At 71.8% G+C, this 55416-nt stretch carries 54 protein-coding genes, 2 pseudogenes and 1 riboswitch (2 of these 57 cut by a window edge); of the genes and pseudogenes, 38 read left to right on the top strand and 18 right to left on the bottom strand.

What is annotated here, in order from left to right; genetic code table 11:
- The 9 genes from ABTX78_RS09080 to ABTX78_RS09040 all read left to right on the top strand — a co-directional run.
- A protein-coding gene (locus ABTX78_RS09080) for an SDR family NAD(P)-dependent oxidoreductase (protein WP_352206133.1) crosses the window boundary here: on the top strand, positions 1-1095 show its end. The gene continues 5760 nt to the left of window position 1, outside the view; only the last 1095 of its 6855 coding nucleotides appear in the window; the start codon falls outside the window, past its left edge; its stop codon occupies positions 1093-1095.
- On the top strand, positions 1092-5849 hold the full coding sequence (locus tag ABTX78_RS09075) for a beta-ketoacyl synthase N-terminal-like domain-containing protein (protein ID WP_352206132.1): 4758 nt from the start codon (positions 1092-1094) through the stop codon (positions 5847-5849). Before ABTX78_RS09080 ends, ABTX78_RS09075 begins: the two co-directional genes overlap by 4 nt.
- Positions 5839-6147 (top strand): acyl carrier protein, encoded by a 309-nt coding sequence (locus ABTX78_RS09070; RefSeq protein WP_352206131.1) that lies wholly within the window; start codon positions 5839-5841, stop codon positions 6145-6147. The genes ABTX78_RS09075 and ABTX78_RS09070 overlap by 11 nt, the downstream gene beginning before the upstream one ends.
- A gap of 6 nt (positions 6148-6153) precedes the next feature.
- Positions 6154-6969, top strand: a complete 816-nt coding sequence (locus tag ABTX78_RS09065; RefSeq protein WP_352206130.1) for an alpha/beta fold hydrolase — start codon at positions 6154-6156, stop codon at positions 6967-6969.
- Complete coding sequence (locus ABTX78_RS09060) at positions 6966-8132, top strand: glycosyltransferase (protein ID WP_352206129.1); 1167 nt, start codon at positions 6966-6968, stop codon at positions 8130-8132. The genes ABTX78_RS09065 and ABTX78_RS09060 overlap by 4 nt, the downstream gene beginning before the upstream one ends.
- Positions 8129-9991 carry a class I SAM-dependent methyltransferase gene (locus tag ABTX78_RS09055; protein ID WP_352206128.1) on the top strand — a complete coding sequence of 621 codons (1863 nt, stop codon included), beginning with the start codon at positions 8129-8131 and terminating at the stop codon, positions 9989-9991. The genes ABTX78_RS09060 and ABTX78_RS09055 overlap by 4 nt, the downstream gene beginning before the upstream one ends.
- Entirely contained in the window at positions 9988-10956 is a 969-nt protein-coding gene (locus ABTX78_RS09050; protein ID WP_352206127.1) for a galactokinase, read from the top strand. Before ABTX78_RS09055 ends, ABTX78_RS09050 begins: the two co-directional genes overlap by 4 nt.
- A 150-nt stretch (positions 10957-11106) precedes the next feature.
- Entirely contained in the window at positions 11107-11373 is a 267-nt protein-coding gene (locus tag ABTX78_RS09045) for a hypothetical protein (RefSeq protein ID WP_340477188.1), read from the top strand.
- Positions 11374-11521: 148 nt separating this feature from the next.
- Positions 11522-11677 (top strand): hypothetical protein, encoded by a 156-nt coding sequence (locus ABTX78_RS09040; protein ID WP_352206126.1) that lies wholly within the window; start codon positions 11522-11524, stop codon positions 11675-11677.
- Here the strand turns inward: ABTX78_RS09040 and ABTX78_RS09035 are convergent.
- The 3 genes from ABTX78_RS09035 to ABTX78_RS09025 all read right to left on the bottom strand — a co-directional run bounded on the left by ABTX78_RS09035 (position 11668) and on the right by ABTX78_RS09025 (position 13157).
- A complete protein-coding gene (locus tag ABTX78_RS09035) occupies positions 11668-11931 on the bottom strand; it encodes a hypothetical protein (protein ID WP_352206125.1) in 264 nt (87 codons plus the stop codon). The two genes, ABTX78_RS09040 and ABTX78_RS09035, sit on opposite strands and share 10 nt — an antisense overlap.
- A gap of 100 nt (positions 11932-12031) precedes the next feature.
- Complete coding sequence (locus tag ABTX78_RS09030) at positions 12032-12811, bottom strand: aminotransferase class IV (protein ID WP_352206124.1); 780 nt, start codon at positions 12809-12811, stop codon at positions 12032-12034.
- Positions 12812-12923: 112 nt separating this feature from the next.
- A complete protein-coding gene (locus ABTX78_RS09025) occupies positions 12924-13157 on the bottom strand; it encodes a hypothetical protein (RefSeq protein ID WP_352206123.1) in 234 nt (77 codons plus the stop codon).
- 265 nt (positions 13158-13422) lie between these two features.
- Here ABTX78_RS09025 and ABTX78_RS09020 point away from each other — a divergent pair, with 265 nt between their 5' ends.
- Positions 13423-14928 (top strand): metallophosphoesterase family protein, encoded by a 1506-nt coding sequence (locus ABTX78_RS09020; RefSeq protein WP_352206122.1) that lies wholly within the window; start codon positions 13423-13425, stop codon positions 14926-14928.
- Between the two features lie 64 nt (positions 14929-14992).
- Entirely contained in the window at positions 14993-16099 is a 1107-nt protein-coding gene (locus tag ABTX78_RS09015; protein ID WP_352206121.1) for a DNA alkylation repair protein, read from the top strand.
- A 92-nt stretch (positions 16100-16191) separates the two neighbouring features.
- On the opposite strand, the gene ABTX78_RS09010 is transcribed toward ABTX78_RS09015, so the two are convergent.
- From ABTX78_RS09010 to ABTX78_RS09000, 3 genes are all read right to left on the bottom strand, one after another.
- Complete coding sequence (locus tag ABTX78_RS09010) at positions 16192-17490, bottom strand: CAP domain-containing protein (RefSeq protein WP_352206120.1); 1299 nt, start codon at positions 17488-17490, stop codon at positions 16192-16194.
- Between the two features lie 429 nt (positions 17491-17919).
- Complete coding sequence (locus ABTX78_RS09005) at positions 17920-18801, bottom strand: diacylglycerol/lipid kinase family protein (protein ID WP_352206119.1); 882 nt, start codon at positions 18799-18801, stop codon at positions 17920-17922.
- 31 nt (positions 18802-18832) lie between these two features.
- On the bottom strand, positions 18833-20431 hold the full coding sequence (locus ABTX78_RS09000) for an FAD-binding oxidoreductase (RefSeq protein ID WP_352206118.1): 1599 nt from the start codon (positions 20429-20431) through the stop codon (positions 18833-18835).
- Positions 20432-20499: 68 nt separating this feature from the next.
- Between ABTX78_RS09000 and ABTX78_RS08995 the strand changes: the two genes are divergently transcribed.
- Positions 20500-21099 (top strand): TetR/AcrR family transcriptional regulator, encoded by a 600-nt coding sequence (locus tag ABTX78_RS08995; RefSeq protein WP_352206117.1) that lies wholly within the window; start codon positions 20500-20502, stop codon positions 21097-21099.
- Positions 21096-22673, top strand: coding sequence for a glycerol-3-phosphate dehydrogenase/oxidase (locus ABTX78_RS08990; RefSeq protein WP_352206116.1), 1578 nt, complete (start codon positions 21096-21098; stop codon positions 22671-22673). Before ABTX78_RS08995 ends, ABTX78_RS08990 begins: the two co-directional genes overlap by 4 nt.
- A 78-nt stretch (positions 22674-22751) precedes the next feature.
- Here ABTX78_RS08990 and ABTX78_RS08985 read toward each other — a convergent pair whose 3' ends face one another.
- Positions 22752-23618: a PhzF family phenazine biosynthesis protein gene (locus ABTX78_RS08985; RefSeq protein WP_352206291.1), complete on the bottom strand. Its 867-nt coding sequence runs from the start codon at positions 23616-23618 to the stop codon at positions 22752-22754.
- A gap of 134 nt (positions 23619-23752) precedes the next feature.
- Between ABTX78_RS08985 and ABTX78_RS36115 the strand changes: the two are divergent.
- From ABTX78_RS36115 to ABTX78_RS08975, 3 genes and pseudogenes are all read left to right on the top strand, one after another.
- Positions 23753-24526, top strand: a pseudogene (locus ABTX78_RS36115) (DUF4132 domain-containing protein); the annotation flags it as partial.
- A gap of 288 nt (positions 24527-24814) precedes the next feature.
- Entirely contained in the window at positions 24815-25336 is a 522-nt protein-coding gene (locus ABTX78_RS36110) for a DUF7737 domain-containing protein (RefSeq protein WP_502993834.1), read from the top strand.
- A 130-nt stretch (positions 25337-25466) separates the two neighbouring features.
- A complete protein-coding gene (locus ABTX78_RS08975; protein ID WP_352206115.1) occupies positions 25467-26102 on the top strand; it encodes a maleylpyruvate isomerase family mycothiol-dependent enzyme in 636 nt (211 codons plus the stop codon).
- A gap of 221 nt (positions 26103-26323) precedes the next feature.
- On the opposite strand, the gene ABTX78_RS08970 is transcribed toward ABTX78_RS08975, so the two are convergent.
- Positions 26324-27247, bottom strand: a complete 924-nt coding sequence (locus ABTX78_RS08970; protein WP_352206114.1) for a LysR family transcriptional regulator — start codon at positions 27245-27247, stop codon at positions 26324-26326.
- 83 nt (positions 27248-27330) lie between these two features.
- Between ABTX78_RS08970 and ABTX78_RS08965 the strand changes: the two genes are divergently transcribed.
- From ABTX78_RS08965 to ABTX78_RS08955, 3 genes are all read left to right on the top strand, one after another.
- Positions 27331-28263 (top strand): EamA family transporter, encoded by a 933-nt coding sequence (locus ABTX78_RS08965; protein ID WP_352206113.1) that lies wholly within the window; start codon positions 27331-27333, stop codon positions 28261-28263.
- Between the two features lie 186 nt (positions 28264-28449).
- Positions 28450-28785: a hypothetical protein gene (locus tag ABTX78_RS08960; RefSeq protein WP_352206112.1), complete on the top strand. Its 336-nt coding sequence runs from the start codon at positions 28450-28452 to the stop codon at positions 28783-28785.
- Positions 28786-28931: 146 nt separating this feature from the next.
- Positions 28932-29879 (top strand): ketopantoate reductase family protein, encoded by a 948-nt coding sequence (locus tag ABTX78_RS08955; protein ID WP_352206111.1) that lies wholly within the window; start codon positions 28932-28934, stop codon positions 29877-29879.
- 84 nt (positions 29880-29963) lie between these two features.
- Here the strand turns inward: ABTX78_RS08955 and ABTX78_RS08950 are convergent, their stop codons facing one another.
- The gene (locus ABTX78_RS08950; protein ID WP_352206110.1) at positions 29964-30347 is read right to left on the bottom strand and encodes a hypothetical protein; all 384 of its coding nucleotides are present in this window, start codon (positions 30345-30347) and stop codon (positions 29964-29966) included.
- 231 nt (positions 30348-30578) lie between these two features.
- Here ABTX78_RS08950 and ABTX78_RS08945 point away from each other — a divergent pair.
- A pseudogene (locus tag ABTX78_RS08945) lies at positions 30579-31135 on the top strand (TSUP family transporter); the annotation flags it as partial.
- Positions 31136-31267: 132 nt separating this feature from the next.
- On the top strand, positions 31268-32533 hold the full coding sequence (locus ABTX78_RS08940) for a DUF4032 domain-containing protein (RefSeq protein ID WP_352206290.1): 1266 nt from the start codon (positions 31268-31270) through the stop codon (positions 32531-32533).
- Between the two features lie 20 nt (positions 32534-32553).
- Here the strand turns inward: ABTX78_RS08940 and ABTX78_RS08935 are convergent, their stop codons facing one another.
- Positions 32554-33204: a class I SAM-dependent methyltransferase gene (locus ABTX78_RS08935; protein ID WP_352206109.1), complete on the bottom strand. Its 651-nt coding sequence runs from the start codon at positions 33202-33204 to the stop codon at positions 32554-32556.
- 754 nt (positions 33205-33958) lie between these two features.
- Between ABTX78_RS08935 and ABTX78_RS08930 the strand changes: the two genes are divergently transcribed.
- The 3 genes from ABTX78_RS08930 (at position 33959) to ABTX78_RS08920 (ending at position 35129) form a co-directional block, all read left to right on the top strand.
- Positions 33959-34219 (top strand): hypothetical protein, encoded by a 261-nt coding sequence (locus tag ABTX78_RS08930; protein ID WP_352206108.1) that lies wholly within the window; start codon positions 33959-33961, stop codon positions 34217-34219.
- Positions 34219-34596, top strand: coding sequence for a fic family toxin-antitoxin system, toxin component (locus ABTX78_RS08925; protein WP_352206107.1), 378 nt, complete (start codon positions 34219-34221; stop codon positions 34594-34596). The genes ABTX78_RS08930 and ABTX78_RS08925 overlap by 1 nt, the downstream gene beginning before the upstream one ends.
- A gap of 119 nt (positions 34597-34715) precedes the next feature.
- Positions 34716-35129, top strand: coding sequence for a VOC family protein (locus tag ABTX78_RS08920; protein WP_352206106.1), 414 nt, complete (start codon positions 34716-34718; stop codon positions 35127-35129).
- A 228-nt stretch (positions 35130-35357) separates the two neighbouring features.
- On the opposite strand, the gene ABTX78_RS08915 is transcribed toward ABTX78_RS08920, so the two are convergent.
- From ABTX78_RS08915 to ABTX78_RS08900, 4 genes are all read right to left on the bottom strand, one after another.
- Positions 35358-36359, bottom strand: coding sequence for an ABC transporter substrate-binding protein (locus ABTX78_RS08915; RefSeq protein ID WP_502993833.1), 1002 nt, complete (start codon positions 36357-36359; stop codon positions 35358-35360).
- 18 nt (positions 36360-36377) lie between these two features.
- Positions 36378-37232: an ABC transporter ATP-binding protein gene (locus tag ABTX78_RS08910; RefSeq protein ID WP_352206104.1), complete on the bottom strand. Its 855-nt coding sequence runs from the start codon at positions 37230-37232 to the stop codon at positions 36378-36380.
- Positions 37232-38347: a FecCD family ABC transporter permease gene (locus tag ABTX78_RS08905; protein WP_502993813.1), complete on the bottom strand. Its 1116-nt coding sequence runs from the start codon at positions 38345-38347 to the stop codon at positions 37232-37234. The genes ABTX78_RS08910 and ABTX78_RS08905 overlap by 1 nt, the downstream gene beginning before the upstream one ends.
- Before the next feature lie 68 nt (positions 38348-38415).
- A riboswitch (cobalamin riboswitch) is annotated at positions 38416-38560 on the bottom strand.
- A 104-nt stretch (positions 38561-38664) separates the two neighbouring features.
- A complete protein-coding gene (locus ABTX78_RS08900; protein ID WP_352206102.1) occupies positions 38665-39651 on the bottom strand; it encodes a YihY/virulence factor BrkB family protein in 987 nt (328 codons plus the stop codon).
- Positions 39652-40039: 388 nt separating this feature from the next.
- On the opposite strand from ABTX78_RS08900, the gene ABTX78_RS08895 reads away from it, so the two are divergent.
- The 6 genes from ABTX78_RS08895 to ABTX78_RS08870 all read left to right on the top strand — a co-directional run bounded on the left by ABTX78_RS08895 (position 40040) and on the right by ABTX78_RS08870 (position 43972).
- Positions 40040-40690: an Asp23/Gls24 family envelope stress response protein gene (locus tag ABTX78_RS08895; RefSeq protein ID WP_352206101.1), complete on the top strand. Its 651-nt coding sequence runs from the start codon at positions 40040-40042 to the stop codon at positions 40688-40690.
- A complete protein-coding gene (locus ABTX78_RS08890) occupies positions 40687-41040 on the top strand; it encodes an Asp23/Gls24 family envelope stress response protein (RefSeq protein ID WP_352206100.1) in 354 nt (117 codons plus the stop codon). Before ABTX78_RS08895 ends, ABTX78_RS08890 begins: the two co-directional genes overlap by 4 nt.
- 535 nt (positions 41041-41575) lie before the next feature.
- Positions 41576-41914: an alpha/beta fold hydrolase gene (locus tag ABTX78_RS08885; protein WP_352206099.1), complete on the top strand. Its 339-nt coding sequence runs from the start codon at positions 41576-41578 to the stop codon at positions 41912-41914.
- On the top strand, positions 41914-43173 hold the full coding sequence (locus tag ABTX78_RS08880) for a PP2C family protein-serine/threonine phosphatase (protein ID WP_352206098.1): 1260 nt from the start codon (positions 41914-41916) through the stop codon (positions 43171-43173). The genes ABTX78_RS08885 and ABTX78_RS08880 overlap by 1 nt, the downstream gene beginning before the upstream one ends.
- Positions 43170-43526 carry an STAS domain-containing protein gene (locus ABTX78_RS08875; protein WP_352206097.1) on the top strand — a complete coding sequence of 119 codons (357 nt, stop codon included), beginning with the start codon at positions 43170-43172 and terminating at the stop codon, positions 43524-43526. Before ABTX78_RS08880 ends, ABTX78_RS08875 begins: the two co-directional genes overlap by 4 nt.
- Before the next feature lie 14 nt (positions 43527-43540).
- Complete coding sequence (locus tag ABTX78_RS08870) at positions 43541-43972, top strand: GvpU-like protein (protein WP_352206096.1); 432 nt, start codon at positions 43541-43543, stop codon at positions 43970-43972.
- Positions 43973-44081: 109 nt separating this feature from the next.
- On the opposite strand, the gene ABTX78_RS08865 is transcribed toward ABTX78_RS08870, so the two are convergent.
- From ABTX78_RS08865 to ABTX78_RS08850, 4 genes are all read right to left on the bottom strand, one after another.
- Complete coding sequence (locus tag ABTX78_RS08865; RefSeq protein ID WP_313942368.1) at positions 44082-44432, bottom strand: PRC-barrel domain-containing protein; 351 nt, start codon at positions 44430-44432, stop codon at positions 44082-44084.
- An 88-nt stretch (positions 44433-44520) separates the two neighbouring features.
- A complete protein-coding gene (locus tag ABTX78_RS08860) occupies positions 44521-44691 on the bottom strand; it encodes a hydrophobic protein (protein WP_352206095.1) in 171 nt (56 codons plus the stop codon).
- Between the two features lie 2 nt (positions 44692-44693).
- Positions 44694-45278, bottom strand: coding sequence for a lamin tail domain-containing protein (locus tag ABTX78_RS08855; RefSeq protein ID WP_352206094.1), 585 nt, complete (start codon positions 45276-45278; stop codon positions 44694-44696).
- 180 nt (positions 45279-45458) lie between these two features.
- Entirely contained in the window at positions 45459-47324 is a 1866-nt protein-coding gene (locus ABTX78_RS08850; RefSeq protein ID WP_352206093.1) for a glycoside hydrolase family 15 protein, read from the bottom strand.
- A 207-nt stretch (positions 47325-47531) separates the two neighbouring features.
- Here ABTX78_RS08850 and ABTX78_RS08845 point away from each other — a divergent pair, with 207 nt between their 5' ends.
- From ABTX78_RS08845 to ABTX78_RS08810, 8 genes are all read left to right on the top strand, one after another.
- Positions 47532-48656, top strand: coding sequence for a LacI family DNA-binding transcriptional regulator (locus ABTX78_RS08845; RefSeq protein WP_352206092.1), 1125 nt, complete (start codon positions 47532-47534; stop codon positions 48654-48656).
- On the top strand, positions 48653-50200 hold the full coding sequence (locus ABTX78_RS08840; RefSeq protein WP_352206091.1) for a sugar ABC transporter ATP-binding protein: 1548 nt from the start codon (positions 48653-48655) through the stop codon (positions 50198-50200). Before ABTX78_RS08845 ends, ABTX78_RS08840 begins: the two co-directional genes overlap by 4 nt.
- The gene (locus tag ABTX78_RS08835) at positions 50190-52151 is read left to right on the top strand and encodes an ABC transporter permease/substrate-binding protein (RefSeq protein ID WP_352206090.1); all 1962 of its coding nucleotides are present in this window, start codon (positions 50190-50192) and stop codon (positions 52149-52151) included. Before ABTX78_RS08840 ends, ABTX78_RS08835 begins: the two co-directional genes overlap by 11 nt.
- 107 nt (positions 52152-52258) lie before the next feature.
- Positions 52259-53173, top strand: a complete 915-nt coding sequence (locus tag ABTX78_RS08830; protein ID WP_352206089.1) for a ribokinase — start codon at positions 52259-52261, stop codon at positions 53171-53173.
- Positions 53170-53559, top strand: coding sequence for a D-ribose pyranase (gene rbsD, locus ABTX78_RS08825; protein WP_352206088.1), 390 nt, complete (start codon positions 53170-53172; stop codon positions 53557-53559). The genes ABTX78_RS08830 and rbsD overlap by 4 nt, the downstream gene beginning before the upstream one ends.
- A gap of 93 nt (positions 53560-53652) precedes the next feature.
- Positions 53653-54483, top strand: a complete 831-nt coding sequence (locus tag ABTX78_RS08820; RefSeq protein ID WP_352206087.1) for a DUF4397 domain-containing protein — start codon at positions 53653-53655, stop codon at positions 54481-54483.
- A 77-nt stretch (positions 54484-54560) separates the two neighbouring features.
- Positions 54561-55085, top strand: coding sequence for a hypothetical protein (locus ABTX78_RS08815; RefSeq protein ID WP_352206086.1), 525 nt, complete (start codon positions 54561-54563; stop codon positions 55083-55085).
- Positions 55082-55416, top strand: the 5' portion of a protein-coding gene (locus ABTX78_RS08810) for a TspO/MBR family protein (protein WP_352206085.1). The gene runs 193 nt beyond the window's last position; only the first 335 of its 528 coding nucleotides appear in the window; the start codon lies at positions 55082-55084; the stop codon falls past the right edge of the window. Before ABTX78_RS08815 ends, ABTX78_RS08810 begins: the two co-directional genes overlap by 4 nt.

Raw genomic sequence — 55416 nt, 5'->3', positions numbered from 1 at the left:
CTGTACGGCTTCGCCCGCTCGGCCGCGATCGAGTATCCCGGCGCGGAGATCAGGGCCGTGGACATCGACCCCAAGGATCGACCCGAGCGGATCGCCGCGCATCTGATAGCCGAACTGTGCTCCCCGGACGAGCCCGTCGCGGTCGGCTACACCAACGGCACCCGCAATGTGCCGCGTACCGTCCCTGTACCACTGCCCGGCGGCGGACGGCCGCCCCTGCCACTGAGCCGCGACTCGGTCGTCCTGTTGACCGGCGGGGCCCGCGGGATCACCGCGCGCAGCGCCCTCGCCCTGGCGGACGCTACCGGCTGCCACATCGAACTCATCGGCCGTACGCCACCGCCCGACGAGGTGGAGGATCCGGCACTCACCCATGCCCTCGACCGGGTCGCGCTGCGTGCCGCGCTCGTCCACCAGGGACTGCGTACGCCCGCCGACATCGAGGCCGCCGCCTCGCGGGTTCTCGCCGCGCGGGAAGTCCGGGCCACTCTGGAGGCCCTGAGGCGCGTCGCGGCCTCCGTGCGCTATCACGCGGCGGATGTCACCGACCCGAAGGCCGTGTACGCGGTCGTCGCTGACGTACGCGCCCGCCATGGTCGGCTCGACGGCATCGTGCACGGCGCAGGAACCATCGAGGACAGGCTGCTGTGCGACAAGGACCCGGTCTCCTTCGCCCGGGTCTTCGGCACCAAGGTCGACGGCGCACGTCACCTCGCCGACGCCGCGGCCGACCACGGGGATGCCCCCGCGCCGGAGTTCCTCGTTCTCTTCGGCAGCGTGGCCGGCGTCTTCGGCAACCGCGGCCAGGCGGACTACGCGGCCGCCAATGACGCCCTGGACACGCTCGCCACCACCCCGGCCTGGTCGCGCCGCTTCCCCGGACGGGTCCTCGCCGTCGACTGGGGGCCCTGGGCCGCAGAGGCCGGCGGCATGGTGACTCCCGAGCTGGAGAGGATGTACGCGAACCGGGGAGTCCCGCTGATCGACCCCGACGGCGGCACGGACGCGTTCCTCGCCGAGCTGGCACACGGCACCACCGGCCAGGTCGTGCTGCTGGCCGAGCAGCCCGGCAACGGGTTCGGAGGCCGGCCGTGACCGACCCGGGCCGCGGCCCCCGGCCCACCGACGCCGCGATCGTCGGAATGGGCGCGGTCTTTCCCGGCGCGGGTGACCTGGCCGCGTACCGCCGCAATCTGTACGCGGGCACCGACGCCATCACCGACGTACCGCCCGGGCGCTGGGACCCGGAGGTGTACTACGACCCGCACGGCAGCGAAGGCCCGGCGCGCAGCGACCGCTTCTACTGCCGGCGCGGAGGCTTCATCGACGAGCTGACCGCCTTCGACCCGACGCGCTACGGCATCATGCCCGCGGCCGTGGCTGGAGCGGAGCCCGACCAGTTGCTTGCGCTGCGCGTGATCGCCGAAGCCGTCGCCGACGCCGGGGGAGAGCAGGCGCTGCCGGGCGACCGTTCCCGGATCGGCGTGATCCTCGGCCGGGGCGGCTTCATGGGGGTCGCCACCGCCCGTCTCGATCAACGAGTGCGTACCGCCCACCAGTTGGCCACGACCCTGCGCGAACTGGCCCCTGAGCTCGGCGAGGACCGGATCACCGCGGTCCGCGATGCCTTCCAGGCCGGCCTCGGTCCTGAGCGGCCCGAGGCGTCGATCGGGCTCGTCCCCAGCTTCACCGCCGCCCGGACCGCCAACCGGCTCGACTTCCGCGGCCCCGCCTACACCCTCGACGCCGCATGTGCCTCGTCCCTGCTCGCGGTCGAGCAGGCGGCGGGACTGCTGGCGGCCGGGAGCTGCGACCTGGTCGTGGCGGGTGCCGTGCACCACTGCCACATCGCCACCTTGTGGAGCGTCTTCACCCAGTTACGGGCGCTGAGCCCCAGCCAGCACATCCGGCCCTTCGACCGCAGCGCCGACGGCACCCTGCTCTCCGAGGGCACCGGAGTGGTCCTGCTGAAACGGCTCGCCGACGCCGAACGGGACGGGGACCGTGTCTATGCCGTCGTCCGGGGTGCCGGGGTCGCGGGTGACGGACGCGCGGCGAGCCTGATGAGCCCTCTCGTGGACGGACAGGTGCGTGCACTGGAACTCGCCTGGCGGCAGAGCGGCCTGGACCCGACGGCACCCGACGCTCTCGGCCTGCTCGAAGCTCACGGCACCGGCACCCCGGTGGGCGACGAGGCCGAACTCACCACTCTGGCCCGGGTGTTCGGGTCCCGGGGCGCGGGCGGCGAACCCGTCGCGATGGGCTCCGTGAAGTCGATGCTCGGACACACCATGCAGGCGTCCGGGATGGCGGGCCTGATCAAGGCCGTACTCGCCGTGCACGACGGGACGCTGCCGCCGACCCTCCATGTGGACGATCCGCACGACGGGTTCGCCCGGACGCGGATGCGCCCGGTCACGGAGGCGCAACCGTGGGAGCGCGGCCGCGCACCGCGCCGGGCAGGTGTCAACGCGTTCGGCTTCGGCGGCATCAACGCGCATGTGGTGGTGGAAGAGGCACCGGGGGCGAGGGTTCCGGGCGCTGTGCTGCCGCGATCCATCAGTCTGACGACGGCAGGTGCCGTGGCGACGCAGCCCGCGGGTGCGGGTACGGCGTGTTCCGGTGCCGCGGCCCCGTCGCCCGGCGCGGTCACGGGGATCACCGAGGTCACCGGAGCCGCCGAGGACGTGCTCCTGCTCTCGGCCGCCGACCCGCAGGAGTTGGCCGCCTCCCTGGCGCGGTACCCGGACCCCGCGGTCGACCCCGTGACCCAGTCCCGTGGTGGGCCGTGCCGGCTCGCCGTCCTCGGGCCCACACCGAAGCGCCGGGCCCTGGCCGCCTCGGTCATCGCCAGGGGACGGCCGTGGCGCGGACGGGGCGGCGTGTGGTTCACGCCGGCTCCGCTGCTCGCTGCCGACGACGCACGGCTGGCGTTCGTCTTCCCCAGCCTGGAGCCTGATCTCGTACCGGACGTGGACCCCGTCGCCGCTCTGCTCCGGTTGCCGAAGCCCACCCTGACCGGCGGCGGCACACTCGTGGAACGCGCCGTCGACGCCATCGCCACGGGCCGGTTCTTCTCCCGCGTCCTGCCGGAACTCGGCATCCGGCCCGACCTGTTGGCGGGCCACAGTCTGGGGGAGTGGACCGCGATGGTGGCCGCGGGCATGTATCCGCAGGAGGCGGTCGACACCTTCATCGACTCCCTCGGGCCCGGGGATCTCGACGTGCCCGACCTCGTGTACGCGGCGCTCGGCTGCGGGGCACGGCAGGCCACCGAGGCGCTGCGGGGCCTCGACCGCATCGCCGTCAGTCATGACAACTGCCCGCACCAGTCGGTGCTGTGCGGAGAACCCGGGCCGTTGGCCGTGGCACTGGCCCGCCTGACCGACCAGGGTGTGCTCGCGCAGGAGCTTCCCTTCCGGTCGGGCTTCCACACACCCATGTGGGCGCCGTACCTCGAGCAGGTGCGCGCCGCGTTCGGCAGACTGCCGTTGCGGCCGCCGACCGTACCGGTCTGGTCGGCGACGACCGTCTCGCCGTACCCGGTTGCCGAGCACGAGATCCGCGACGTGGTGCTGCGGCATCTCCTGGAGCCGGTGCGCTTCCGGGAGTTGACGTCACGGCTGTACGCCGAGGGGGTACGCGGGTTCGTCCAGCTGGGGCCCGGCAGCCTCCCCGGCTTCGTGGGGGACACCCTGCACGGTCAGAGTCATCTGGTCGTCCCGGCGGGCGCCGCGCCGGGTGAGGGTATTGCCCAACTCGGGCATTTGGCGGCGGCGTTGTGGACAGAAGGTCTGCAACCGTACTGGGAACGACTGCTGGGGCGTGCGCCCTCGCCCGGTCCGGCGCGGGTGCCGTCACCCCTGGCCACGGGCGAGGCGCAGGCGCGCGGGGCTGCCGCCGAGCCCGCCGGACTGCGACTCGACCTGGGTTCACCTCTCGTACGCCTCGACGGTGCGGTACCCGCGCTCACCCTCGGCACCGGCCGTGCGAGGACCGGCGTCGACCGCCCGGTACTGCTGTCGGCCCTGGACGCGGTGCTCGACGAGACGGAGAACGCCGTACGGAGCGTGGCCGACGCCTGGCGCTCGACGGCCGCACCCGCCCGTTCGGTGGCCCGCGAGGCAACCGCCCCCGCACCTTCGGTGGCCCGCGAGGCAGCCGCACCTTCCGTCGGCCGCGAGGCAGCCGCACCCTCCCGCCCCGAGGCCCGTGCGGCGACTGCTCCCGAGGTCCCCGCGACGGTCGCGGCCCCGCCTCCCGCCCGCCGATCCCGACGACGGCTTTCCCTGGAGACGATGCCGTACGTCCGCGACCACTGCGTCTACCTCCAGCCCGACGACTGGCCCGAGCCCGCCGACCGGTTCCCCGTCGTCCCCATGACCACCCTGCTGGAGGTGGCCGCCGACGCCGCCCGCGAGGCCGTGCCGGGGCGTACGGTGACCGGCTTCGAGGACGTACGCGCTCTGCGCTGGCTGCCCGTCGCACCGCCCGTGGACGCCGAGATCACCGCGACACCGTCCGTGGAGCCCTTGCGGGCAGGCGGCGCGCGCGTACGCGTGGAGATCGGGGGCAGCGCCACCGTCACCGTCGTCCTCGCCGACCGCCACCCCTCCGCCCCGGCCGCCGATCGCTCGTCGCTGACCCGCCAGGGGGCGCCTCCGGTCAGCGCCGAGGCGCTCTACCGCGACCGGTGGATGTTCCACGGGCCCGCCTTCGCCGGCGTCCACCGCGTGGACGCGGTCGCCGAGGACGGCATCCGCGGCGTGCTGCGGGCCCTGCCCGCGCCCGGCGCGCTGCTCGACGCCGCGGGGCAACTCCTCGGGCACTGGATGCAGTTGCGGCTCCCGGCGGACCGGCTCGTCTTCCCGGCCTCGCTGGAGCGGATCCACCTGCACGGTCCCGCGCCCCGCGAGGGTGCACTGCTCGGTGCCACGGCGCGGATCCGCGCCGTACGACCGGACTCCGTACGCGGGGATGTGGAACTCACCGCCGACGACGGCACCGTGTGGGCCCGCCTGGAAGGTTGGACGTACCGGCGCTTCGCGGCCGACGAGCGGGTGTGGCCGATGAAGTTCACCCCGGAGATCTGCGGCATCGGCGAGCCGCAGCCCGGCGGCTGGTGTCTGGCCAGACGCCGCTGGAGCGACCCGGCGTCGCAGGAACTGGTGATGCGCCGCTACCTGGGGGCGGACGAGCGCGCCGCCTACGAGGAGCGGCCTCCGCGCGCCCGCTCGGCCTGGCTGCTCGGGCGGATCGCCGCCAAGGACGCCGTACGACAGGCTCTGTGGGACACCGGCGCGGGCCCGATCTTCCCCGCCGAGATCCCCATCGGCAACGACCCGCTCGGACGCCCCGTCCCCGAGGGCCCGCTCGCCGCCGGTCTGCGGCTCTCGCTCGCGCACAAGGACCGGATGGCGGTCGCCCGTGTGCACGCCGGCGACGCCGTCGGCATCGACATCGAAGCCGTCACGGACGACCCGGACGCCCTGAGCCGGATCGCGCTCACCGCCGACGAGCTGCGGCTCGCCGACGACCTCGCGGCGCGGGACGGGATAGGCCGCGCGCAGGCGGCGACCGTGCTCTGGTGCGCCAAGGAGGCCGCGGCGAAGGCGGAGGGCAGCGGGCTCGGCGGCCGCCCCCGGCAGTGGACCGTCGCCGAGGGACCCGCCGGACTGCTGGTGAACTCCCCCCGGGGCAGCGGCCACACCATCCGGACGATGACCGTCCTCGGACCACCCGGTCCGGGCCGCGCCCCCGAGACGTTCGTCGTCGCGTGGACCGTCCCGGCGCCCACCCCCACCCACCGAGTCACCCCCACCCCCACGGAGGCCGGCCATGGCATCTGACCCCACCGCCGAACACATACTCGCCGAGATCATCGCCATGCTCGTCGAGACCGTCGGCGATGACTTCCTGCTGGAGGAGGAAGTGACCGCGGACACCACGTTCAACCAGGATCTCGCCCTGGAGAGCATTGAGTTCGTCGCCTTCGCCGAACTGCTTCAGCAGCGCTACGGCACGGCCGTGGACCTCATGGCCTTCCTGGCCGAGAAGGACATGGAGGAGATCCTGGCGATGACGGTCGGCGATCTGGTCGTCCACATCGCCGGCAGGCTCCCCACGACGCCGGCACCGGCCGTCTGAGCCGGCATGCCCCTCGTCCACGCCAACTCCCTGCGCTTCCACGTCCACCGGCCGCCCGGCGACCGTACCGGCGCGACCGCCGTCTTCCTGCACGGCCTGGTCGTGGACAACCTCTCCAGCTTCTACGCCACCCTCGCGGTCCCCGCCGCCCAGGCCGGCCACGACATCGTCCTGTACGACCTGCGCGGCCACGGCCGCTCCGAACGCCCGCCCACCGGCTACGACATCGCCACCGCCGTGCAGGACCTGACCGCGGTGCTCACCGCCCTCGGCCTCGACGAACGTCCCGTCCACCTGATCGGCAACAGCTACGGCGGCACGATCGCCCTGCACACCGCACTCGCGCGCCCCGACCTCGTCGCCGGACTCGTCCTGGTCGAGGCCCCGCTGACCGGCCCCTGGATCGAGAACATGCTCGACACGCTGTCCGTCGCGGCCCTCGCCCTGGAAGGGAGCCAGGTCCCGAAGGAACTCTCCTCCATCGGTGCGCGCAAGGCCGCCCGGCTGACCGCCACCGCCGACGAACTCCTCAACCGCACCAGCATGATCGACGACATCGCGGCGAGCCGGCCCTTCACGCCCGACGACTTCGCCCGCGTGCACTGCCCGGTCCTCGCCGTCTGCGGTGAACACTCGGAACTCGTCCCCGGCGCACGCGAACTGGTTCACCACGCACCCGACTGCACGCTGCGCATCCTGCCGGGTCTCGGCCACGACGTCCTGCAAGGAGGCACCGACGACCTCCGGCACGCCGTGCTCGGACGACTCGCCGAAGCCGCCGGCCCGCGAGAGACACGACACGCCGACGCGGTGGTCGTATGAAGGTCCTCTTCGCCGTCCCGCCGCTGGCCGGGCACATCAACCCCACGGTGGCCGTGGCCGCCGAACTCGCCGCGCGCGGGCACCGGGTCGCCTGGACCGGCCCGGCCGAAGTCCTGCCCCGGCTGCTGCCGGCGGACGCGCGGCTCTTCCCGTCCGGAGACCGACCCGGGGCCCGCGGCTACGGCGCCCTGCACACGCACTGGCGCGATCTGCGGGGAGTCGCCGCGCTCCGCTTCCTGTGGTCGGAGGCGCTCATCCCGCTCGCGCACGCCATGGTTCCCGGAGTCGAGGCAGCGGTCGACTCCTTCGCTCCCGACGTCCTGGTCGTCGACCAGCAGGCACTCGCCGGAGCGATGGTCGCCGAGCGGCGGGGACTGCCCTGGGCGACGTCGGCGACGACCTCGGCCGAGTTCACCCGGCCCTTCGCGGGATTCCCCAAGGTGGCCGACTGGGTGAGGGACCAACTGGCCGGGTTGCTCGCGGACCGCGGGTCGCCCCCCGGCTGGGACCCCCGCTTCTCCGACCGTCTGGTCCTCGTCTTCTCCACCCTCGAACTGGTCGGTGCGCACACCTCCCACCCCGGGCACTACGCCTTCGTCGGCCCCGCCCTGAGCACTCGCCCCTCCGACGGCTCCGCCTTCCCGTGGCAACGGCTCGACCCTCTGCGGCGCCGGGTCCTGGTGTCACTCGGCACGCTCAACGGCGAGGCGGGCGGCCGGTTCTACACCGCCGTCCTCCAAGCGGCCGAACAGCTCGCCGACCGTGCGCAGGTGATCCTCGCGGCTCCGCTCGACGCCGTCGGCGCGGTTCCCGGTCACGTCCTGCACCAGGAACGCGTACCCCAACTCCCCTTGCTGCCGCACCTCGACGCCGTGGTCTCCCACGGCGGCCACAACACCGTGTGCGAGTCCCTCGCGTACGGACTGCCTCTGGTCGTCGCCCCGATCCGGGACGACCAGCCGATCGTCGCCGAGCAGGTCACCACCGCCGGGGCGGGCCTGCGCGTCCGCTTCGGCCGGCCCCGAGCGGCCGAGCTCCACGACGCCATCGCCGCCGTACTCGACAACCCCGCCCACCGCGGGGCAGCCCGCCGTATCCAGGCATCGTTCGCCGCCGCGGGCGGTGCCGCGGCCGCGGCCGACCGGTTGGAGAAACTCCTATGACACCATCCCCGACCGACCTCCCGTGGGCCGCCGTCGTCGCCCTGGCCGGGCTGACAGCGGGCACCGTGCGTGCCCGCCGAAGACTGCGCACCCTGCCCGTACTGGACCCGCTCGCATCCACGAACGGCAGCTCCCCGTCCGGTGCATGGCACCTGATCACGGCTCGCGGCGTCGACGTCGACGCCGCCACCCTGCGCGCCGCGGTCGCCCACGCCGAAGGGGCCGGCCTCCAGGTGGTCGACCTGATACCCGGCGGACTCGACACGGAACGGGCCCTGAGCCTGCTCCGCCTCCTCGACCGCAGCGCCGCACACTACGACCGCACCGCCGACGGCCGCGGAGCGGGACACGCCCTCCTCGTCGCCGACGATGTCCTGCGTCGGTCGGGGATCGACAACGGCGCCGACACCACCCGTGAACCCGCCGAACTCCACACCCTGCTGGGGCGTCTGAAGGAGTACGCCCCCGCCGGCACCGGAGTCGCCGTCGCGCCCGGTCTGACCGTCCCGCCGCCCGACCCCGCTCGCCGGGGAGCGGAGCTGCGCGCACAGGGGTTGCCCACCGGCCTGCTGACCGTCGCCCAACTGGCCGGTCTCGGGCTGCTGACGCGTGCCGCCGTCGCGGACGGCGGGTGGGGAGCCGCGGCCGCCGCCCTGTACTGGTTGCAGCCGGCCCTGGTCCTCGGCGGGCCGCGACGACCGCTGCGCCCGGCCGACCTGCTCGTCGCGACCGCGGCACGGCCCTTCAGGTCCCTGGCCTCCGCGGTCCGTACGGCCGCCGACGAGCGCTCCGGATCCGGTGCGGCCACCGCCGAACTGGAGGCGCTGCGCCCGGTCTACGCCGCCGAACTCAAGGCGGGCACCGACCGGTTCTTCGAGCCCCGGCGCCCCGACTGCCCCTGGTGCGGTTCGACCGAACTCTCGGTCCGCATCCGTGTCCCCGACCTGCTTCAGGGCAAACCGGGCCGTTTCATCCTCGAACAGTGCGGCGACTGCGGACACGTCTTCCAGAATCCCCGCCTCTCCCTGGACGGACTCGACTTCTACTACCGCGACTTCTACGAGGGCCTCGGCGTATCGGGCGCCGCCCAGGTGTTCGGCACGATGGGCCGTTCCTACCGGGCACGCGCCGCGATGCTCCGGCCGTTCGGGACTCCCACCGCATGGCTCGACGTGGGCACCGGCCACGGCCACTTCTGCGACAGCGCACGCGACGTCTGGCCCGGCACCCGCTTCGACGGCCTCGACATGAGCCCCGCGGTGCGCGAGGCGGAGGTCCGGGGCTGGGTCGCCGCCGCCCACCAGGGCCAGTTCCCCGAACTCGCCACCGGCCTCGTCGACCGCTACGACACCGTCAGCATGTTCCACTACCTCGAACACACCCGTGAACCGCTCGCCGAACTCGACGCGGCAGCGGCCGTGCTGCCCCCCGGCGGCCATCTGATCATCGAACTCCCCGACCCCGAGTCCCGGCTCTCCCGGGTGCTCGGCCCGCACTGGCTGCCGTGGTTCCAGCCCCAGCACCAGCACCTCATCCCGATCGGCAACCTCCGCAAGGCACTGGAGAGCCGCGGTTTCACGGTGCTGGCGGAAGAACACGGCGCCGCGCACCAGTCCTGCGACTTCGTCGGGGCCGTCCTGCTGACGGCGAACCGGCTGGCCCCTCACCCGTACGCCCCGTGGGGCGAGGGCAGGGCGACCCGTACCCGGCGCGTCGTCCGCACGGCCGTGCACACTGCGGCGCTGCCGTGCTTCGCCGTTGCGGCCGGTCTCGACGCCGCCCGTGCGGCGGTCGCCCGGCGCACGGAGGGCGGCAACGCGTACCGGCTGCTGGCCCGCAAGGCACCGGAGGCGGAGTGACGGACACCGAAAGCCGCACGGACACCGGCAACCGCACGGACACCGGTAACCGCACGGGCGGCGGACCGGGAACGAGGACCGTGCCGAGCGTGCCGGACATCGCGCGCCGTCACACCGCCGACCCGCTCTTCCGCCTGGTCGCCTTCGCCCTGGAATCCGCCCACGGTCGCCCGCCGACCACGGTGTGGAGCGCCCCGCACGCCTTCCACCTCGCGGCGCGCCACACCGTCGCCGCCGCCCACTGGCCGGTTGCCGCGGCCGCGGCACCGCGCGACGACGGCCTGGTGCGGCTGAGTTCGCTGGCCCACCCTGCGCAGAGCTGCGAGTTCCGGCTCACCGGGCCCTCGTCATCGCATCCCGCGTGGGCGTCCCGCAGCTACGCGCTGCTGCGCACCATGGCCCGTGCCGGATACGGCCGGGGCGGCGCCGATCTGCACATCCACTCCACGCTGACGCCGGCGACGGGGCTCTCCAGCACCGAGCCGCTGGAGTGCGCGGTGGCGCTCGCGATCGCCGAACTGCACACCCCCCGCGCCGGAACGCGCCCGCCCCGAGGGCGCCTCGCGTCCCTGGCGAGGTCGGCGTCACCGGACGGCGACGCTGCGCTGCGCGAGGCCGTCCTGTTCGGCCGTTCCGGCCGGGCGCTGGTGCTCGAAGGCGGCCGCAGACGCAGGATCGCCTTCGACCCATCTGCTCAGGGGGCCAGGCTGATGCTGCTGGTGACCCGGGGCGAGGGCCTCGGCGCCGACGATGTCCGAAGGGCGCAGGAGTGTGCCCGCCGAGCGGGAGCCCTGGCCGCGTGGCGACCGGGCCGGGGCCCCGGTCGGAGCACGCTCGTGCTGCTGCCGCAGGACCGCCTGACACCGATCCGTACGGCGGTGGCGGAGGAGTCCCGCGCCGCAGGCCTGCCGGTACCGCGCTTCCTGAACATCACGGTCGCGGGCCCGGCCCGCCGCGAGGACTGAACGGGCTGCCGCCTTTTGAGGAGTGCTGAAAGGAGGTGAGGGGAGATCAGGGGGGAGCGGAGAGTCCTCGCAGAGCTTCCCGCCACCACGGCGACCGGCCGTCCAGGTGACCCCGCCGCGATGTCAGTGGTGCCTGCCATGGTGTGAGACATGGACGAGTTGATGCGTGGCCGGGTGTACGGCGCTGACCATGATGATCCCGATCCGGGCCCCCAGCCCGGGCACGTCTATCGCGAGCTGGTCGGGGGGCCGCTGGACGGGCTGCTGCTGGATGTCACCGACTGGCCCGCGGCACAGCTGGCGGAGGGGGCCGCGCTGCCCACCGAGCTCGGTTCCTTCGGGCCCGGCGGTCGTGCGGCGTACGGACCGCGGGCCGGTGACCCACGGCGCTGGGACTGGACGGGCGACGTCCGCTGACCGCACCCCACACCACCCTGCGTCCCGGCCCCAAGCTCCCACCGGAGGGGGCGGACGGTCATCGCCGCAGGGTGGACCGTAGACTCGGTTCCCGCTTCCGGCCGCCGGCGGGAGGCGGCAAGCCGTTCGAAGGAAGGACCTCACGACCGTGAGCACCGCGGACCGATCAGACGCCCCCATCTACGCAGAGCTCGTCGACGAGCGAGGGGATGTCCCGGCCGAAGCACGCAGAACGGCCGAGCAGACGCAGCAGCAGCTCGAGCAGACGATGAACTTCCGGGCCCGGTCGCACGGCTACAGCTGAGACACTCGCCGCAGACGGACGACGGGACGCCCGCGCCGCAGCGCGTAGCGTCCGCAGCGGCGCAACTGTCCGGGCAGGCCGTTCGCCCGCTGCCCGCCGTGGGTGATGAACGCGTTCACGGGAGTCAGCGGATCGGCGCCCATGGTCCTCGCCAGCAGGACGCCGGCGGCCAGCGGCAACAGGACGCCGACCAAGGCGGCCCCGGTGACGGAGACGTGCTGGAAGCGGGGGCGGCGGGCCGCGTCAGGTGTCATGGCCGCTATTCGACCAGCTCGGAAGCGTGCGGATATCGGCTCGGATACTCAGCCGACCGCGCCCCAGGTACTCACCCCGGCCGGGCCATGACCCAGGGGGTCAGACGACATCCCAGGGCACTGCTTCGTACGCCGCCATGACGCCGGTCATGAAATCCTGGGCGACCGGGAACTCGACGTCGTCGACGCGGCCCACCGGGCTGATGCCGCGGGAGTTGGTGACGAACACGGCGCGACAGCCGGGCAGATCGCCGAGGGTGACCACTCGGCGCACCGACGGCAGCCGTGGCTCCAGCAGTGCCATCGTCATTCCCCGGAGGCAGGGCGCGTCCGGCCAGATGACGTGCTCGCCGTCCCAGAAGGCGATATTGGTGATGGCGCCCTCCGTGACCAGGCCCTCAGGGGTGGTCAGCAGCGCTTCGTCGGCGCCCCGGGCCTCGGCCTCGTCCAGCGCTCGGTTCTGCACCGCTCCGTCGAGATGCTTGATCCGGGGAGTGTGGCGGACGTACGGCACGGAGATCAGGCGCAACGGCCCGGTCGCTGCGACCTGGGGCCCCCGCACCGTGACCTTCAGCGTCGCCCGGCTGTCGCCGTCCGGCCAGTGGACGTGGACCCGCACGGACGCGTCGTCGCGCCCCGAGGCGGCGAGCGCCTGCCGGATCTCCGCCCGCACCCGCTCGCCGTCCAGGCCTGTCCGACCGAGATACTCCCGGGTCGCCGCGTCGAGACGGTCCAGATGGAGTGCCAGGCCGCGCACCCGGCCGTCTCGCACCTGCATGGCGGTGAAGTGACCGGGACCGCTCAGCACGGGCGCGGACAGGGCGGATTCGGTGGCAGGCATCCCGTCGATCTCTGTGTACGTGGTCTCTGTGCGGGTCAAGCGATCACCCTCGGCGGGGGGTCCGGCGGTTCGACGGGCGTGGCCGACGGGTCCGACACCCGCGCGCCGTGCGGAACGGCGCGGGGCGTCGGGATGCCGTGGCCAGGGCGGGTCAGTGACGCAGGAAAGCGTCTCCGTGGGTGTTCACATGTGCTTCGAGCGCGGTCAGCGCGTCCTGGGTGGCCTGCGGGCTGCCGCTGCCACGGCGCTCCGCGTAGTACGCGGCGCCGAGCTTCTTCAGCAGGTCACCGCCGGCCTTCTGCTGCTGCACATCGTCGACCTTCTGCTTGCCCTGCTGCAGCGCGGACTGCGCCTGCTCCTTGGCTCGGTCGAGGAACCCGGCCATGTCTGCCTCCTGAGGATCAGTGGTACCTACTGGCACAACGTGATCAGCACCACCCGGGTTCCGCAGTGACGTGATGTGCTGCCGTTCCACCCGAACGGACCCGCCGACGGAGCCGTCGGCCACCGGCCGGTCCGAGCCGCCGTCCGAACCGCGCACCACCGGCCGGTCCGAGCCGCGGCCCGGGCGGAGGTCCCGTCGTGGCCGTGCAGGTCCGCCCGCCGCTGATCCCTCCCACCGCACCCGCGATCGTTGTTACGGTTCGCCGATGCCTGACTCTTCGCGCGATTCGGCCGACGGCGCCGGCTGGGGTACCAAGGAACGCGGCTCGTACAAGGAGTTGATGCCGCAGCACGTCGAAAAGCTCTCCTGGCTCGACCCGAGGACGCTCTGGCCGGCCCGGAACGGCGTCCTGGCCTCGTGGTTCGGCGACCCCACCGACGAGCACCGGCAGCGCTGGGTGAAGCGCATGGCAGCCCGTGGTGCACCCGCCGACCTGGTGATCCGGCGCGACGACCCCGATCACTTCTCCTTCATGCTCATCGCCGACACCGGCGAGGGAGACGATCCGCAGTACGCGGTGGTCCCGGGCTTCCTGGCGGCGAGCCGGGGAACGCGCTTCGCCGTGCTCGCCAGCGACGTCGTCTATCCGGTCGGTAACGCCGACGAGTACGGCACGAAGTTCTTCCGTCCCTACAAGGACTATCCGGCGCCCATCTACGCCGTGCCCGGCAACCACGACTGGTACGACGACATCAACGGCTTCATGCGGGTCTTCTGCGACGCCCCGGCCCTGCCGCAGGACGCCATCCCGCGGCCGCGGCCTCTCAGCCGGGCGTGGCTGCGCTCACTGCTGTGGCGGAAACCGCGGACACCCGACGAGCAACGCCTCGCCGAAGCGCGGCAGTTGCGGTCCGCGCCGGCCCAGCAGGCCGTCCAGCCGGGTCCGTACTGGGCCGTCGACGCCGGGCCCGTGCGCGTCATAGGGATAGACACCGGCCTTCTGGGCGGGATCGACGCCGAGCAGGGCCGCTGGCTGCGTGAGGTCTCGCGGGGTGACACCCCCAAGATCCTGGTGACGGGATCGCCGCTCTATGTGGACGCCGAGCACGAGCCGTGCCCGATCGAGGGCGGCGGCACGGTCGACGACATCGTGCGGGATCCGGCGCACCACTATGTCGCCGCGATCGGCGGCGACATACACAACTACCAGCGCTACCCGGTGAACGTGGACGGCCGAATCATCCAGTACGTGGTGGCGGGCGGCGGGGGCGCGTTCATGCACGCCACGCACACCATTCCGCGGGTCTCCGTCGCCCAGGTCACCGAAAACGACTTCCGCTGCTACCCGTTGCGCGGTGACTCGCTCGCCTTCTACAGCAGGCTGTACGGCCGAAGGCTGCACATGCGGCGCTTCTTCGAGCTCAGCGAGGCGCAGGCCGCCGCGGTCGTCGCCCACCGCCTCGGCATCCGCCCGACCAGGGCCGCCGGACCCCTGCCACGCGTGACCCTCCGCACCCGAGTCGTGGCGTCCCTGCTGGGTGCCGGCAGCCGCCCCCGGCGCGCCTCGTGGCTGCGCCTCCCGGTCCGCAAGACCTACACGCAGCTGTTCTCGCCCGGCTCCGCGACGTACAGCCCTCCGTTCTTCAAGTGCTTCCTGCGACTGGACGTCACCCCGGAGGCGGTCCGTCTTCGCTGCTTCTCCGCCACCGGGAACCGGGAAGCCGAACTCGACCCGCCGGTGGAGGACGATGTGACGATCCCTCTGGCGTGACTCTCGGACCCGACCCGATCCGACCAGCCCCACCCGGCCGTGTGCCGCTCGACAGGAGAACCCCATGCCTTTCGCCGATGAACTCATCGGGCGGTCCACGGCCGAAGCTCTCACGAACGCCCTGCGGGCCGCGGCCCCCGGTGCGCCTCTCAAGGCTCTGCTCGCCGCGACCTCCGCGCTTGAACCGCTGTCGCTGCGGGAGCGGAGCGACCTGCTGCGCGACGCGCTGATCGAGGATCTGCCGGGCGACTACGCGGCGTTCGCCCAAACCGTACGAGCCGCCCGCGACGGCGGCCCCGAGTTCAGCGGTTGGCTGATCTGGCCCGTCACCAGCGCCGTCGCGGCGAAGGCGGTCGACGAAGGAACCGATGAGGCCTTCGACGACGGCCTTCGGCTGCTGGCCGAGCTGACCTCACGGCTCACCTCCGAATTCGCCATTCGCCGGCTCCTCAACCACGATCTCGACCGCGCGCTGGAAACCGTCGCGAGCTGGACGACATCGGACGATGCCCACGTACGCCGCCTCGCCTCGGAAGGAACAAGACCCTTCCTGCCCTGGTCCGCCCGCGTGCCGCGCATCCTGGCCGAACCCCGCGCGACCCTGCCCGTCATCAACGCCCTCTACCGCGACGAGAGCGAGTACGTACGGCGCTCCGTCGCCAACCATCTGAACGACCTCAGCCGCCAACAGCCCGCCCTCGTGGTCGAAACGGCGGCCGCCTGGCTCGCCGATCCGGACGGCAACACCGAACGCGTGGTCCGCCACGGGCTGCGCACCCTCGTCAAGAAGGGCCACCCCGGGGCGCTCGGTCTCCTGGGCTTCGCCCCGGCGGCCATCGAGGTGACCGGTCCCCTCCTGGCGGCCGACGGCATCGCGTTCGGCGGCACCCTCGGCTTCACCGCGTCGATCCGCAACACCGGCCCGGAGCCGGCGCGGCTGGCGGTCGACTACATCGTTCACCACCGGAAGGCCAACGGCACACAGACCGAGAAGATCTTCAAGCTCACGACGCTGACCCTCGAACCGGGCAGAAGCTTCGACATCGCCCGCGACCACTCGTTCCGCGCGATCACGACGAGGCGCTACTACCCGGGAACCCACGCGGTCGAGCTCCAGGTCAACGGCGTCCGCTCCGGCCGCGCCGAGTTCACGCTGCTGCCGCCCGGTTGAGGGGCGGCCCCGCGCACGCGGGGCACAACGCGGCGGGGGAGCGGTGGTTCCGCGCGGCATCGAAGAGCTCCGGGGGCGCTACGAGGAGTTCGTCACCGCATGCCGAAGAGCTGGGTCCAGTACGTACCCCCGGGGCCGCCGCTCGCGAAGCCGACGCCGAGGTGCGTGAAGTCCGGCTTCAGGATGTTGGCGCGGTGTCCGGGGCTGTTCATCCATCCCTGGACCACCGCGGCGGCGGACCGCTGGCCGAAGGCGATGTTCTCGCCGATGCCCCGGTGGTCGCTTCCCGCGGCGGCGGCCCGGTCCCACGGCTGGAGCCCCTCGGGGGAGGTGTGGGAGTAGAAGCCGCGCGTCGCCATGTCGGCGCTGTAGGCCTGCGCCACGCCTGCCAGGACCGGATCGGGTGCCAGCGGCGACAGCCCCGCGACGGCCCGCTCCGCGTTCGTACGGGACAGGACCTCGGCGACCGTACGGGCCAGTCCGTCCGACGTGAGGGGCCGGGCCCACAGGGCGGTCCAGTAGGTCTCGCCCCTGCCGTCCGCGGCGGAAGCCACACCGAAGTGGGTGATGTCGCGGCCCGTCACGGTGCTCCGGTCGGCGGCTCCGCCGAGGCAGTGGGAGAGCAACTCGTCCGCGGTGCGCGGACCCGAGACGAGGTGCTCGGCGAGGTCGAGATAGGCGTACCCGTGGGCGGCGACGAGTTGGTACAGCGACCGCCCGTCGGGTCCCTCGCTGCCGAGGCGGTTCTGCCGGGCCATCGCGGTGGCATGCGCCTGGGCCGCCCCCGTGAGCGCGGGAGCCCGCGTGATGGGCGGGACGCCGACGCGCTGCCGCTCGGCGTTGACGAGTGACGTGAACGCGTCCGGCGGCCCTCCCTCGGGAGCCGCGTCTGGCGCGGCCTCGGACGTGCCGTCGTCCGACACGTCGACGCCGAAGTCACGCGCCACGCCCGCGAGACCGTCCGCGTACCCCTGGCCGAGAGCACGCAGCTTCCACGCACCGCGATGGCGGTAGACCTCGGCCAGCAGCAGCACACTCTCCTGTCCCGCGGAGCGCGGGGTGAAATGGGTGAGCGTGCGGTTCGACAGGTCGGCGACCTCCAGCCGGGGGGAGGGAAGGCGGCTGAGCGGTGTGCCGGGCGAGGAGGAGCTGACGACCAGGGTGACGCGGACGGCGCCAGGGCGAAGCCCCTGCCGGTCCAGAGTGACGGTCGCCGTGCCGAGGCGGACACCGGGCGCCGACGGCTGGTTCCAGAACACGAAGTCGCCGTCGTCGCGGACTCTGCCGTCGCCACCCGTGACCAGCACGGAAAGGTCGAAGGGGCCCGGCACGCGGAAGGTGAGCGTGCCGTGCGGCAAGGGGACGTTGCCGCCCGGAACCAATTCGCTCATGATCGTCGCCTTCGCGGTGTACGTGCCCCGCAGGAGCCTTGCGGGCCCGTCGTGCACGGGCCCCGGGTCGTCTCCGCAGCGTCTCGTCAGGTTCGCGGCGACACCGTGCGGACACTTCCTGGTCCGCTCAACGGAGCACGGCCCGTCCCGGGTTCCCGGCGGGCTCAGGTCTACGGCCGGGAGGGCCGGCCCTTCGTGCCGATCCAGGTGGGGAACAGCCCGTCCAGGTCCTTGCCGTCCCGGCACAAGAAGGCCTTGGCGCGCTGACCGCGGCGGCCTGGCCCGCCGTGGCCGGGACGGCCGGCCACGAAGCGGGCCGGGGCCCGGCAACCTGCCGGAGGAGTCCGGTCACCAGCGCTCCTCGGGCGCGGCGGAGATCACTCGGATCCGGACCGGGGCGCCGATCGGCACGGAACTCTCGAGGCACGCTCAGGCCAGGACGTTCAGTGCCCCCGGCAGGACCCGCGCGGTCATCGGCAGCGTCGCGTCGACCTCGCCGTCCGCCCCGTACGGCACGGACCGGTCCGCCTCGACGCGTATCTCGGTGCCCCGGAGGATCTCCACCTGCGGGCGGCTGATGTGGGCACCCGTCTTGAGCTCGTTCATCATCGTGAAGAACAGCCGCTTCGGGGCGTGCCGGATCACCACGACGTCCAGCAGACCGTCGTCCACACGGGCGCTCGGCGCGACGAGACGCCCGAAGCCGTAGTAGCCGGAATTGGCAGCCACGACCGTGTAGCCGCGGCGCTCGTACAGCTCGCCGTCCACGGTGATGCGGTAGTTCACCGGCCGCCAGGTGACCACCGCCCGCAGCCCGCCCGCGTAGTACGAGGCGGCACCGCGCAGCAGCCGCGAGGTGTTCGCGTGGCGGTTGGCCAGGGCGTCGACGCCGGCGTACACACTGCCGAGGACGGCGATCCTGTCGTGGAACGCCGACTCGACCTCGATGGTGTCGACCTTGCGCGGGGCGCCGTTCAGCAGCACGTCCGCCAGCGCTCCGGGCTCGGTGGGCAGACCGAGCGCACGGGCGAAGTCGTTGCCCCGCCCGGCCGGTACGAGGCCGAGCACGGCGTCCGTGCCGCTCAGCGCCCCGCCCACGCACCCGGCCATGCCGTCTCCGCCGACCGCCAGGACTGTCCGGCCCCGTTCGCCGGCCGCCCGTGCCACGCTGCGGGCGTGCTCCAGGCTGTTGCTGTACTCCGTCTCCAGGTCGGCGCCCGCCTCCCGCAGCAGACGGGCGAGCGGGAGGAGGGTCGCGGCTCCGCTGGATCCTCCGGAGGCCGGGTTGACGACGGCGGTGAACTGTCGCATGCGTACGCCTTTCGGAAGGCAGGGGAGCCGGTCAGCGGAGGGGGAGGAGGACGCCGGGATTGAGGATCCCGTCGGGGTCGAGCCGAGCCTTGACGGCCTGGAGGACGTCGGTGCCCAGCGCGCCGATCTCCTGCCCGAACCAGTCGCGGTGGTCGGTTCCCACGCCGTGGTGGTGACTGATGGTGCCACCCGAGGCGAGGATCGCGTCGTTCGCGGCCCGCTTGACCGGGGTCCAGTGCGCGATCGGGTCCTGGCCCTGGGCGGACACGACGGTGAAGTACAGCGATGCCCCGGTCTCGTAGACGTGCGAGATGTGGCACATGACCAGCGGCGGGGTGCCGGCGGCGGTCAGGGTCTCGTTGAGGGCGGTGCGGACCGCGTCGTAGAGCGCGGGGATACCGGACCAGAAGGTGGCGGTCTCCAGCGTTTCGGCGAACGCGCCGGCGTCCAGCAGGGCGTCCCGCAGATAGGGAGCGGAGTAGCGTCCGTGCGCCCAGCGCTCCCCCGGCTCGGAGCCGACGAGCTCGCCCCCGCAGGCCTCCAGCACGGTCCGTGCCTGCTGCTGCCGGCCGGCGTTGTCCTCGTGGGTCCCCTCGAAGCCGACGATGGCCATGCACCCCGCGGGCGCCCCGTCGGGGCCGGAACCGCCGATGGCGTCGGGCTGGGCGAGCCCGATGAGGGTCTCGGTCTCGTCGGACAGCCTCAGCACGGTGGGCCGGGGGCCGTCCTGGGCGAGTGTGCGCAGGGCGGCGGCTCCGGCCTCGAACGTGGCGAAGCGCCACCCTTCGTAGACCCGCTCCACCGGGCGGGGGCGGATGCGCACCGTCACCGAGGTGATGACGCCGAACGCGCCCTCGGACCCGAGGACGAGCTGACGCAGATCGGGGCCGGCGGCCGAGCGCGGCGAGCGGCCGAGGTCGAGGCTGCCGCGGGGGGTGGCGACCGTGAGGCCGAGCACCATCTCGTCGAAGCGGCCGTAGCCGGCCGAGGCCTGGCCGCTGGAGCGTGCCGCGGCGAATCCGCCGATGGTGGCCCACTCGTAGGACTGCGGGAAGTGCCCCAGTGTGAACCCGCGTTCGGCGAGGAGAGCCTCGGCCTCGGGGGCGCGCAGGCCGGGCTGGAAGGTGGCGGTGCGGGAGACCTCGTCCAGTGCGAGCAGGGCGTCCATCCGGCGCAGGTCCAGGGCGACGAACGGGCCCTGGCCCTCGGGGGCGAGCCCGCCGACGACGGAGGTGCCGCCGCCGAAGGGCACGACCGCCACGCCGTTGCGGGCGCAGACCGCCAGGACGGCGACGACGTCGTCGTGACTGCCGGGCAGCAGGACCGCGGCCGGGGTGTCGTCGGTGTTGCCGGCCCGGATACGCAGCAGGTCGGTTGTCGACTTGCCGCGGGTGTGCCGGATCCGGGTCTCGGCGTCCGTCTGCAGGTGCTCCGGGCCGCCGAGCGCGTCGGCGAGTGCCTGACGGACGTCGGCGCCGAGCGGTGAGTCGGGGACCTGTATCTCCTCGAGGGCGATCGGTTCCGCGGCCCGCGGCTTCACTCCGAGGGCTGCCTGAAGGAGTTCGATGACCGAATCGGGCAGCGGTGCCGCCTTGGCCGGGTCGCCCCAGCCGCTCCACAACATGTCCACGCGGGTTTTCCTCACTGGTCGGTCCGGTGGCCGTGTCAGTCGGCCGCACTGCCGTTACACTGTGACAGATGACGCCCATTCGTCACAACCATGCGGACGGCGACGCCGTTCTCGACGCGGCCCGGGACTGTGTACTCGCGGTCGGCGTCCGCCGGACCACCCTGACCGACGTGGCCCGGCGCGCCGGCGTCTCCCGTATGACGCTCTACCGGCGCTGGCCCGACGTGCGCACGCTCGTCGGCGATCTGATGACGCGTGAGTGGATCGCCGTCGCCCAGGGCGCGCTCCCTGAGGCCGACGACTCCGCCCCGACCCGGGACCGGCTGGTCGACGGCCTTACGGCCGGAGCACAGGCGTTCCGGGCGCATCCACTGTTCCGCAAGATCATCGACGTGGATCCGGAGCTGCTCCTGCCCTATCTCCTCGACCGGCGCGGTGCCACACAGGACGCACTGCTGGAGCTGATCATCACCGCGGTCGAGGAGGGACAGGCCGACGGCTCGATCCGCCGGGACCACGCCGTCCGTCAGGCCCGCTCGCTGCTTCTCGTCGTGCAGGGATTCACGCTCTCGCTGCGCACGATGACCGACGACAGCGAACCCGACCTCACCGCCGCCGCGTTCCAGCAGGAGCTGCGGACCGTCCTGGAGAGGATGCTCGCCCCATGAGCCCCACCCCCGACACCTTCCCTTCCTCCCTCAACGCCGCACGGCGCGCTCGGGAGTTGGCCGAGCTCACCGACGGCCCCACGGTTGACGTTCTGGTCGTCGGACTCGGCGCGACCGGCGCCGGAGCCGCGCTCGACGCTGCCGCCCGGGGGCTTTCCGTTGCGGCGATCGACGCCCACGACCTCGCTTTCGGCACCTCCCGCTGGAGTTCGAAGCTGATCCACGGCGGGCTGCGCTACCTCGCCACGGGCCAGCTCGACGTCGCCCACGAGAGCGCCGTCGAACGCGGCATCCTGATGGAACGCACCGCGCCGCACCTCGTACGCCCACTGCCCTTCGTCCTTCCCCTGACACCGCTCGTGGGGCGGACCCAGGCCGCCATCACCCGGATCGGTCTGCGCGCGGGCGACGTCCTTCGCGCGTCCGCCCGCACCTCGCGTGCCACGCTGCCGGCCCCGCGCTCCCTGTCCGCGCGGGAGACCCGGCACCTGGCACCCGGCCTCCGCTCGACGGGGCTGCGCGGCGGCCTCCTGTCGTGGGACGGCCAACTGAGCGACGACGCACGCCTGGTGACGGCGATCGCCCGTACGGCGGCGGCGCACGGCGCCCGTATCCTGACCCGGGTCCGTGCGCTGGAAGTCGGTGACTCCGTCGCCCGGATACGGGACGAGCTCACCGGCGAGGAAGGATTCGTCCGGGCGCGCGCCGTGATCAACGCAACGGGCGTATGGGCGGGCGGCCTTGTGGAGGACATCCGTCTGCGCCCGTCGCGCGGGACGCATCTGGTCCTGCGCGCCGAGGCTCTGGGCGGTCTGTCGTCCGGTCTGCACATCCCGGTCCCGGGAGAGTCCAACCGCTTCGTGCTGGTGCTGCCGCAGGGCGACGGCAGGGTCTATGTCGGTCTCACCGACGAGCCGGTGGACGGCGACATCCCCGATGTCCCCGAGGTGCCCGAGTCCGACATCGGGTTCCTGCTCGACGTGCTCGGTTCGGCGCTGTCGGCACCGCTGCCCCGGTCGGCGGTCGTGGGCGCGTTCGCCGGACTGCGGCCCCTGCTGACCGCGGGCAGCGGGACGCAGGAGCGCACGTCCGACATCTCACGCCGGCACGCCGTGCTCAGCTCCCGGGACGGTGTCGTCACCGTCGTCGGCGGCAAACTCACCACCTACCGGCGCATGGCCGAGGACGCGGTGGACCACGCCGTGAAGACGCGCGGACTCGCCGCCGGCCCGTGCCGGACGGCCACGCTGCCGTTGGTGGGGGCCGCTTCACCGGACGCCCTCGCCGCCCTGGACGCCCCCCGCCGCCTGGTCGAGCGGTACGGCACCGAGGCCTCCGCCGTCCACGCCCTCGGCGCCGCCGACCCGGCCCTGCGGGAGCCGGTGGTCGCCGGCCATCCGGTCACCGGAGCCGAACTCGTGTGGGCCGTGCGGCACGAGGGCGCGCTCGACGAGTCCGACGTCCTCGACCGCCGCACCCGCGTCGGACTCGTCCCGCAGGACCGGGAATCGGCGATGGACGCGGCACGCTCGGCGCTGTTCGCCGGGTCGCCCGGCGGGGGTGGGAGCGACTGACCGCGGGGCGGTGGGCCGGGGACCGTCGCTGGTCGAGCGATCGGCGTGCCTTCCCGGGCCCCCGCCTTCGCCGCCCGGTCAGGCGATCCGCGTGCCCGCCCCCGACACCCGTACCCGCTCGTCGCCTTCGCGCAGTTCCACTGTCAGAACCCCGGGACGGCCCAGATCCTCGCCCTGGTGAAGGGTGAGCACCGACGAGGCGGGGACCAGGCCCACTTCGCGGGCGTACGCGCCGAAGGCGCCGGCGGCCGCGCCCGTGGCCGGGTCCTCGACCACGCCGCCCACCGGGAACGGGTCGCGGACATGGAAGACGCTCTCCGACTCCCGCCACACCAGGTGCACCGTCGTCAGATCGAGGCGGTGCATCAGGGCTTCGAGACGTTCGAAGTCGTAGTCCAGATCCGCCAGCCGCTCGCGGGTCGCGGCCCCCAGTACGAGATGACGCGCGCCGGCGAAGGCGATACGGGGCGGCATCGCGGGATCCAGATCGCCGGCCGGCCAGTCGAGCGCGGCGAGAGCCTCGTCGAGATCGGCGGTCGCTATCTCCTCGGAGTGCGGTTCGACCGTGGTGAGCGTCGCCCGCAACGAGCCGCCCACCTCGCTCACGGTCACCTGCACCGTACCCGCGCGTGTCGCGAAGACCAGGTCGCCGGTGCCGATGCGCTCGCCGAGAGCGACGGCCGTGGCCACGGTGGCGTGTCCGCAGAACGGCACTTCGGCCTGCGGGCTGAAGTAGCGGATGGTGAACGCACGGCCGCTCTCGCCACCGAGCCCCTCCGGCGCCGGGGTGAGGAACGCGGATTCGCTGTACCCGAGCTCCGCGGCGATGGACAGCATCTCCGCGTCGCCGAGCCGTGCCGCGTCGAGGACGACACCCGCAGGATTGCCACCCCTCGGATCCTCGGAGAAGGCGGTGTAGCGCAGGACCTCTTGCTTCGTCGTCATGACGGGCGCAACGCCGGACGGCCGGGGGTTGTTCCTGCCGGCGGATGCGCAGGTGAACGGCCGGATCCGGCCGCGGTCGGCGACAGCCTTCCGCTCGCGGTCCGTTGTCAGTGCCACCCCCTGATCTCCTCGGCATGGCACGGGTGACATCGTCGACGAGACGACATCGGGCAGCCGCAGTGACGGCTGGGGACTGGTATCGAGAGCGAGTCCGCCCTTGCCGAACTGGCCCGGCTCGCCACCCGCGTGACCTACAAGGGCACACCCTGAAGCTGATCGACGCGGCACTGGAGACACGGACCGCCGCGCTCGGTCTGAGCCGTGACGAGATCGAGGAACTCGCCGTACCCGCCTACGGGTTGACCGACGTGGGCCGGGTGGTGCCCCACCTGGGGGAGTGCACCGCGGAGCTCACCGTGACCGGGGGCCGGGCCCGCGTGACCTGGCTGAACGCCGCGGGCAAGCAGGTCAAGGCGCCGCCCGCCGCGGTGCGGCGCGACCACGCCGACGAGCTGAAGGACCTCAAGGGCACGGCCAAGGACATCGACAAGATGCTCGGCGCCCAGTCCGAGCGGCTGGACCGGCAGCTCCTGGCCCGCAGGTCATGGCCGTACCGGGCCTGGCGCGAGCGGTATCTCGACCATCCGCTCGTCGGCACCCTCGCGCGCCGTCTGCTGTGGACCGTCGACGGCACGACGTGCGGATAGCTGCGCGGCCAGGACGACGAGCCGGTCACCGACGGCACCGGCGTCGAGCTGTGGCACCCCGTCGGCAAGGATGCCGCGGACGTGGTCCGATGGCGGCTCTGGCTCGAACGGCACGCGATCACCCAGCCGTTCAAGCAGGCACACCGCGAGGTCTATCCACTCACCGACGCCGAGCGGACCACGGGGACGTACAGCAACCGCTTCGCGGGGCACATCCTGCGCCAGCACCAGTTCCACTCGCTCGCGGCCGTCAGAGGCTGGACGAACAGGCTCAGACTCTGCGTGGACGACTCCTACACCCCCGCCTACCGTGAGCTTCCCCAGTGGGGGCTGCGCGCCGAGTACTGGATCGACGGCGAGGGCGAGGGCTGGGGCCCGGGCGAGACCACCGAGTCCGGCAGCTACCTGCGGCTGGCCACCGACCAGGTCCGCTTCTATCCGATCGACGCCCCGCACAACTACGCGCACGCAGGCAGTGGGCGCTACGAGATGTGGCTGAGGGACGGCGGTGACCGCGTCGCACCGCCGGCGCTCACGGACATCCCGGAGCTGGTGCTCTCCGAAGTCCTGCGCGACGTCGACCTCTTCGTCGGCGTGGCCTCCGTCGGCAACGACCCCACGTGGCAGGACGGTGGGCCGGGCGGCCGCTTCCGCGAGTACTGGACCCGTTACGGCTTCGGTGAGCTGAACCAGAGCGCGGCGACCCGCCGGGAGCTCCTCACCCGGCTCGTGCCGCGCCTCGCGATGGCCGACCGCTGCACGGTCGGGGGCCGCTTCCTGGAGGTGCGGGGCGATCTGCACACGTACAAGATCCATCTGGGGTCCGACAACATCCTGCGGACGCCGAACGACCAGTACCTGTGCATCGTGCCCAAGGCCGGCGGCGGACCCGACACCGGCTATCTGCCCTTCGAGGGCGACGGCATGCTCTCCCTGATCCTCAGCAAGGCCACGATGCTCTCCAGGGACAAGGAGATCACCGATCCCACGATCGTCAGCCAGCTGCGCTGAGCGCGTGGCGGGCGGGGCCCGAGGATTCCCCGGAGGAAATGTCGCCGCACATGTCGATCCGGCCGTCTCCCGTTCGACACAGGAGTGGGAGGCGGGGATCGGCCCCGCCCACCGGACGGTGGAGCTGACCATGGACCGCGACGAGATTCTCTCCTGGGTGAAGGCCGAGCGGCTGAGCCTTGCCGACTTCTTCGAAAGCCTCCACGACGAGGAGTGGGAGGCGGCATCGCTCTGCGTCGGGTGGACGATCCACGACGTGGCCGCACATCTGACCCTGTCGACCCGCACCACCCTGGCGGGCTCGATCACGGGAATCATCCGGGCACGGGGCAACTGGGACCGGATGGAAGCCGACAAGGCACGCGAGAGGGCGGCCGGGTTCGGTCCTCCCGCACTGATCGCCCAGCTCCGTGAGACGGCCGGTTCGTCCCGTCGAGCACCCGGCGCCGCCCCGCTGGACCCGCTCGTCGACGCCCTGGTGCACGGCCAGGACGTGGCCCGTCCGCTCGGACGCCGCCGGGACATGCCGGTGGATCGGACGGTCGCGGCCCTCGGTCATGTCCACGGCAGCATCTTCTACGGCGCACGCAGACGCCTCCGCGGTACGAAGCTGGTGGCCACGGACGCGGACTGGTCGGCAGGGGCCGGGCCGGACGAGGTCAGCGGACCGGTCGGGGACTTGCTCCTGCTGGCGACCGGGCGTCCGGAGGGGCTGGCGGGTCTCTCGGGCCCGGGAGTGCGACGGGTCGAGGCGGCGCTGAGGTGACACCGGCGTGCGAGCCGGGTGGTGTCGTGTCGCGGCGCGAGTCGGTTTCGGCGGCACGGTGTGGGAGCCGGGTAGTGACGTGTCGCGCGGGCCGGGTTCCAGTGACACGGCGTGCGAGCCGGGCGGTGACGTGTCGCCCCGCGAGCCGGGTTCCGGCGGCGCGCCGCCCTGTGGCACCGGACTCGCGGAATGCCGCTCTTCCCGTGTGCCCCCGTCCCTGCTCAGAGGCCGACGCCCGTGATGGCGCCGGCCAGAGCCGTGATCGGCGGCCATGACCACTGGCCGGCACGCGCCAGCAGAAAGCTGCGGCGCTTGCCGGCCAGAGGATCCAGCGGGCGGAACGCGACGTCCGAGCGGCTCCTCTCGATCCCCGATTCCGCGAGCAGCGCAACCCCGAGTCCAGCTCCGACCAGGCTGTTCACCAGGTGCAGGCTGTCCACACGGTGCGCGATGCGCGGGGTGAACCCGGCGATGGCGCACACCCGCTGCACCAGCTCGTCGTCGTCCGTCCCGCGGGAGTTGGCGATCCAGCCCGTCCCCGCGAACTCCGCCAGCTCGGACACCGCGACGGGCCTTCCCGCGTCCGGATGATCCACGGGGACCGCCAGGAAGAGCGGCTGCTCGTCGAACTGCCGGGCACTCAGCTCGGGCGGAAGACTGCGGGGGACCAGGCTGTAGTCGTACACGACCCCGAGGTCCATCCCGCCGGAACGCAGCAGCCCCGCCGTGTGCTCGGGTTCGTGCTCGTACACCTCCACCACCACACGCGGATACACCTCGCGCAGATGCTCCAGGGCGGGGAGGACGACCGGCTCCACCGCGGTGAAGAAGCTGGCCAGCCGGACCCGGCCCACCGGATCGGCCGCGCCCCGCAGCTCCGCCTGGGCCTCCTCCACCGCGGCGAGGATGCCCACCGCGTGCTCGACCAGCCGCTGACCGGCGGGTGTCAGCTGGACCCGGCGGCCGACCCGGCTCAGCAGCGGGACCCCGACCTCCTCCTCCAGGACGGCGAGGTGCTTGGAGACGGCCGACGTCCCGTAGCCGGTGCTGGCGGCCACCGCGGCCATCGTGCCCAGGCGGTGCAGTTCGACCAGGAGACGCAGCCGTCCCAGATCGGGCAAATGCTCGATGCCATCGCTCGTCATCACACAATTGTCCACCGATAGTGGCCGGAGCGTCCACCATCGGCCCGTGGACAGAAACAGAGCACGGCCGGTCCAATGGCCTCGTGACTGCCACCACCGCCGCCGATACGACCGACGCAACGACCGGCGCCACGGCGCCCCCGGGGCCCCGCCTGATGCCGGGCCCCGCGCTCGTCCTCATTGCCATGGCCGCCCTGCACACCGGGAGCGCGCTGGCGACCGAGCTGTTCGGTTCGCTCGGTCCGGCCGGCACCACCTGGCTGCGGCTGACGTTCGCGGCCGTGTTCCTGCTGGCCTGCACCGGCAGATCCCTGGGGCGGACGCTGAAGACGACACCGCGCGCCGACCTGCTGGCCACCTTCCTGTTGGGTGCGGTCAGCGCGGGCATGATGCTCCTCTTCTCCGAAGCGGCCGCGCGCCTCCCGCTGGGGACGGCCACCGCGCTGGAGTTCCTCGGCCCCCTCACGGTCGCCGTCGTCGCATCGCGCCGGTTCAAGGAGCTGACCTGGCTGGGACTTGCCGCTGTCGGCGTCCTGCTGCTCACCTCCCCGTGGGCGGGCGCGACGAGCCTGACGGGCGTCCTGTTCGGTCTCGGCTCGGCGGCGTGCTGGGCTCTCTACGTCGTCGGCACGGCCCATGTCGGCAGCCGCTTCTCCGCTTCCCACGCCCTGGCCGTCTCGCTCGCGGTCGCCGCGCTCGTCGCCGCACCGTTCGGCGCGCCGGGCGCTCTTCCGGCGCTCACCTGGCACACCGCTGCGGCCGTCGCCGGCATCGCGGTACTCATGCCGCTCGTGCCGTTCCTGCTCGAGATGAAGGCCCTGCAGCGCATCGGCAAGACCACATACGGCACTCTGGCCGGACTCGAACCGGCCGTGAGCCTGCTGGCCGGCGTGATCCTCATCGCGCAGACACCCACCTCGCTCCAGATCGCCGGCACCGCTCTGGTGGTCGCCGCGGGCATCGGTGCGACGCGGGCGGAGGCCCGTCGGCGGAACGCCGGACCCACGGTCCTGTAGCGCGCCTGCGACCTGCCCGCCTGCCCGGGGGCGTCCATTCGTGTGCCCATGTCCGGCCGGGCACCGGGTACGCGGCTCTCGGGGGAACCGATGACCTTGGCCCTCGCTCCTGCGGGGCGCCGCCTGTTGGGGGTTCGTCCTCCGCGGAGGACGACCCGACATCCAGCGATTCGAGGCGAGACGCAGATGAACGATCACGGCACGGACGACGCCGTACCTCAGCGACCGCAGGACCAGTCCCGCAGGAGCGCCGCCGAGCAGGGGGCTCGCGAACGGGAGCGTACGGAGCGGGAAGCGGTGGTTGCCGCGGCGGAGGCGGCCGCCCCGACGTCACCCGAGGGCCGGGAGACCCTGCGCCGGGCGCTGGCCCGTACGGGAGTCCTCGATGTCTTCGGAGACCAGGACGAGACGGTGGTCGGGGCCGTCGCCGAGGCGTCCCCGGAGGCCGCCGACGTGGTGGCCGGATGGATCGACAGCGCTTTCGAGGCGGGCCGGGCCCAGCGCCCCGACACCCCGGCTTAGGGCCGCCCGCACCCGCTCCGGGCACCGTCCGGAGCCGTGCCGGAGAAGCCGCGTACCGTGGCGGTCGGCCGTTGATCAGACGGAGCCGCGCTATGGCGCCGGTTGTCCGGAGCACGCGGGTCGTTCAGAGATGAGGAACAGGCGTCATGCGTATCGCTGTCGTAGGTGCGGGAGGAGTCGGCGGGTACTTCGGTGCGCGCCTCGCGGCGGCCGGGAACGAGGTGACGTTCGTGGCCCGGGGCAGGCAGTTGGAGGCGATTCGCCGCAACGGTCTGCTGGTGCGGAGTCCGCTGGGCGAGTTCCGGGTGCAGGCCGACGCGGTGGTGCCCACGATCGCCGACCTCGGCCCCGTCGACGTTCTTCTCATCGCCGTCAAGCTGTGGGACACCGACGACGTCGTGGGCGGGCTCCGGAACCACGTCGGCGCGGGCACCATGGTCATCTCCCTGCAGAACGGCGTGCAGAAGGACACGGTCCTGCGTCGTGAACTGCCCGCCGAGGCCGTCGCCGGGGGCGTCTGCTACATCTCGGCCACCATTGAGGAGCCCGGCATCGTCGTGCACAACGGCGAGATGCAGAAACTGGTCTTCGGCGAGTACGACGGACAGGAAACGGACCGGACCCGGGCGTTCCTCGACGCCTGCCTGGAGGCCGGCATCGATGCCGAGATCAGCCCCGACATCGAGCGGGTCATCTGGGAGAAGTTCGTCTTCCTGGCCGGCGTCTCGGCGGCGACGTCCGCGGTCCGCCAACCCATCGGCGTGATCCGCGCCGACCCCCGCTCCCGCGCACTGCTCGGTGATCTCATGAGGGAGGTCGTCTCGGTCGGCCGTGCCGCCGGGGTGGGCCTGGATCCCGCGTTCGCCGACGACCGGCTCACCTTCTGCGACAGCCTCCCGGCGACGATGACATCCTCGATGCACCACGATCTGACGGAGGGGCACCGACTCGAACTGGCGTGGCTGAGCGGCGCGGTGGCCGACCTCGGCGAGGAACTCGGCGTGAGCACACCTCGCCACCGGACCGTCGCCGACATCCTGGCCCCCTACGAACTGGGTCAACCGACTCGGGTGGACCAGGACATCCACGCCTGAGCGGGCGTGCGGGACCCTGCCCGGCGGGCAGCAGCCGGGCAGGCTCGCGCGAACGTAAGGACACACGCGCCTGCGCCGGACGGATCAGCGGCTGCCGTCCTTGCCGGTCGATTCCTGCGGGTCCACCCCGCTGTAGGCAGAGGCGTCCTTCTCGCCGCTGGGGCGCTGGGACTTTCCCCGACGGCCGGTGTCGTGCATACCCTCGGACTTCTCGTCACGGTCCTCGCCGCTGGTGGTCATGCTGTCCACGGGCGTGCCGGCCTCCGAGGCCTGCTTCTCCTCCTTGGTGGACGCCCTGCGTGGCTCGTCGGCCTCGGGGGCGTAGGTGTCGGGGTGGAAGGACCGGTGAGCGCTCGGGTTCGACTGCTGGGACTCCTCGTCCACATCGGGCGACCACCCGTGCTGCTTGTCCCCCTGGTGTCGGCTCGGCCCCTCGCCGTGCCGTGGCTGACTGGGCTTGTTCGCCATCGCGAGACCTTTCGTCGATGTCCGCTGTCCTATTATCCGCCCTTTTGGCTGTTTGGTTCCAGGGGTGCCGGTCAGCGCGGTGTACCGCCAGGTCGCGCGCCCGGCGTACGGCTGCCATTTCGTCCCCGCCGAGATCACCGGTGCCTGTGCGTGAGCCGCACGAACCCGGTTGACTGACGCACCGGCGAAGATCGAGACCGGCGGCCGGGGGGCGCGATGGACTGAGGGACGCTGGTCGGGGGCCTGCTCGGGGGGCCGGCCGTCGCGGTGCTCACCGCGACGGTCGGTGTGTCCGGGGCGGCGTCTCTCCTTCCGGTGCAGCTGAGCGTGTTCGACCCCGCGGTCCCCCCGACCGATCTGCTGTACAACGTCGTCGCCGGCCCGGGTACCCGTGGCGCCACCGTGCCGCCTGCAACCTCGGCAGTCCGCTGACGCGTCGCCTTGTCCTGGGCACCCTGCCCGGCGTCGTCCTGGGCGCCTGTATCCGGGTTTTCGCGCTCCCCGGTCCGACGGTTTTCCGCCTGCCCATCGCGTCGCTGCCGCTGCCGCTGTCGCTCGGGCTGTCCCTGTTCCTGCGCACGCTCCGGCCCGTACGGCAGCGGACCGTCGAGGAGCTGTCGGGTCCGGCACTCACCGCGCCGGCCATGACGGTCGGAACCGCCGGTGGGATCTACGGAATCGGCGGCGGCTCCCCGCTGGGGCCGATTCCGGTCGGCCGGTGCGTACCCGTGGCGACGGTGGCCCCGGCCACGCTCGCGGCGACCTTCGCCCTCTCGGCGGTCGGCGCGTTCCCCGACGGGCCCGTGGAAGCCCATCACGTGACTGATCGGCGGCAGGCTCGGGGGCACCCGGCCGGGCGACAGGGTGTGCGACCCGTGCGTCACACTGGTGACCCGTCACCGTACGACGCGAGGCGACCGATGGCTTTGCAGATCAGTGCCACCAACCCCGAGCACCCCGCCGTCCTGCTCGAACTGCCGTGGCATCTCCCGCTGGAGGAGTGGCCGGAGAAGTATCTGGTGCCGCTGCCACGCGGTATCTCCCGGCACGTCGTGCGCTACGCCCGCGCCGGGGCCGAGGTCGTCGCGGTCAAGGAGCTGGCGGAGCGTCCGGCGACACGGGAGTACGAACTGCTGCGCACCCTCGCCCGGCTCGGCATCCCCGCGGTCGATCCGCTCGCGGTGGTCACCGAGCGCGGCGGAAGCGACGGGGAGCCCCTGGAGCCGGTGCTGATCACCCGCCACCTCAACGGGTCCCTGCCGTACCGCTCCATGTTCGAGACCACTTTGCGCCCCACCACGGTCCACCGGCTCATGGACGCCCTCGCCGTCCTGCTGGTCAGGCTGCATCTGGCGGGCTTCGCCTGGGGCGACTGCTCCCTGTCCAACACCCTCTTCCGCCGGGACGCCGGTGCCTACGCCGCCTACCTCGTGGACGCGGAGACCGGCGAGCTGCACCACCGACTCAGCACAGGGCAGCGCGAGTACGACATCGACCTGGCCCGCGTGAACATCATCGGCGAGATGCTCGACCTGGAGGCGTCGGGCGCACTGCATCCCTCGGTCGATCCCATCGCCTTCGGTGCCGAGATCTGCCGCCGCTACCACGACCTGTGGACGGAGTTGACCCGTACTTCGGTCTATCCGGCGGGCAAGTACCACTACATCGACCGCCGGATCCGCCGGCTCAACGATCTCGGTTTCGACGTCGCCGAGATGCAGATCCAGCACTCCTCGAACGGCGACACGGTCACCTTCGTGCCGAAGGTCGTCGACGCCGGCCACCACCAGCGCCAACTGCTGCGCCTCACCGGCCTCGACACCGAGGAGAACCAGGCCCGGCGCCTCCTGAACGACCTGGAGAGCTGGATGGCGACGCAGGAGGACTACGCACCGGGCGATCCGCTCGGCGCCCGCACGGAGGTACTGGCCCACCGCTGGGTCCGCGAGGTCTTCAGGCCCACCGTACGAGCGGTGCCGCGGCACCTCAGGGGCGCCATGGACCCGGCCGAGGTCTACCACGGCCTGCTGGAACACCGCTGGTACCTCGGCGAGCGCGCGCAGCACGACATAGACCTGGAGACGGTCGTGGAGGACTTCGTCACCCATGTGCTGCCCCACGCGCCGGAGGCGGCGAACGAGAACGCCGCACCGCCCGCGACGGACGCCACGCCACCGCCGCCATGAGTGCGTGGTGGCGTAAGGCCCTAGTGACCGCGGCGGACCTTGAGGACGTTGTCGGCGCGTGTGCCCGTCCTGCCGTCCGGGCCCGGCAGTTCGCGGGTCAGGAGTTCCTCGATTTCCACGTGCCACGCACCCGGCTCCAGGGCGAGCGACGCGAGCACCTCGCCGGTGGTGGGGAAGTGGTAGTCGAACGGCGGCGCCGTCTGCCACGACGGCCATCCGGCGTGGCCCACGATCAGCAGCACCCCACCCGGTGCCACGGCCTGCGCCGCCCGGCGCAGAATCCCCGTCCGTTCTCCCACCGCCTCCACGGGGGAGTGCAGGAACTGCGCCGACACGAGGTCGAATCGGCCGTCCGGGAAGGACCGTGACAGGTCGTGCTGCTGCCAGTCGACCCGCTCGGCCAGTCCCGCTTCGGCCGCTCGGCCGGCGGCCCGCCGCAGAGCCGTCTTGGAGACATCGGTGGCGGTGACGCGCCACCCCTGCCCGGCGAGCCAGATCGCGTCCCCGCCTTCGGCGCATCCGAGGTCCAGCGCGGTTCCCGGGGCGAGTGAACCGGCTTCGCGCACCAGGAGTTCGTTGGGCTTGCCCGCCCGCTCCGAGGGCGTGTCCCGTTCCCGGTAGAAGCCTTCCCAGTACTGCTGGGCGCTGTTTGGGGTCGGGCTGTCGGTCATCGATCGGCCTCCTCGGGTGCCTTGGTGTCCGAAGCCTGCGCCACCCTCCGGTACGCCGGCAAACAACCTTGCTGAAGTGGCAAGGGCGTGAGGCCGGAGACTGTGCGGCTGCTCGACGGCCGAGCCCGGCCCTCGGCAGGACGAGGACCCGCCCGGAACGGCGGCGGACAGCCGGCACGCCGTGACACGCATCCTCGCGGCCGGCGTCAGCGGGGCCGGGAAGACCCCCACGGCCCAAACCGTCGCCGCGCGGATGCACCTGCCCCGTTCCACGAGACGAACTCCCTGAAGTTCACCGGTCCGGGCTGGGCGACCGGGCCGGGCTTCGTCGAGCGGGTGGCGGCGATCGCCGCCCGTCCGGGCTGGGTCATCGACTCCCTCGGCTACCCGGAAGTGCGGGACCCGCTGGGGGAGCACCCGGACACCGTGATCCGGCTCGACTACCCGAGAGCAGTCGTCATGCCCCGCATCCTGCGCAGGTCGCTGTGCCGTGAGCGGATCTTCGGCGGGAACGTGGAAACCGTCTCCGACTGGTTCCGCCGCGAACCATCCCGCGTGGTGGGCATCGCGCAGCACGCCGCCCGGCGTGCGGGATCGAGCGGCGTAACGGCGACCCCCGGTTCGCACCGCTGCACGTCCTGCGTTTCCCGTCTCCCCGGAGCGCGGAGGAGTGGCTGCGGCGGGTGTGAACTGCCGCTTCCGGACCGGGCCGCAGCCACCGACAGCCTGGTGGTACCAGCTGGTACCATGCCCTATGGTCAAGAAACAGCTGGGCGCGCGTGTGGATGCCGAGATCGCGGAACTCGCGGCCAAACGGGCCGCCGACCGGGGGCTGGGCATCGGGGAGTACCTGGAGAGCCTGGTCCTCGAGGACACGAAGGGCCTGCGCGACCGCGCCATGGGTGCGGCCGAGCGGTTCCTCGCCGAGCATCAGGCCCTGTTCGACGAGGCGGAAGCGGCCGCCACCGCCCCGGCCGGCAAGGCGGGCGACGGAGCGGGAGCGCGCGCCGCCTGATGGAACTGCACATCGACGTGCCCTGGATTCTCCAGGTCGCCGAACTGGCCGGCGCCGACGATCCGCAGCCCGACGACTATGGCGTACCGGTGGCGGCCTGCGCCCGGCACCGGGCCACGATGCTGGACCGGCCGATCTACGACGGCCCCTTCACCCGCGCCGCCGCGCTCGTCCACACACTCGGCCGCTGCCAGTGGCTGGAGCGGTCCAATCTCGCCGTGGCAGCCGCCACGGGCGTGATGTATCTGGAAGCGTCCGGGATCTCCCTCAAGCCGACCGGCGAGGACGCGATGGCCCTGCGTGACCTGCTCCTCGAACCGGCGTGCACCGCCGTCCGCATCGCCGATCTGCTGAGGACCTGGCCCACCGCGAGCTGATCCGGTGGCCTTGCGAAATACGCCCTCCGCGAGCCGATGAGTTTTCCGATCCCCGCTCGTCTACTTTCTCGAACGGCAGCCACCGCGGCGGCCGCGGACGCGAGAGCGGAGTGACGACCATGGCGCAGCAGGTCTACATCAACCTTCCGGTGAAGAACCTCGAGACGACGAAGGCATTCTGGAGCAAGCTCGGGTTTTCGTTCAACGACCAGTTCAGCGACGAGCAGGGCGCCTGTCTGGTCATCAGCGACACCATCTTCGCGATGCTGCTCACCGAGCCGCGTTACAAGGACTTCACCAAGAAGGCCGTCGCCGATGCCTCCACCACGAGCGAGGTCATCATCGCGCTGAGCGCGGAGAGCCGTGAGCGGGTGGACGAGCTCACGGACAACGCGCTGGCGTCCGGCGGTTCGCCCGCCGGCGAGACGCAGGACCACGGGTTCATGTACGGCCGTTCCTTCCAGGACCCGGACCACCACAACTGGGAGGTCATCTGGATGGACATGTCGGCCGCGGGTGGCGACCAGGGCTGACCTCTCACCCGAGGACGTGGCCCTGCTGTGCCGTCAGGACGTGTGCGTGGTCGACGGCCCGGCGAGGAGGACCTCTCGCCGGGCCGACGCGCGGCGCCAGGACTCCTGGCCGCCTCGCCGGGCCGTCACGCGTGAGCGGCGCCTCCGACCGGCGCTCTTCGACGGGCCCCGCCCCGACGCCCCTCGAACGGCCCCGCCCCGACGGGCCGCGAGCGGCCCGCCCCGCCCTCAGCCGCCGACCGTCCGCAGATACGCGGCGAGCGCCTCGATCGCGGCCGGATTGCGCGGGCTCTCCACCAGGTCCACGTAGTCGAGCACGAAGATCTTGCGGTTCTTGACCGCGGCGACATGCGCCAACGGGGGGTAGGACAGCAGGAACTTCCGCTTCGCCTCGGCGCTCGGCTGCGCGTAGTCGTTGATGAGGATGACGTCCGGGTTCTTCTCGACCACCGTCTCCCATCCGATCGTCGTCCATGAGTCCGCCAGGTCATGCGTGATGGACGTGCCGCCCGCCTTGGTGATGATCTCCTCGGGCGCTGCGAAACGGCCCGCCGTGAACGGCTTGTCCTGGCCGCTGTCGTAGAGGAAGACCGTGGGCCGCTCGGCACCGTTGGGGACCTTGCCCGCGACAGCGGCGATCCGCTTCTTGAAGTCGGCGATCAGTTTCGCGGCCCGGTCCTCCACGCCGAAGAGCTTTCCGAGATTGGTGAGGTCGGTGTACAGGGCCTGGAGCGGCGGCATGATGCCGCGTGCCTTCTCGTTTCCGTTGCGGCAGGACTCGGTGAGCAGGTACGAGTCGACACCGACCTTGCGCAACGAGTCCGGCGTGATGCCGTCGCCCTCGCTGAACCCGTAGTTCCAGCCCGCGAAGACCATGTCGGCACGCGCGTCGAGCACCACCTCGCGCGTGATCGCCTTCTTGGAGAGCCACGGCACCTTGTCGTATGCGGCGCGCCAGGGGACTCCGTTCAGGTCGCCCTTGTCGTCCGGCATCACATAACCGGCCATGCGGTCCTCCAGACCCAGGGCGAACATGATCTCGGTGATGCCGACATCGTTCGTCACCACGCGCCGGGGCACCTTGTCGAAGGTCACCGTGCGCCCGCAGTTCTCGATGGTCACCGGCCCGCCGTCGCGCTTCGCGTCGGAGGACTCGGACTTCTTCGCGCCGCAGCCCGTCAGCGTCAGGGCGAGGACGGCGACGAAGGCGGCGCAACGGCGGCGGGACATGGCGGACATGAGGGCTTCCTATTCGGGGAGAGCGGCTTTTGGGAGGGCGGGGAGGGCGGCTTCGGGGATCGGAGCCCGCGCGGGCAGCCGGTCGAACAACAGCCGCAGGGCGCCGGTCTCCGGGTGGCGTACGCGATGGGCGCGCACCCCGAAGACATCGGCGAGCAGGTGGGGGGCGAGGACCTCGTCCGGCGGGCCGGAGGCGACGACGGAGCCCTGGGAGACCACGTACAGCAGATCGCAGTACTCCGCCGCAAGGTTGAGGTCGTGCAGCGCGGTCAGCACGGTCACCGCACGGCCGGAGCCGGCCGGCTGCCAGTCGCGTACCAGCGCCAGCAGGTCCAACTGGTGGGCGATGTCCAGGTGGTTGGTCGGCTCGTCGAGCACCAGTACCCGTGGGCACTGCGCGAAGGCGCGGGCCATCAGCACCCGTTGTCGTTCACCGCCGGAGAGGGTGAGAAAGGTACGGTCCGCCAGATGTCCCGCACCGGCGCGGTCGAGCGCCTCGGAGCACACAGCGACGTCGCTCGCCGACGGTCGGCCCAGCGCGGAGGCCCGCTGGTGGGGGAGTCGCCCCATGGCGACGACCTCGGCGACGGTGAAGTCGAACTCGGGAGCCGAGTCCTGGGGCAGGGCGGCGACACCGCGGGCCGCGGCCCTGGCGTCCATGGTGTGCAGGTTTTCACCGCCGAGACGCACCACGCCGTCCGCGGGCCGCAGCGCCCGGTAGACACAGCGCAACAGGGTCGACTTGCCACTGCCGTTGGGGCCCACGACGCCGACCACCTGACCCGCGGCGACTCCCAGATCGATGTCCCGCAGCAGGCGGGCACCACCGATGTCGACCGACAGGTTCTCGATGTCGATCCGCATCATCGCCCCCCGAAGGCATAGCCACGACGGCGCATCAGCACCAGGAACAGAGGCACGCCGACCACGGCGGTGATCACACCCACCGGGAGTTCGGCCGGCGCGAGCAGCAGACGGGACAGGATGTCCACCCACACCAGCAGCACCGCGCCCATCAGCGGCGCGACGGCCGCCACCCGCCGGTGGTCGGCGCCGACCAACATCCGGACGAGGTGCGGAACCATCAGACCGACGAACCCGATCGCACCGCTCACCGCGACCACGGCGGCCGTGACACCCGCCGTGACGACGAACAGCTCGCGGCGCAGCCGCTCAGGGTTCACCCCCAGCGCGGACGCGGTCTCGTCACCCATGGCCAGCGCGTTGAGCCGGCCCGAGGACAGCGCGAGATACGCCAGCCCCAGTGCCACGGTCGACGCCGCGATCGGCAGCGCGTTCCACGACGCGCCGCTCAGACTGCCCAGCAGCCACATCAGGGCGGACCGGGCAGCCTCCCCGCGTTCCGCGCCGAACACCATCAGGGTGGTGACGGCCGAGAAACCGTACGACATGGCGGTCCCGGTGAGGATGAGCCGCAGCGGGGTCAGGCCGTGCGCGCTGCGGGCCACCGCGTAGACCAGCGTCATGGCCGCGAGCGCGGAGGCGAAGGCGGAGACGGACAGCGCCCAGATACCGAGCGCCGCGAAGGTGCCGAACAGGATCACGGCGTTGGCGCCCACGGCCGCGCCGTAGGAGATCCCGAGGACGAAGGGGTCGGCGAGGGCGTTGCGCACCATGGCCTGGACGGCGACGCCCGTCGTCGCGAGGCCTGCCCCGACGACGGCCGCGAGCAGGGTGCGGGGGAAGCGGATCTCCCAGACGATGCTGTAGGCAGCCGTCTCGTCCGCCCGCAGAGTCCCGCCGGTCAGCCCGGCCCACAGCAGACGCAGGACCTCACCCCACGTCAGATCCGAGGCCCCCAGGGCCACTCCGCACACGAGGGACAGCAGCAGGGCGGCCGCGAGGCCGACGGCGAGCGGCCCGGCGGGCGTTCGGCGCGGTGGGCCCGCCCCCGGAGACTTCACGGGCGTGGCGGTGGCTGCGGACACGCGTGGTCCTTCGGATCGGGCCGCAGGCATACGTGAGCAGGGGCGGCCCGCACGGCACGAGGCGCGCGGTTCCCTCTCGCAGTCCGCGGCGAGCAGTGGGGAGTTCCGTACGCTCCGTGGGTAACCGGGCTTGCGCATCGTCCTGGTTCACCAGGCGACGTGCTTACCGTTGCGGGTCAGCGCCGGACTCTCACCGGACTTCCCCCGCGGGGCGCCTGCGCAGCGTAGCAAGGGGCCGTACGCGGGCCGCAACAGGGCGACCGGCCCGCGTACGGCCCCGCGCTACGAGGTGGGCGGCGTGATGGCCGGCCCCGCGCTACGAGATGCGCACCGCGGACCGGCCCGCGCTACGAGGTCGGTGCGGCGGCCGGACCCGGGTCCTGCGCCGGTGCGCGCTCCGCCAGCCGGTGCAGTTCGGCGGTGAACTGGGCGCCGGCCAGCAGCGCCAGATTCGACACCCACAGCCAGATCAGGAAGACGACGATCCCGGCCAGTGAGCCGTACAGCCTGCTGTACGTGCCGAACCCGGACACGTACGCCGTGAATCCGGCGGAGGCAGCGAGCCAGAGAACGCCGGCGAGCACACCACCGGGCAGGGCGTGCCGCAGACAACGCGCGGACGGCGGTCCCGTACGGAAGAGGACCATCACCAGCACCGCGACGAGGGCGACCAGAACAGGCCACTTGAGCAGACTCCAGGCCGCCGCGCCGCCCTCGCCGATGCCGGCCCACCGGCCGAGCATGGCCGCCAGCGGACCGCTGGTCACCAGGACGACCGCACTGACGACCAGCAGGGCCAGCACGGTGATCGCCGTCAGCACGATCCGGTAGGCCGTACGCAGGGCCGGCCGTGTGTCCTCGGCGCCGTGGAGGGCGTGCAGCGCCCGCCGGAAGACGGCCACATAACTGGACGCGGACCACAGGGCGCTGACGCCGCCCGCTGCCACGAGGGTCAGCGCGGCGGACCGTTCGGAGGCCATCCCGCGCAGCGACTCCTGGAGCGCGCTGCCCGCCTCGGCGGGCGCCCAGGCCGTGACATGGGCGATCAGCGTGTCGGTGGTGGCGTCGCTGACCAGCCCGATGACGGAGACGGAGACCAGGAGGGCGGGCAGCAGAGCGAGAATCGCGTAGTAGGTGAGCGCCGCCGCCCAGTCGGACACGTCGTCGTTCCACATCGACACGGGTGTGCGGCGCAGCGCCACTCGCCGCTGCGACCAGGCGGTGCGAGCGCGAGGGGGCGCGCAGGGCTTCGCCGGGGCCGCGACCGCGGCGGCGGAAGCGGCCGGTCTGAGGTCGAGGCCGATGCCGTCGGGGGCGGGGACGCGCCGTGTCATGGCGTTGCCTCTCAGGGGTCCGTGGTGCCGGGGGAGCGGCTGTGATCATGTCATCCGAGGTCAGGGCCCGGTCCGCGACCGGGCCCTGACATCCGTGTGCCCCCGCCACGGCAATGTCCTCGTCACAGAGGTGACGGCATTCGGTGCGTTCAGTGGATACGGTGCACCCGGGGGCACCGGCCGCGTGGATCCGCCGCGTGGTCGCGGAACTTCCGCACACTCCTCGGGACCGTTCCCTCGTGCCGCGTCAGCGGTCGTCGGGTGTGTCCATGGACAGACGAGGTGAGCACGTGGCCATGGCCGAGATGACGGGCCTCGACCCGCAGGTGGTCCGCGGGCGAGTGGTCCGCGCACGCCGCCGTCCGACGCGGGAGGCGGTGGCACGGCGATGACCCCGCACCCTCACGCACCCCACGAGCCGGCCGGCCCCGGCACGGAAGAGACCCAGGACGCCGGTCTCCTGCCGTGCGGCCGCGATGTGTTCCGGACCATGGAGCACGGGCTGGGTGAGCAGCCGGATCCGCATGCCCACTCCTGCCCGTACTGCACCGCCGTACTGAGCGAAACCGCCCTGCTGAACAATGTCGTACGCCGGGCCGAAGGCGGCGGTTCGGCCGACACCGGGGACGACTCCGCCCGGAACGCTCGGATCATCGACGCGGTGCGCCTGGAACTGAGTCCCGGCAGGAACCTCCCGCTCGGCGGGAGCGACGAGGACATGTGGATCACCGAGGCGGTCACCGCCCGGACCTTCCGGGCCGCGGCCGCGTCACTCACCGGCGTCCGCGCCGGCGACTGCGTGGTCCGTCCGCTCGATGTGGCAGACCCGGGGACGGCCCGGTGGCCGCGTGGTCCGGTCCACGTCCGGCTGGACGCCGTCGTGGCGAGGACGTGGAACCTCCAGGACGTCGCCGCACGCATCCGGGAGCGCATCACCTCGGCGGCCGACACGGAACTGGGCATGGATGTCGCTGTCATCGACGTACGGATCGCCGACATTTTCGACCCCGGGGACGGCGACGAAGGGGGAGACCGATGACGGACGGCAAACCGTCCGCGCACCTGGCGGACGCCATCACCACCGCGGTCCTGAGCACCCGGGGCGTGGCGTTCCTGCGCCCCGGCCTCACCGACCTCCTCTTCGCCTCGTCCGGCTCCGGATGGGGCCGCCCGGCCGGAGAGACGACCGGAGCCGGCCGCGGAGTGCGTGTCGTGCGCCAGGAGGACTCGGAGGCATGGACCGTCGAGGTCACCATCGTCCTGAGGCGGGGCCATCGTGCGCTGGACGTCGCCCGAGCGGTGCGGGCGGCCGTCGAGGAGACGGTCCGCCCCACGCGCGCCCCGTCGGTGCCGGTGCATGTGACGGTGACGGTCAGCGGGGTGGTCTGAGCCGGGGCGCGCGACGGTGGCCTGAGCCGGTAGCGAGTGACGGGACTCTGTGTGCCCCCCACCCGGACCTCGCTGGCCGTCGACCGGCCCGGCCTCTACGCCGGGTACGGCACCAGTCCCGCGTCCGTGCACTCCCAGGCCCCCTTGAGCTCGCGCGGCAACTCCGGCCGAAGCGCGGCCTTGTCGGCCTGTTCCCGCGGGTCCGACGCCAGACGGAGGAGCTGGTCCTGCCCGTTGCGACCCCGGTATTACTTCCACTCCCCGCGCCGCAGGGTCCGCTCGCAACTCAGACGCAACAGACGGCGCTCGCCACACGGACAGGTCGACGTGGTGGCGCTCCACGAGCGTGACCGTCGGGTCACCGAGGGGCTGCATGATCGGGGAGCCAGTCGAACCCGGCGCGTACCTGTCAACGCCTGTCCGCGGGCCGGAACACCGCCGGCCGCAGGGGAACACGGCGTCGAGGAATACCAGGTCCCGAGGACAGTGGGTGCGGATTCGTGTTTCGGGGGAACGCGGGTGAAGGATGAGCCACATGGACGTGCGGAACAGGAATCATGTCAGGGTGACCGGCCGCGCGGGCGGCCCGGTCCTGGTGCTGTCGCACGAATTCGGATGCGACCGGAACATCTGGCGCCTGGTGGCGACCTTCCTGTCCGACAACGGGGTGGATCCCGGGCGGGCGACCGTGCCGACGCCGGCGATCCAGTGCTCGAACGACGCGATCGCTCGGCAGGAGGTGGGTGTGTACGTCCGGGCCCGGATCCCGGGCAGTGAGCCGGTCACCCTGGAGGCCACCGGACACTGCCCTCAGCTGAGGGCACCGGAGGCGACCGCCACGGCGATCGCCGCCTTTGCCGGCGCGACTCGATGATGTGCGACACGAGCGACACGGGGGGGCCGGGACCCTCTCCGGACTCCGGGCGGCCGGGCGACGACGAGGCGCGCTTCTCCGCCCTGCTGGAGGACAGCGCGGAGGACCTGTACGAGAACGCGCCCTGCGGCTACCTCTCGACCCTTCTGGACGGGCAGATCGCCAAGGTCAACGCCACGCTCCTCAACTGGCTGGGATACCGGCGCGAGGACCTCGTAGGGCGCAGGCGCTTCGCCGACCTGCTCACCGTCGGCGGCCGGCTCTACCACGAGACGCACTTCGCCCCGCTGCTGCAGATGCAGGGGGAGATCAACGGCATCGCGCTGGAACTGCGGACGGCCGACGGAGGCCGGCTGCCGGTGCTGGTCACGTCGACCGTCAAGACCGACAGCGACGGGCGGCCACTGCTCATCCGCACCACGATCTTCGACGCGCGCGACCGCAGGGCGTACGAGACCGAACTGCTGCGTGCCCGCCGGGAAGCCGAAGCGGAACGTGAGCGTCTGCAGAAGCTCGCCACGACCCTCCAGCAGACGCTGCTGCCCCCCGCTCTGGCGCCCGTACCCGGGCTGGACGTGGCGGCGCACTACCACATCGCCTCCAGCGACCAGGTGGGCGGCGACTTCTACGACCTGTTCCCGCTGGCCGCCGGGACCTGGGGACTGTTCCTGGGGGATGTGTGCGGAAAGGGAACGGCAGCCGCGGCCGTGACCTCACTGGCGCGCTACACCCTGCGCGCCGCAGCCGTCTACAACCCCGACCCGGCCGCGGTGGTCGGTAATCTCAACACCGTTCTCCACCACGAGTACAACGGGCACGACCCGCGATTCTGCACCGTCATCTTCGGTGTGCTCACCCCCGACGCCGACGGCTTTCGCGTCACGCTGGCCGGCGGCGGGCACCCGCCCGCACTGCTTCTGCGCGCCGACGGCACCGCCGACCATCTGCCCACCCCGGGAGGTCAGCTCGTCGGCGCGCTCGCGGACGCCCACGTCGCCTCGGTCTCCCTGCGCCTCGACCCCGGCGACACCCTGATCCTCTACTCCGACGGCCTGACCGAGGCGCACACCGACGCGTCCGCCGAACGCTTCGGTGACGAAGCGCTCCTCGACTTCGCACGGACCCTCGCGCCGACCACCGCGTCGGACGCCGTCACCGCCCTGAGCGACCTGCTCGAATCCTTCGGCGCGGGCGTGGACGACGACACCGCCGTCCTTGCCATCAGCGTGCCCCCGGCGTCCAGTGAAGAGCAGCAGTGAGCGAATTGAGCGTCACCACCCGCACCGTGCCGACCGGCCCGGTCGTCGAGCTGGCGGGTGAACTCGACCACGACACCGCCTCCGAGGTCCGGGCCCTGTTGTCCGGGCTGGCACTGCCCCCGGGCGGGCAGCTCGTCGTCGACCTGACCGACCTGACCTTCTGCGACTCGAGCGGGATCACCGTTCTTCTCGCGGCCCGCAACCACGTGCTGGCCGCGCAGGCCGGCATCGCGCTGTCCGCGGTGCCCGACCGCGTACGCCGCATCTTCCGCATCCTCGGCCTGGACGAGGTCTTCGCCACGTACCCGACCGTGGAGGACGCGGTCGCCGCCTGGCCGCAGCAAACCGAATGAGGGAGAGCACACCGATGAACGGTCATGCCGATCCGAAACAGCGAGAGCGGACACCTGTGATCACCGAACCCGTGCCGGATCTGCAACTGCAACTGCTGATCCGCCTCCTGGGCCAGGATCCCCGGACGAGTCTGCCCATCACCCTGAACATCCCCGGCGCAGTCATCCACGGTGATCTGATCGCCCATGAGGCATGGAAGGCCGACTGGGCACGGAGTCTGCGGCGCATGGAGGGGCCAGGCGCCCAACTCCTCGCGTCCTTTCCCGAATCGGTGGACCAGACCCTGGACGAAATGGCCGGTGACGAGGGCCACCAAGGCCTGCCGCAATGGATTCATCTGCGGGACACCACCTGTTTCACAGGAACACCTCATCCCGTGACCGCCGATTTGTGGCGGGGGCGGCTGGCGGATGTCGTGGGCTGGTCCCTCGGCAAGCCCGCATGAGCCCCTCGCCTCGGACGACGCGGGGGGCTTGAACGGGAAACGCAGCGGAGAAAGGGGGCCGACCGGAGGAAATCCCGGTCGGCCCCCCTTGTGGCGGGGTGCACCTCGTTCAGGCGAGCGGACGGCCGTAGTAGCCGCCGATCTCGTCGTGATATCCCGCGTCGCCGATGTGCTTGTCCTTGTCGAACTCGGGAGCGTCCTTGATCTGCTCCTTGGTCCGGTCGACGTAGATCTTCTCCTCGGCGGCGTCTACGCGGACGACGGTGCCGGCCGGCAGAAGGACGTGCTTGCCGAAGATCCAGACACCGGTGTCGACCACCAGGTAGGCCGCACCCACGTCGTCGGAGTGCTTGTCGACCTTGCCGATGTGACCGTCCGTCGCCTCGACCTTGAAACCCACCAGGCTGTGACCCGGGGTGTAACCGGTCGTCGGCTGGTAGCCCCAGATGTTCTCACTCATGAATTCTCCTTGCCGTTCGATGGTTCGTCGATTGCCGAATGCTTGGTCACGGCGCATGATTGACAGTGCGTCACGAAGAGGCGATCCCCTACCACCGGTACCAGCGGCCACGCCGGCCACCGCTTGCGGCAGGCCGGATGACAAAACCGAGTACCCAGACCGCCAGAACAATGACGGCGATCCACCACAGCGCCTCGAGGGCGAAGCCCGCGCCGAAGAGAAGCAGGGCCAGCAGCAGAACAACAAGCAGGGGAACCACGGTTACCCACCTCCAGGCCACCGAGTGCCCCCTCCCATTCCTGTCACACACGTGGTCGAGGACCCGGCCGGAAAAGCACGCAGGCGCCCACCCTTCTCGGGTGGACGCCTGCGCTCGCGCGTACTGCTCGGATCAGCACATCTTGTAGTCGACCTTGGTGGAGTTGTAGGCACAGGTGTCGACAGTCGCCCCGTGGACCTCTTGAGGGTCGCCGTGTCCCGGTCGTTGTTCCACACGTAGGCCGCCCGGCCCTGGTACCGGTTGCTCGCGGTGTTGGTGCCCTTGCCGGTGCGGATGGTCACCGTCTTGCCCTTGCCGAGGGTGTAGGGGCCGAAGACGTACCGGTGGTTGGCGGCGTCCACGAGCGTCCAGCCGGTGAGGCTGACCGCCGCGGCGGTGGTGTTGCGGATCTGCACCCACTCGTTGGTGAGGCTGGTGTTGGTGCGGGTGTCCGACCCAGGGCTGTCGTAGTAGATCTTGTACAGATGCACCGAGCCGGGCGCCGCCTGGGACGGCGTCGGCATCAGGACAAGGCCACCGAGGCATGCCGCGGCGGCGGCAGCGGCGAGGGAACGGGTGTGGAGCATGGGCGTCCTCAGATCAAGGCCGGGCACCCCCCAATCGGGCCCGGCAAGACGCCCAGGCTAGGTCCAACTACCCTGGGGCAGGCGATATTCGGGAATTCGTCAGGTATCGCGCATATGTGCGATGCCAGGGCGGTGTGCGCGCGGTGGCCCCCGGCGGGGTCCGCCCGCCCGGTGGACGCGTCAGATCATCCGGTGGTCGAGGTTGATCGCCGAGCTGATGAGGGCGAGGTGCGTGAACGCCTGCGGGAAGTTCCCCAGATGCTCGCCCGTCAGGCCGATCTGCTCGGCATACAGACCCACATGGTTGGCGTAGGTGAACATCTTCTCGAGTGCGAGCCTGGCGCGCTCCACCTCGCCCATGCGCACCAGCGCCTCGACCCACCAGAACGAGCAGATCGAGAACGTCCCCTCGCTCCCGTCCAGTCCGTCCGGTGCCTCTTCCGGGTTGTAGCGGAACACCAGACTGTCCACCACCAGCCGGCGCTCGATGGCTTCGACGGTCGACCGGAACCGGGGATCGGTCGGGGAGAGGAACTTGACCATCGGCAGGAGCAGCAGGGACGCGTCCATGATCGTCTTCGGGTGGCCGTCGTCGTCGGAGAGCCGCTGGACGAACGTGCGCTCCTCGGGATTCCAGCCGCGCGCCATGATCTGGTCGTAGATCTCGTCGCGGACCCGCATCCAGCGGACCAGGTCGCCGGGCAGACCCCGCTGGCGGGCCATTCTGACCATGCGCTCGACCGCGACCCAGCACATGAGCCGTGAGTAGGTGTGGTTCTGCTGCCCCGCCCGCGTCTCCCAGATGCTCTCGTCGGCGCCGTCCCAGTTCTTCAGCAGCCAGTCGAGGATGCCGCACAGATCGGCCCAGCTGTCGTGCGAGATGCCCGCGCCGTACTTGTTGAACAGATAGATCGAGTCGATCAGTTCACCGTAGATGTCCAGCTGGCACTGATCGCTCGCGCCGTTGCCGATGCGCACCGGATGTGATCCCCGGTACCCCTCCAGATGGCCGAGCGTCTCCTCGGGGATGATCGCGTCGCCGTCGATCGAGTACATGACGCGCAGGGGCCCGGCGGCGCCGTTCGTGGCGTCGCGCAGTCGGGCGGCGAGCCAGTCGATGAACTCCTGCGCCTCCTGCGTGAATCCGAGGCGCTGCATGGCGTAGAGGGAGAACGCCGCATCTCTGATCCATACGTAGCGGTAGTCCCAGTTGCGCCGGCCGCCGAGTTGTTCGGGCAGCCCGAGGGTGGGCGCGGCGATGATCGCGCCGGTCGGCTCATGGGTCATCAGTTTCAGCGTCAGGGCCGAGCGGTGGACCATCTCCCGCCAACGGCCGGTGTACGTCGACTGCTTTAGCCAGCGGCGCCAGTACGCCACCGTCGCATCGAACAGTTCGTCGGCGGCGGTGGCCTCCACCGGGTCGGAGGTCGCGTCGTCCTCGTCGACGGCCGTCTCCAGGATGAAGAGCGCCGTCTCGCCCTCGCAGAGGACGAACCGGGCGTAGGCGTCGGTGGCATCGAGCTCCAGGTCGACGGTGGCCCGCACCGAGAGGCTGATCTCCCGGCCCGTGAACCGTACGCCCTGGCGGGTCCGTTCGGTGTGGGGCAGCTCGCGGCCGTAGTCCAGGCGCGGTGCGACCCGCACGTTCATCGTCATATGGCCTCGCACATTGACCACTCGCCGCACGAGGCGCTGGCGGTGGTCGGGGTCCTTCTCGCGCAGGATGGGCATGAAGTCCTGGATCTCGACGATGCCGTGCTCGGTGAGCATCCGCGTGAGGAGGATGTTCGTGTCGGGAAAGTAGAACTGGTGGTGGGTGACCTGCCGGCACATCGGCGTGATCTCCCAGTAGCCGCCCCGCCGTGCGTCGAGCAGGGAGCCGAAGACGCTCGGGGAGTCGAACCGCGGAGCGCAGAACCAGTCGATCCGCCCGTCGGTGCCGACCAGGGCTGCCGTGCGCAGATCACCGATCACGCCGTGCTCGGCGATCGGCAGATAACCGCTCGGGTCGCTGTCTGTGGGCTCCTGTGCTCGCGCTGTGGTCATTTCCCGGCACCTCGCCACCCCGCTGACTCCTCCTGCCCAGTCTCACTCACCCGCGCGGCGAACGCACGCCGATCACGATCCGGTATCGGTCAGCGGTCCCGCCCTTGCCTTTCGGCCGTGTAATCGATTCCAATCGCCGGTGTAATCGTTTCCACGGCTCGCTGCCTGGGGCGAGACGCACGGAACCCACAAGGAGGTGGACCGGCGATGGCGAGCATCAAGGATGTCGCGGCCGAGGCCGGGGTCTCGGTGGCCACGGTCTCCCGGGTCCTCAACAGTCACCCCTCGGTCAGTCCCGGGGCGCGGGCACGTGTCCTCGCCGCCGTCGACACGCTCGGTTACCGACCGAACGCCGTGGCCCGGTCGCTGCGCACCGACCAGACCCGCACTCTCGGCCTCGTGATCAGTGACGTGCTCAATCCCTACTTCACCGAGCTGGCCCGCTTCGTCGAGGAGGAGGCCCGCGCGCTCGGCTACAGCGTGATCATCGGCAACGCCGACGAGCGGCCGGAGCTCCAGGACCACCATGTACGGACGCTGCTCGACCGCCGCATCGACGGCCTGCTCGTCTCACCCGCGGACGGGCGGTCCCCGCTGACGCTGGACGCGGCACGCGGCGGTACCCCGATGGTTTTCGTCGACCGCTGGGTGCCGGGCGTCGACGTGCCCGTCGTGCGCTCCGACGGCCGGCAGGCCATCCGGGACCTGGTCGGCCATCTGCACGGCCTCGGCCACCGCAGACTCGCCATCATCGCGGGTCCCGCCGCAACCACCACCGGCCGCGAGCGCGTCGACGCCTTCCGCGACGCGCTGCGCGAACACGGGCTCCCGCTGATCGACGCGTACATCGGGCAGGGCGACTTCCAGGCCGAGAGCGGCCGCCGCGCCACCGAGGCGTTCCTGACGCTCGCCGAGCCGCCCGAGGTGGTCTTCGCCGCCGACAACCTGATGGCACTCGGAGCTTTGGACGCCATCCGTGGACACGGCCTGCGCGTACCGCAGGACATCGGGCTCGCCGCCTTCGACGACATCCCGTGGTTCCTGCACACCGATCCACCGATCACAGCGATCTCCCAGCCCACCGCCGAGCTCGCCAGAGCCGCCGTCCGGGCGCTGGCCGACGTGATCGAGGGCAGACCGCCGGGCTCGGTCAGCCTTCCCGCGCGACTCGTCGTACGCCGCTCCTGCGGTGAGCCCGGCGCGCATCCCGGACACGCCGAATCCGCGGGCAACCCCGAGATCCCGGAAGTCCCCGGAACTCCTGCCCACCCCGAGATTCCGGAAGCCCCCGGAACCCCCGACCACCCCGCGAGCGCGAGGAGCAACTGGTGAGCCACCCCGACGAGTTGCTGCGCATCGAAGGACTGCGCAAGACCTTCCCCGGCGTCGTCGCCCTCGACGCCGTCGACTTCGACCTGCGCCGCGGTGAGGTGCACGTCCTCCTCGGTGAGAACGGAGCCGGCAAGAGCACCCTCATCAAGATGCTCTCCGGCGCCTACCGTCCCGACAGCGGACGCATCCTCGCCGACGGTCACCAGGTCCGGATCCACAACACCCAGGACGCCGAACGGCTCGGGATCGCGACCATCTACCAGGAGTTCAACCTGGTCCCCGATCTCACGGTCGCCGAGAACATCTTCCTCGGCCGCCAGCCGCGGCGATTCGGGATGATCGACCGCCACCGCATGGAGACGGACGCGGCCGCGCTGCTCGACCGCGTCGGACTGCGCGTCTCCCCGGGCGCCCTCGTCCGCGAACTGGGCATCGCCCGGCTCCAGATGGTGGAGATCGCCAAGGCGCTCAGTCTCGACGCCCGCGTCCTGATCATGGACGAGCCGACCGCTGTGCTGACCTCCGAAGAGGTGGAGCAGCTCTTCCGTATCGTGCGCCGCCTGCGCGAGGACGGCGTGGGCATCGTCTTCATCACCCACCACCTCGAGGAGATCGCGGCACTCGGCGACCGGGTGACCGTCCTGCGGGACGGCCGCAGCGTCGGCGAGGTCCCCGCGTCGACACCCGAGGCCGAACTCGTACGGCTGATGGTGGGCCGCAGCATCGACCAGCAGTATCCGCGGGAGCGCCCCGAGGTGGGCGAGCCGTTGCTCACGGTGCGCGGGCTCACCCGGGGCGGCGTGTTCCACAACGTCAGCTTCGAGGTGCGGGCCGGTGAGGTCGTCGGCCTCGCCGGGCTCGTCGGCGCGGGACGCACCGAGATCGCCCGGGCCGTCTTCGGCGCCGACCCCTACGACACCGGCACGGTCGACGTACGCGGCAAGCAGCTCCGCAGGCACGATGTGAACGCCGCCATGCGGGCCGGCATCGGCCTCGTCCCCGAGGACCGCAAGGGCCAGGGACTGGTGCTGGACGCCACGGTGCAGGAGAACCTGGGCCTGGTCACCCTGCGGTCGGCCACCCGCGCCGGACTCGTCGACCTCAAGGCGCAGCGCGTCGCGGCCGCCCGGATCGCCGAGCAGCTGGGCGTACGGATGGCAGGCCTCGGCCAGCACGTCCGCACCCTGTCCGGCGGCAATCAGCAGAAGGTCGTCATCGGCAAATGGCTCCTCGCCGACACCAGAGTGCTGATCCTCGACGAACCGACGCGCGGAGTCGACGTCGGCGCCAAGGTCGAGATCTACCAGCTCATCAACGAGCTGACCGCCTCCGGTCACGCCGTCCTGATGATCTCCAGCGACCTCCCCGAGGTCCTCGGCATGAGCGACCGGGTGCTCGTCATGGCACAGGGACGCATCGCCGGTGAACTCCCGGCACACGAAGCCACTCAGGACGCGGTGATGGCGCTCGCCGTCAGCGCACCACCCACGACGACCACCGCACAGACCGACGCAGTGAACGAGGAGGGCCCCCGTGGCCAGTGACACGCTCAAGAACGACACGGGCAAGAGCGGCGCCTCCGCCTCGACCCTGCGCCGCATCCTGCTCGACAACGGCGCACTGACCGCGCTCGTGGTCCTGGTGGTGGCGATGTCGCTGCTCTCCGGCGACTTCCTGACCACCCAGAACCTCCTCAACGTCGGCGTACAGGCCGCCGTCACCGCGATCCTCGCGTTCGGCGTCACCTTCGTCATCGTCTCGGCGGGCATCGACCTGTCGGTCGGATCGGTGGCCGCGCTCAGCGCCACGGTCCTCGCCTGGATCGCGACGTCCGAAGGACTACCGGTCTGGCTCGCGGTCCTCCTCGCGATCGGCACGGGCCTGGCCTGTGGTCTCGTCAACGGCGCCCTCATCTCGTACGGCAAACTGCCGCCCTTCATCGCCACTCTGGCCATGCTGTCGATCGGCCGTGGCCTGTCCCTGGTCATCTCCCAGGGCAGCCCGATCGCCTTCCCCGACTCCATCTCCGTGCTGGGCGACACGCTCGGCGGCTGGCTGCCCGTCCCGGTCCTCGTGATGATCGTCATGGGCCTGATCACCGCACTGATCCTCGGCCGCACCTACATCGGCCGCTCGATGTACGCCATCGGCGGCAACGAAGAGGCGGCCCGCCTCTCGGGCCTGCGCGTCAAGCGTCAGAAGCTCGTCATCTACGCTCTGTCGGGCCTCTTCGCCGCCGTCGCCGGCATCGTGCTCGCCTCCCGGCTCGTCTCCGCTCAGCCGCAGGCCGCGCAGGGCTACGAACTCGACGCGATCGCCGCGGTCGTCATCGGCGGCGCCAGCCTGGCCGGCGGCGTCGGCAAGGCGTCCGGCACGCTCATCGGCGCGCTCATCCTCGCCGTGCTGCGCAACGGTCTCAACCTCCTCTCCGTCTCCGCCTTCTGGCAGCAGGTCGTCATCGGTGTAGTCATCGCCCTGGCCGTCCTGCTCGACACCCTGCGCCGGCGCACCGGAACCACGGCGGCGGCCGCGGGCGCGCCCGGTACCGGAGGTCCGGGAAGCAGGAAACGCGGTGCGGTGAAGCTCGGCGTGGCCGCCGTGTGTGTCGCGGCGGTCGTCGGAGGCGTGTCCCTGCTCAACCCCGGCTCCTCCGGGACCACCACGAAGATCGGGATGTCGCTCTCCACCCTCAACAATCCGTTCTTCGTGCAGATGAGGGACGGCGCGCAGGCGGAGGCCAAGGCGGCGGGCATCGACATCACGGTCACCGACGCCCAGAACGACGCCTCGCAACAGGCCAACCAGCTCCAGAACTTCACCAGCTCCGGCGTGAAGTCCGTCATCGTGAACCCCGTCGACTCGGACGCGGTCGGCCCGGCGGTCCGTACCGCCAACAAGGCCGGCATCCCGGTGATCGCCGCCGACCGCGGTGTCAACAAGGCCGAGACCGCGACGCTCGTGGCGTCCGACAACATCGCCGGTGGCAAGCTCGCGGCGAAGACGCTCGCCGACAAGCTCGGTGGCAAGGGCACGATCGTCATCCTCCAGGGCACGGCCGGCACCTCCGCGAGCCGGGAACGCGGCGCGGGCTTCGCCGAGGGCCTCAAGGCCTACCCGGGCATCAAGGTCGTCGCGAAGCAGCCCGCGGACTTCGACCGCACCAAGGGGCTGGACGTCATGACCAACCTGCTTCAGGCCAACCCCGGCATCAACGGTGTCTTCGCCGAGAACGACGAGATGGCGCTCGGCGCGGTCAAGGCGCTCGGCGCCAAGGCGGGCACGTCCGTGTCCGTGGTGGGCTTCGACGGAACTCCCGACGGCCTCAAGGCCGTTCAGGCGGGCACGCTGTACGCGTCGGTCGCCCAGCAGCCCAGGGAACTCGGGAAGATCGCCGTACAGAACGCGGTGAAGGCCGCGCAGGGCAAGGAGGTGAGCAGCACGGTGAAGGTGCCCGTGAAGGTGGTCACCAAGGCGAACGTCGACGACTTCTCCTGAGCCGCGGTCGAAGGGCCGCAGGTTCGCCGCGGCTCTTCGACCCGCCGGATCCATCCGGTCCGGCAGCACACGCCCCCACGCGAGAGAACGAGAAAGCAGGACCATCGATGCACGACCACGGCCCCCACGACCTGCTGGTCATCGGGTCGGCCAACGCCGACCTGGTGATCGGGGTCGAGCGCCGCCCGGCGCCGGGGGAGACGGTGCTCGGTTCCGACCTGTCCGTCCACCCGGGCGGAAAGGGGGCCAACCAGGCCGTCGCCGCCGCGCGCCTCGGGGCGCGCGCCGCCCTGATCGCGCGGGTGGGCGACGACGACCACGGCCGGCTGCTGCTCCGGTCGCAGCGGGCTGCGGGTGTCGACACCGCGGGCGTCCTCGTCGGCGGTGCGCCGACCGGCGTTGCGCTGATCACCGTGGACCCCTCGGGGGACAACAGCATCGTCGTGTCGCCCGGCGCGAACGCCCACCTGACACCGGCGGACATCAGGGCGGCCGCGGACCTCCTCGCCGAAGCCCGCGTGATCTCGGTCCAGCTGGAGATCCCGCTCGACACGGTCGCCGAAGTGGTGGCCGGACTGCCTCCGACGGCCCGTCTCGTCCTGAACCCCTCCCCGCCCGTACCGCTTCCCCCCGACGTGCTCGCGGCGTGCGATCCCCTGGTCCTCAACGAGCACGAGGCGCGCTTCATCCTGGGCCTCTCCGCGGGTGCCACGCCCGAGGAGTGGGCCGCGGGACTCCTGGCCATCGGCCCGCGCTCGGTCGTCATCACGCTCGGCGCGCAGGGGGCGCTCGTCGCCGACACGCGGACGGGCGCTCCCGTACACGTGCCCAGCCCGCGGGTGAGGACGGTCGACACCACCGGCGCCGGGGACGCGTTCACCGCCGCTCTGGCATGGCGGATCGGCCTGGGTGAGCCACTCGCCACCGCGGCCGAGTTCGCCGTGCGTGTGGGCGCCGCTGCCGTCACCGGGCAGGGCGCACAGGAATCGTTTCCCACGGCCGAGGAGGTCGCTGCCCTGTGAAAAAGGCAGGCATTTTGAACCGCCACCTCGCGGGCGCCCTGGCGGAACTGGGGCACGGCGATCTGGTGCTGGTCTGTGACGCCGGTATGCCCGTCCCCGAAGGGCCGCGCGTCGTGGATCTCGCGTTCCGGGCAGGAATCCCGTCGTTCGCGGATGTGCTGGACGGCCTGCTGGACGAGCTGGTGGTCGAGGGCGCGACGGCGGCCCGAGAGGTCACCGAGGCCAACCCCGAGGCCGCCCGCCTCCTCACGCGACGGCTGCCGGCGCTGGACTTCATCACCCACGACGAGCTGAAGACGCGCTCGGCGACGGCCCGTCTGGTGGTGCGTACAGGAGAGGCGCGTCCCTACGCGAACGTGCTCCTGAGGTGCGGCGTGTTCTTCTGAGCGGACGCCGGCTGCGCATCCGCCTGCCGCCCCGGGCGGGAAGTAGTGGCGAGACGCGCACCGAGCGGGTCCGCCACGAAGGGATATCAGATCATGAACTCCCGTACCCCCGCAGCAGTCATCGCCTCCCTCGGCGCATGTGCACTGGCACTCGGTGCCGCCGCTCCCGTCGGCGCCGCGGATCGGAGCGCGGACCAGGCCATGGTCTCCGTCTTCCACGCTGTGCCGGGCCTGACGGTGGACGTCTACGCCAACGGTGACGAACTCCTGGGTGATTTCAAGCCCGGCACGCTCACCGAGCCGCGGTCCCTCGCTGCCGGGTCCTACGACCTGAAGGTCTTCAGGGCGGGCGAGGGCCCGGGCGGCACGCCCGCGATCCAGAAGACGATCGACGTGCCGGCCGGCGCCAACGCGACGGTCGTCGCCCATCTGTCGGCCGACGGCACACCGGAGCTCGACGCCTTCGTCAACAATGTCTCCAAGGTGCCTCCCGGGAAGGCACGGCTGACGGTACGTCATGTCGCGGCGGCACCCGCCGTGGACGTACGGGCCGACGGAACACCGCTGTTCAAAGAGCTGGTGAACCCTCGCGAGGCCACCGCCGAGGTGGACCCGGGCACGGTCTCCACCGATGTCGTGCTCGCCGGCACCGACACGGTCGCGATCGGACCCGTGGACCTGAAGCCGGCCGAGGGAACCGGCAACGTCGTGTACGCCTGGGGCAGCGCCGCCGACAAGAACCTCGCCCTGAAGGTGCAGTCGCTGGACGGCATGCAGGCCACTCCGGGGGCTTCCGCCGGCAGCCCGAGTGCCATGGGCGTGACGAACTCCTCGGACTCCTGGCTCGTGTGGAGCGCCGCCGCGGGGGTCGCCGCTCTGGCAGGCGCGCTCGTCCTGAGCCGTCGGGCCCGCGAGCGTGCCTGACTCCCGGCAGTCGGCCGTGCCTCCCCCCGCACACGTCGTACACGGTCTTCGTTCTCGTCGGTGCGGAGGAGGACACGGTGACGGAGCACCTCGATCCGGCGGACCTCGCGGAGCTGTCCCTGGGAACGGCGGCTGAGGCGGATCTGGACGAGGAGTCCCGGCGGCATCTGCGCGACTGTGCGCAGTGCGGCCGCGAACTGGAGGGGCTGCGACGCGTCGTGCGGGCCGCGCGGTCGGCCGGTCCGGCGGATCTGCTCCGGGCTCCTCCCGGCAGGGTGTGGGAGTCGATCGCCAGGGACATGCGGGCGGACCCCCTCGACAGCAGGCCCGCCGGAACCGCCGGGCCTGTTGTCGAGGGGGGATCGCTCCGGCAGGCCTGGCGCCGTCACAAGCCGCTGTTCTTTCTCGCCACCGCGTGCTTCCTCGCAGGAGCGGTCGCGGGCGGTGCGGTGATGTGGCGGAACAGGCCCGCGACGGCGGTCCCGGGCACGCGCACACCTGCGCGGCCCGCGGGCCGTTGCCGCCCCGGCGCAGGCACTCTTCGGCCGCTTTCGCGTCGTCCTCCATGGTTCGCCGGACGCGGGGAAGGAGTCGGGGCATGAGGCTGATCAGCGAGCGCACCGACCCCGGCTCACGCGTCCGGTGGAAGTACTACGTGGCCGCGGGGACCGCGGTCGCGGCGACGGCTGTCGCGGGATCGATCGCCGTCGACCCGACGACATCCTGGTACCGGGCACTGTCCAAGCCGCGGTGGCAGCCGCCTCCGTGGGCGTTCGGCGCCGTATGGACACCGCTGTACGCGAGCATCGCCTGGGCCGGCGGCCGCGCCCTCGACCGGGCCTCGCCCCCGGACCGGAAGCCCCTGGCGATCGGCCTGGCCGTGAATCTCACCCTGAACGCCGCGTGGAACTGGCTGTTCTTCCGGGCCCGCAG

Source organism: Streptomyces sp. NPDC096193 (assembly GCF_040302905.1).
Lineage (GTDB): Bacteria > Actinomycetota > Actinomycetes > Streptomycetales > Streptomycetaceae > Streptomyces.
The sequence above is the reverse complement of the archived record's forward strand: the minus strand, read 5'-3'. Positions and strand labels throughout refer to the sequence as shown.

What these genes read in the sequence shown, in the direction of transcription:
- ABTX78_RS08895 (WP_352206101.1), top strand. Translation starts at nt 40,040, where the DNA reads ATGACCCCGCACCCTCACGCACCCCACGAGCCGGCCGGCCCCGGCACG.
- ABTX78_RS08910 (WP_352206104.1), bottom strand. Translation starts at nt 37,232, where the DNA reads ATGCGGATCGACATCGAGAACCTGTCGGTCGACATCGGTGGTGCCCGC.
- ABTX78_RS09065 (WP_352206130.1), top strand. Translation starts at nt 6,154, where the DNA reads ATGCCCCTCGTCCACGCCAACTCCCTGCGCTTCCACGTCCACCGGCCG.
- ABTX78_RS08850 (WP_352206093.1), bottom strand. Translation starts at nt 47,324, where the DNA reads ATGACCACAGCGCGAGCACAGGAGCCCACAGACAGCGACCCGAGCGGT.
- ABTX78_RS09010 (WP_352206120.1), bottom strand. Translation starts at nt 17,490, where the DNA reads ATGAGCGAATTGGTTCCGGGCGGCAACGTCCCCTTGCCGCACGGCACG.
- ABTX78_RS09005 (WP_352206119.1), bottom strand. Translation starts at nt 18,801, where the DNA reads ATGCGACAGTTCACCGCCGTCGTCAACCCGGCCTCCGGAGGATCCAGC.
- ABTX78_RS08935 (WP_352206109.1), bottom strand. Translation starts at nt 33,204, where the DNA reads ATGACCGACAGCCCGACCCCAAACAGCGCCCAGCAGTACTGGGAAGGC.
- ABTX78_RS08845 (WP_352206092.1), top strand. Translation starts at nt 47,532, where the DNA reads ATGGCGAGCATCAAGGATGTCGCGGCCGAGGCCGGGGTCTCGGTGGCC.
- ABTX78_RS09055 (WP_352206128.1), top strand. Translation starts at nt 8,129, where the DNA reads ATGACACCATCCCCGACCGACCTCCCGTGGGCCGCCGTCGTCGCCCTG.
- ABTX78_RS08920 (WP_352206106.1), top strand. Translation starts at nt 34,716, where the DNA reads ATGGCGCAGCAGGTCTACATCAACCTTCCGGTGAAGAACCTCGAGACG.
- ABTX78_RS09020 (WP_352206122.1), top strand. Translation starts at nt 13,423, where the DNA reads ATGCCTGACTCTTCGCGCGATTCGGCCGACGGCGCCGGCTGGGGTACC.
- ABTX78_RS09045 (WP_340477188.1), top strand. Translation starts at nt 11,107, where the DNA reads ATGGACGAGTTGATGCGTGGCCGGGTGTACGGCGCTGACCATGATGAT.
- ABTX78_RS08975 (WP_352206115.1), top strand. Translation starts at nt 25,467, where the DNA reads ATGGACCGCGACGAGATTCTCTCCTGGGTGAAGGCCGAGCGGCTGAGC.
- ABTX78_RS08885 (WP_352206099.1), top strand. Translation starts at nt 41,576, where the DNA reads ATGGACGTGCGGAACAGGAATCATGTCAGGGTGACCGGCCGCGCGGGC.
- ABTX78_RS09060 (WP_352206129.1), top strand. Translation starts at nt 6,966, where the DNA reads ATGAAGGTCCTCTTCGCCGTCCCGCCGCTGGCCGGGCACATCAACCCC.
- ABTX78_RS08905 (WP_502993813.1), bottom strand. Translation starts at nt 38,347, where the DNA reads ATGCCTGCGGCCCGATCCGAAGGACCACGCGTGTCCGCAGCCACCGCC.
- ABTX78_RS08870 (WP_352206096.1), top strand. Translation starts at nt 43,541, where the DNA reads ATGAACGGTCATGCCGATCCGAAACAGCGAGAGCGGACACCTGTGATC.
- ABTX78_RS08900 (WP_352206102.1), bottom strand. Translation starts at nt 39,651, where the DNA reads ATGACACGGCGCGTCCCCGCCCCCGACGGCATCGGCCTCGACCTCAGA.
- ABTX78_RS08950 (WP_352206110.1), bottom strand. Translation starts at nt 30,347, where the DNA reads ATGGCGAACAAGCCCAGTCAGCCACGGCACGGCGAGGGGCCGAGCCGA.
- ABTX78_RS09070 (WP_352206131.1), top strand. Translation starts at nt 5,839, where the DNA reads ATGGCATCTGACCCCACCGCCGAACACATACTCGCCGAGATCATCGCC.
- ABTX78_RS08970 (WP_352206114.1), bottom strand. Translation starts at nt 27,247, where the DNA reads ATGACGAGCGATGGCATCGAGCATTTGCCCGATCTGGGACGGCTGCGT.
- ABTX78_RS09015 (WP_352206121.1), top strand. Translation starts at nt 14,993, where the DNA reads ATGCCTTTCGCCGATGAACTCATCGGGCGGTCCACGGCCGAAGCTCTC.
- ABTX78_RS09035 (WP_352206125.1), bottom strand. Translation starts at nt 11,931, where the DNA reads ATGACACCTGACGCGGCCCGCCGCCCCCGCTTCCAGCACGTCTCCGTC.
- ABTX78_RS08915 (WP_502993833.1), bottom strand. Translation starts at nt 36,359, where the DNA reads ATGTCCCGCCGCCGTTGCGCCGCCTTCGTCGCCGTCCTCGCCCTGACG.
- ABTX78_RS08855 (WP_352206094.1), bottom strand. Translation starts at nt 45,278, where the DNA reads ATGCTCCACACCCGTTCCCTCGCCGCTGCCGCCGCCGCGGCATGCCTC.
- ABTX78_RS08925 (WP_352206107.1), top strand. Translation starts at nt 34,219, where the DNA reads ATGGAACTGCACATCGACGTGCCCTGGATTCTCCAGGTCGCCGAACTG.
- ABTX78_RS08880 (WP_352206098.1), top strand. Translation starts at nt 41,914, where the DNA reads ATGTGCGACACGAGCGACACGGGGGGGCCGGGACCCTCTCCGGACTCC.
- ABTX78_RS08985 (WP_352206291.1), bottom strand. Translation starts at nt 23,618, where the DNA reads ATGACGACGAAGCAAGAGGTCCTGCGCTACACCGCCTTCTCCGAGGAT.
- ABTX78_RS08930 (WP_352206108.1), top strand. Translation starts at nt 33,959, where the DNA reads ATGGTCAAGAAACAGCTGGGCGCGCGTGTGGATGCCGAGATCGCGGAA.
- ABTX78_RS08995 (WP_352206117.1), top strand. Translation starts at nt 20,500, where the DNA reads ATGACGCCCATTCGTCACAACCATGCGGACGGCGACGCCGTTCTCGAC.
- ABTX78_RS08820 (WP_352206087.1), top strand. Translation starts at nt 53,653, where the DNA reads ATGAACTCCCGTACCCCCGCAGCAGTCATCGCCTCCCTCGGCGCATGT.
- ABTX78_RS36110 (WP_502993834.1), top strand. Translation starts at nt 24,815, where the DNA reads ATGTGGCTGAGGGACGGCGGTGACCGCGTCGCACCGCCGGCGCTCACG.
- ABTX78_RS08960 (WP_352206112.1), top strand. Translation starts at nt 28,450, where the DNA reads ATGAACGATCACGGCACGGACGACGCCGTACCTCAGCGACCGCAGGAC.
- ABTX78_RS08990 (WP_352206116.1), top strand. Translation starts at nt 21,096, where the DNA reads ATGAGCCCCACCCCCGACACCTTCCCTTCCTCCCTCAACGCCGCACGG.
- ABTX78_RS08830 (WP_352206089.1), top strand. Translation starts at nt 52,259, where the DNA reads ATGCACGACCACGGCCCCCACGACCTGCTGGTCATCGGGTCGGCCAAC.
- ABTX78_RS09025 (WP_352206123.1), bottom strand. Translation starts at nt 13,157, where the DNA reads ATGGCCGGGTTCCTCGACCGAGCCAAGGAGCAGGCGCAGTCCGCGCTG.
- ABTX78_RS08955 (WP_352206111.1), top strand. Translation starts at nt 28,932, where the DNA reads ATGCGTATCGCTGTCGTAGGTGCGGGAGGAGTCGGCGGGTACTTCGGT.
- ABTX78_RS08865 (WP_313942368.1), bottom strand. Translation starts at nt 44,432, where the DNA reads ATGAGTGAGAACATCTGGGGCTACCAGCCGACGACCGGTTACACCCCG.
- ABTX78_RS08890 (WP_352206100.1), top strand. Translation starts at nt 40,687, where the DNA reads ATGACGGACGGCAAACCGTCCGCGCACCTGGCGGACGCCATCACCACC.
- ABTX78_RS08940 (WP_352206290.1), top strand. Translation starts at nt 31,268, where the DNA reads ATGGCTTTGCAGATCAGTGCCACCAACCCCGAGCACCCCGCCGTCCTG.